The following is a 54327-nucleotide window of genomic DNA, read 5'->3' on the forward strand; positions in this document are numbered from 1 at the left end:
GACGCCGGCGTTCGTGGACGCGCACGTGCACGCCACGGACACGGGTTTGGCGTTGTCGGGGCTGGACCTGTCCGGGGTGCGGTCGGCGGCCGGGTTGCTGGAGGCGGTGGCGGCGTTCGCGGCGGGGTTGCCGTCGGACGCGGTGGTGCTGGGGCACGGCTGGGACGAGTCGAACTGGCCGGTGCCGCAGTTGCCGGACGCGGCGGCGGTGGACCGGGCGGCCGGTGGCCGGCGGGTGTACCTGTCGCAGGCGTCGATCCATTCGGCGCTGGTGTCGTCGGCGTTGCTGGCGGCGTGTCCGCAGGCGGCGCAGGCGGCCGGGTACGACGCGTCGGGGTGGTTGCGGCGCGACGCGCACCACGTGGTGCGGGAGGCGGCGTTGGGTTCGGTGTCGCCGGCGCAGCGGGTGGTCGCGCAGCGGGCGGCGTTGCGGCACGCGGCGTCGCTGGGGATCGCCGCGGTACACGAGTGCGGCGGGCCCGGCACGTCGGACGAGTCGGACTTCACCGGCCTGTTGGCGATCTCCGGGGACGGGGTGCCGGAGGTGTACGGGTACTGGGGTGAGCTGCTCGGCGCGGCGAAGGCCCGGGACCTGGGTGCGGTGGGGGCGGGCGGGGACCTGTACGCCGACGGGGCGTTGGGGTCGCGGACGGCGCACGTGTCGTCGGCGTACCTGGATGCCGAGGGCGGGTCGTGCGGGCACGGCTACGTGACGGCCGATCAGGTGCGTGACCATCTGCTGGACTGTGCGGCGCACGGGATGCAGGGCGGGTTCCACGCGATCGGGGACGCGGCGATCTCGACGGTGCTGCAGGGGTTCGCGGCGGCGGCGGAGAAGCTGGGCACGGATCGGGTGCGGGCGGCCCGGCATCGGGTGGAGCACGCGGAGATCATGAACAAGCGGCTGATCGCCGGGTTCGTGGAGTACGGGGTCGTGGCGAGCATGCAGCCGGCGTTCGACCGGTTGTGGGGTGGCGCGGGCCGGATGTACGAGGCGCGGTTGGGTCTGGACCGGTCGTTGGAGTCGAACCCGATGGGGGCGATGCACGCGGTCGGGGTGGCGTTGGCGTTCGGGTCGGATTCGCCGGTGACGCCGCTGGACCCGTGGGGTTCGGTGCGGGCGGCGGCGGCGCACCACAACCCGGTGCAGCGGATGAGCGAGCGGGCGGCGTTCGCGGCGCACACCCGCGGCGGTTGGCGGGCGGTGCACCTGGACAACGAGGGTGTGCTGGCGTTGGGGGCGCCGGCGACGTTCGCGGTGTGGTCGACGCCGGCGGGGGTGCAGCGGGGTCTGCCGGTGTTGCAGGCCGAGGACCCGGAGTTGCGGGGTGCGCAGGATCCGACGCCGTTGCCGGTGTGCCGGCGCACGGTGCTGCGCGGTGAGGTCATCTACGAGGAAGGGTCTGCGTGAGCGAGCGAACCATCGAGGCGGCCCGGGCGTGTGTCGCGCCGTCGCCGAGTTCGGCCGGGGTGACGGCGTGACGGGCAAGCTGGACCTGGATCCGGTGCTGGTGGCGCGGGCGCGGGAGTTGGCGCGTCGTGCCGGGCAGCCGGTGGTGGATCTGGCGCGTAGCCACACCACGGTGTCGGTGGAGCGGGCGGTGCTGCGGTTGGCCGGGGTGACCGGCGCGGACCCGGACGGCATTCCGTGGGTGAACCGCCTCGTCGACGCGGTGGTCGCCGACGTGGGGTTGGGGCACGGGGTGGCGGCGCCGGTGTTCGACGCGCTGGCCCGGGAGCAGATCGGCGACGTGACGTTGCTGGCGCAGAAGGCGGCGGCCGGGTCGGTGCGCTTCGCGGTGCCGTCCGGGAAGTCGGCCACCGCCGCCCGCAGGGCCGCCCGCAAGGCGGTGGGCGCGGGTATCCGGCTGGTCGACCGGCGGCGCGCCGAGCGGGACCGGCTGATCAAGCGGTACGGGGATCCGGCGCAGCGGCCGTGGATCTACCTGATCGTGGCCACCGGTGACATCTACGAGGACATCCCGCAGGCGCAGGCCGCGGCGCGCGCCGGCGCGGACGTGATCGCGGTGATCCGGTCGACGGGTCAGTCGCTGCTGGACTACGTGCCGGAGGGCGCGACCCGGGAGGGTTTCGCCGGCACGTACGCCACGCAGGAGAACTTCCGGCTGATGCGGGCGGCGTTGGACGAGACGTCGCGGGAGTTGGGCCGGTACGTGCGGCTGACGAACTACGCGTCGGGTCTGTGCATGCCGGAGATGGCGACGCTGGCGGGTCTGGAGCGTCTGGACATGATGCTCAACGACTCGATGTACGGGATCCTGTTCCGCGACATCAACCCGATCCGCACGTTCGTCGACCAGCGGTTCTCCCGGCAGGTGCACGCCCGGGCGGGGATCATCATCAACACCGGTGAGGACAACTACCTGACCACCGCCGACGCGGTGGACGAGGCGCACACGGTGACGGTGTCGCAGCTGCTCAACGAGTACTTCGCGCACGAGGCGGGGCTGGCCGACTGGCAGTTGGGGCTGGGGCACGCGTTCGAGATCAACCCGGATCTGCCGGAGTCGTTCCGCCTGGAGCTGGCGCACGCGCTGCTGGCGCGGGAGCTGTTCCCGGACGCGCCGTTGAAGTGGATGCCGCCGACGAAGCACATGACCGGCGACGTGTTCCGCGGCAACCTGCTCGACGGGTTCTTCAACCTGGTGGGCACCATGACCGGGCAGGGCATCCTGCTGGTGGGGATGATGACCGAGGCGGTGGTGACGCCGTGGCTGTCGGACCGGGACATCGCCCTGCAGAACGTGCGGTACGTGCTCGGCGCGGCCGGTGGGCTGCACGAGGACTTCGTGCCGGCGCCGGGCGGGTTCATCCAGCAGCGCGCCAACCGGGTCCTGGGTGAGGCGCTGGACCTGCTGGAGCGCATCGGTGAGCAGTCGCTGCTGACGGCGATCGCCGAGGGCACGTTCGGGATCATGAAGCGGCCGGCGGACCGGGGCAAGGGCCTGGCCGGGGTGGCCGCGCACGAGGGTGACTACTACAACCCGGCCACCGAGATCCTGGAAGGGGACCGCGCGTGACAGCCGCGGCGGAGAAGAAGATCGTCCGGCCGTACGGGGACACCACCGGCGACGGCATGGTGCAGGTGTCGTTCACGTTGCCGGTGCCGCACGACAAGCGGGCCGAGGGCGCGGCGATCCAGCTGGCCAACAAGATGGGCATCGACCCGGCGATGCTGGTGCACGCCAAGCCGATGAGCGACGGGTTCACCTTCTTCGTGGTGTACGGGCGGGTGAACCATCTGGTGGACCTGTCGGCGGTGCAGGTGGTGGAGCGGGACTTCCCGCTGCTGAGCGCCAAGGAGGTCAACGCGGTGGTGAAGCAGCGGTTGCGGCGCAAGCTGTCGGTGGTGGGGGCGTGCATCGGCACGGACGCGCACACCGTGGGCATCGACGCGATCCTCAACGTCAAGGGCATCGCGGGGGAGAAGGGCCTGGAGTACTACCGGGAGCTGAAGGTCACCAACCTGGGCGCGCAGGTGAGCGTGCCGGAGCTGGTGGAGGCGGCCCGGCAGGAGAAGGCCGACGCGGTGCTGGTGTCGCAGGTGGTGACGCAACGCGACGCGCACCTGCACAACACGCGGGAGATGTCCGCGGCGTTCCGGGAGGCGATGCCGGCGGGGCGCCGGCCGCTGCTGATCGTGGGCGGGCCGCGGTTCGACGAGACGATGACCGGCGAGCTGGGCGTGGACCGGATCTTCGGCCGGGGCACCACCCCGGGTGAGGTGGCGAGCTACCTGGTGCACGCGCTGATCACGAACAAGAAGGCGAAGGCATGAGTGATTCCCGGGTCGGGCTGACCGTCACCCACCGGAGGTATGTGCCGTACTCGCACGCCCACTACGCGGGGAACCTGGTGGACGGGGCGTACGCGCTGGGGTTGTTCGGGGACGTGGCGACGGAGGTGTGCATCCGCACCGACGGCGACGAGGGGTTGTTCGCCTCGTACTCGGACGTGCAGTTCCGCAGCGCCATGCGCGCCGGTGACGTGCTGGAGGTGACGGCGACGGTGACCCGGGTGGGCACCCGCAGCCGCACCATCGACTTCGAGGCGCGGGTGGTGTGCCGGGGCCGGCCGGACCGGTCCGAGTCGGCGGCGGAGGTGCTGCAGACGCCGATCGTGGCGGTCACCGCGACCGGCACCGTGGTCGTCCCGCCGCCGGCGTGACCCTCGCCGTCTGCGCCGACGTCGGGTCCACGTACACGAAGGTCGCGGTGGTGGACCTCGACGGCGGCGCTCTGGTCGCGGCGGCGTCCGCGCCGACCACGGTCGGCACGGACGTGCTGCACGGCCTGGATGCCGCGGTCGGCGCGGCCACCGCCGGGCTCGGAGTCCGCGACGTGCCCTGGTACGTGTGCTCGTCGGCCGGGGGTGGGCTGCGCCTGGCGGTGGTGGGCTACGAGCCGCTGGTGACCGCGCAGGCGGGCCGCCGGGTGGGGTTGTCGGCGGGCGCGAACGTGGTGCACGTGGCCGCGGGCCGGCTCGGCGCGGCGCAGGTGGCGGCGCTGCGGGCGGCCCGCCCGGACGTGGTGCTGCTGGTCGGCGGCACCGACGGCGGGGACGCCGACACGTTGACCCACAACGCGACCCGGTTGGCGAGGGCGCGCTGGCGGGTGCCGGTGGTGCTGGCCGGCAACGTCGCGGTCCGCGACGAGCTGTCCGCGCTGCTGGCCGGGGCGGGGGTGCCGGTGACGGCGGCGGACAACGTGCTGCCGCGCATCGGGGTGCTGGCCCCGGCGTCGGCGCGGTCGGCGATCCGGGAGGTGTTCCTGCGGCACGTCATCGGCGGCAAGCGGCTGTCGCGGGGGACCCGGTTCGCGCGGCTGGTGCGCGCGGCCACCCCGGACGCGGTGCTGACCGGGGTGGAGGTGCTGGCCGACACGCTGGGCGGGGACCTGGCGGTGGTGGACGTCGGTGGTGCCACCACCGACGTGTACTCGGTGCTCACCCCGGACGAGCGGGCCGACGGGCCGGGCCGGGAGGTCGCCGGGAACCTGTGGCGGGCCCGCACCGTGGAGGGGGATCTTGGCATGCGGTGGAGCGCGCCGGGGGTGGTCCGCGCCGCCGCGGAGGAACGCCTGCTCGCGGTGGGGGAGCAGGACGTCCTGGCGCAGGCGGCGGCGGTGCGCGCCGCCGACCCGGGGTTCCTGGCCGGCTCGGCCGCCGAGCGGGCCGCCGACCGGCGGATCGCGGCGCTGGCCGCGACGGTGGCGCTGCGCCGGCACGCCCGGGGCGCGGCCACCGGGGAACGCGCCGGCCGGGACCTGCGGGACGTGCGGCTGATGGTCGGCTCCGGCGGTGTGCTGCGTCACGCGCCCGCCGACGACGCCGCCGGGGTCCTCGCCGCGGTGCTGGCCGATCACGCCGGCGGGTGGCCGCTGCCCCGCGAGGCCCGCGCGGTGGTCGACGTGGACTACGTGCTGGCCGCCGGCGGTCTGCTCGCCGGAGATCATCCGCGGGCGGCGCGGGCGTTGCTGCGCCGGCACCTCGGCACGGATTGAGACGCGCCGACGCGACACGCCGTGTTGCAACACACGACGTGCCGGGGGTGGGTTGACAGCGGCGGGGGTGCAAGCCGTACCGTCTTTGAGTCCTACTACGGGAAGCGGCTGTTGTTCGCTTCGTCCCTTCGTCCGCTGGCCGAGCGACATGGTGCAACTCGTCGCGGCGGCCAGGTCCAGCGGGCGGGGGTCGGCGGGGCGGCGCGAACCGGCCGCGGTTACCGGTGTACGGGCAGGGTGAGAGGCACGGCCAGTAGACAACGGCCCGGCGGGGGCAGCCAGTCCGCGTCCGGTCGGTCCGAAGGTCGGCGCACCTCACTCTCGCCCCACCGGCCGGGAAGGGCCTGGGAGCATCGGGGCGCGGCGTATGCCGCGCCCCGATTTCTGTTCCCGCCGCCCGGACGGGTCGCCGCTCAGGTGTCCCGGGTGTAGGGACTCCAGCAGGTCGGCCAGCTCGCGTGGCCGGCTCAGCGCCAGCAGGTGCCCGCCGGGCAGCTCGTCGGGGCGCACACCGAGGCGCTCGGCGCACAGCCGGCGTTGGAAGTCCGCCGGGAAGAACCGGTCGTCGCGGCCGGTCACCACCCGGGTCGGCACGTCCGGCCAGCGGCGCAGCGGGTTCGGCCGGACGAACACCGCCTCCGACTCGTCGCCGCCCCCGCCTTCGAGCATCCGGGCGGTCACCTCGGCGGGCACGTCGTGGAAGAAGTCCACCGCCAGGTCGACCCCGGCGTGCGGGTCGCGGCCCTGCGCGGCGGCGTACGCGGCGCGGGCCGGGCCGTGGCCGGTGGCCGCCCACCAGTCGCCGGCCGTCTCGCCCGGCGCCGGGACCATCGGGTTGACCAGCACCAGCAGCCGCACCGCCGGATCGTCGGCGACCAGCGGGGCGGTGAACGCGCCCAGCGACTGCGCCACCAGCACCACCCGCTCATGGCCCTGCACGGCGGCGCGGACCGTGGCGGCGTACTCGGGCAGCGCGGCGTGCGCGTCGGCGGCCGGCAGGTCCACCGCCACCGCCTCCCGGCCGCGTGAGCGCAGCTCGCCGACCAGCAGGTGCCAGTAGGCGGCGCTGCCGCCGGCGCCGGGAATCAGCACGTACGTCACGGTCTCGGGTGCCGTCATGCGGCTCAGCGTGCCAGCCGGGTACGACACGATCCGGGCCCCGGCCGGCGGCACCTTCCGCCGCTGGCCGGGTAGCCTTCGGCGCGTGATCGTTCAGAGGTGCCGGTGACGACGCTCGACCGGGATGAGACCCGGGCCACCGAGGTGACCCGCCGCGCGGACGCCCCGCGCGCGCTGCCGCTGCGGCTGGCCGTGCCCGCCGCCGTGCTCGCCGGGCTGGCGATGCTGCTGGCGTTCCCCCCGTACGGGGTGTGGCCGCTGGCCCCGGTGGGCGTGGCGTTGCTGGGCGCGGCGGCGCACCGGCGGCGGCTGCGCGCCGGCGCCGGCCTGGGCTTCCTGACCGGGGTGGCGCTGTTCGCGCCGATGCTGGAGTGGACCAACCTGCACACCGGCTACCTGCCGTGGGTGCTGCTGTCGCTGCTGCAGGCCGGCTACCTGGCGCTGCTCGGCGCGGCCACCGCGTGGGTGTCGCCGCTGGTCGACCGGCGCCGCTGGGCGTGGCCGGTGGTGACCGGGCTGCTGTGGGTGGCGCAGGAGGCGCTGCGTGACCGGACCCCGTTCGGCGGGTTCCCGTGGGGGCGGCTGGCGTTCAGCCAGGACACCTCCCCGCTGCTGCGGCTGGCCTGGCTCGGCGGCGCGCCGCTGGTGACCTTCGCGGTGGCGCTGACCGGCGGGCTGCTGCTGGCCGCCGCGTGGCGGGGCTGGCCGGGACGCGACCGGCGCGGCTGGGCGTCGGTGGCGCTGCTGGTGGCGCTGGCCCTGGCGCTGACCGGCGGGGCGCTGCTGGTGCCGACCGGCGCGGCCGGCACCGGCCGGACGGTCACCGTCGCGGTCGTGCAGGGCAACGTGCCCCGCCTCGGGCTGGACTTCAACGCCCAACGGCAGGCGGTGCTCGACAACCACGTCGACGCGACCCTGGAGCTGGCCGCCGGGGTCGACGCCGGCACCCGGCCCCGCCCCGACCTGGTGGTGTGGCCGGAGAACTCCTCCGACATCGACCCGCTGCGCAACGCCTCCGCCGGGCAGCGCATCTCCCAGGCCGCCGACGCGATCGGCGCGCCGATCCTGGTCGGCGCGGTGCTGCTCGGCCCCGACCGGGGGCAGGTGCGCAACGCGGGGATCCTGTGGCGCCCGGGCACCGGCGCCGACCTGTCGCAGCTGTACACCAAACGCCACCCCGTCCCGTTCGCCGAGTATGTGCCGCTGCGCACCCTCGCCCGGATGGTCAGCAAGCAGGTCGACCTGGTCCGCAACGACTTCGTGCCCGGCGAGCGTCCCGGTGTGGTGCGCTCCGGTCCGGCGGTGCTCGGCGACGTGATCTGCTTCGAGGTCGCCTACGACGGCCTCGTCCGCGACACCGTCGACGGCGGCGCGCAGCTGCTGGTGGTGCAGACCAACAACGCCACCTTCGACGTGGCCGAGGCCCGCCAGCAGTTGGCCATGGTGCGGCTGCGGGCCGTGGAGCACGGCCGGGGCGCGTTGATGGCCTCCACCGTCGGGGTGTCCGGGTTCGTGACCCCCGACGGGCGGGTAAGCGGCGCCACCGGGTTCAACACCCGCGCGGTGGTGCTGCGTCAGATGGCGCTCGCCGACGGGCGCACCCCGGCCACCCGGGCGGGGGTGTGGCCGGAGGTGGCCCTGGCCGGCCTCGCGGTGGCGGTCCTGGTGGCCGCGGGCGGGCTGCGCCGCGTACGCCGCAGGGAGGCCGACGCCGGCCGGTGAGGGCCGGGGCAGATGCGGAGGGTGCGGTGAGCGAGCCAGTGCGGGTGGGCCACCCCGGGGTGGGTCGGGTGCTGGTGGTGATCCCCACCTACAACGAGGCCGAGAACCTCACCGACGTCGTCGCCCGGCTCCGCGCGGCCGCGCCGGCGGTGGACATCCTCGTCGCCGACGACAACAGCCCCGACGGCACCGGCGCGCTCGCCGAGGCGATGGCCGGCACCGACCCGCACGTCAACGTGCTGCACCGCCCCGGCAAGGAGGGCCTCGGCGCGGCGTACCTGGCGGGGTTCGCGTGGGCGCGCCGGCGCGGCTACGACGCGGTGGTGGAGATGGACGCCGACGGCTCGCACGCCCCGGAGGACCTGCCCGCCCTGCTCGCCGCCGCCCGCGACGCCGACGTGGTCATCGGCTCCCGCTGGACCCGCGGGGCGAAGGTGCTGAACTGGCCGCTGCGGCGGTTGCTGCTGTCGCGCTGCGGCAACCTGTACGCGCGGCTGGCGCTGGGCGTGCCGGTCACCGACGCCACCGGCGGCTACCGGGTGTACCGGTCGGCGGCGCTGACGGCGATGCGGCTGGATTCGGTCTGCTCGCAGGGCTACTCGTTCCAGGTGGAGCTGTCGCGGCTGGCGCACCGGGCGGGGATGCGGATCGCGGAGGTGCCGATCACGTTCGCCGAGCGGGAGCGGGGCGCGAGCAAGATGAGCCCGCTGATCGTCGCCGAGGCGGTGTGGCGGATCACCACGTGGGCGGTGCGGGACCGGCGGGCGGCGGCGTGGCCCGGCCGGCGGGTCGCCGGCCGGTGGCCGTGACGCGCGGGCGTGTCATGCTTCAGGGGCGGGGTTTGCGCCCCGGGCCCGGTCCACGGCGGCGTCGGCGACCGGGCACCGCGCGACGCGGATGAGGTGAGATGCGCCGTTACCTGAGGTTCGTGCCACCGGCCCTGCTGCTGGCGGTGGTGCTGGAGCTGGCGGTGTTCGTCGGGGTGGGCCGGTTGATCGGCTTCGGCTCGGCGATGCTGCTGGTGTTCGCGGCGTCGCTGCTCGGGCTGGTGCTGCTGCGCCGGGAGGGGATGCGCGCCTGGCGCGGGTTCCGCTCGTCGGTGGAGTCGCGGCAGCCGCCGGGGCGGCAGGTCACCGACGGCCTGGTGGGGCTGCTCGGTGCGCTGCTGCTGGCCGTCCCCGGCCTGGTCAGCGCGGTGGTGGGGCTGGCGCTGCTGGTGCCGCCGGTGCGCCGGCTGGCCCGCGCCGGGGTGCAACGTGCCGCCGAGCGCCGGGTGTCGTCGATGGTCGCCGGTGACCTGTTCGGCCCGCGCACCGTGCGGGTGCGCCGGGGCGCCAGCCGGCCGGAGCCGACCGTCGACGGGCAGGTCGTCGACCCCGCGCCGCCGGTGGTCGACGGCGGCCGGGCCATCGAGGGTGAGATCGTCGAGCCGCGCCGCCCCTGACACACGACACGACGGCGCCCCCGGGAATACCTCCCGGGGGCGCCGTCGTCGTTCGGGTGAGGCCGCTCAGGCGCGGCCTCGGCGGGTGCGGACCTCCTGCAGCCGCTCGGCGAGGATGTCCTCCAGCTCGGCGATGGAGCGCCGCTCCAGCAGCATGTCCCAGTGGGTACGCGGCGGCTTGGCCTTCTTCTGCTCCGGCTCCGTGCCGTCGACCAGCCGGGCGACGCTGCCGTCGAACTTGCACTCCCAGGTCGTGGGGACCTCGGCGTCGACGGCGAACGGCACCTCGAACTGGTGGCCCTTGGCGCACAGGTACTCGCGGGTCTGACGCGGCGCGAGCTCCGTGTTGCGGTCGGATTCGTAGCTGACCGCGCCCAGCCGGCTACCGCGCAGCATACGCTCGCCCATGATCGACTTCCCCTCGTTCGTGGTGCTGTCTTCTCGGTGTAACGGTCCGTCGTCCCCGGGGCATTCCCGCCCGGCTGGGTGATCCGGCCCGGTGGCCCCTGCAAGGGTAACCGGCCACGCGCGGGACCCGGCGGGGTCGTCCCCGGCCGGGTCGAATCGGTGGAGTGTTTCGGCGCTCACCGGGGATGTTAGCCGCCCCAGTCGTGTCGGAGGTGACGATGAGCGGTGACGCGCCGGTCGACGCCCGAGCGCCGGGTCAGAAGACCTTCTTCGGTCACCCGCGCGCGCTGTCGACGCTGTTCCTCACCGAGATGTGGGAGCGGTTCAGTTTCTACGGCATGCGCGCCATCCTGGTGCTCTACCTGACCGCGTCGGTCGCCGAGGACGGCCTGGGCATGCGGGAGTCCACCGCCAACGCCGTCTACGGCACCTACAACGCCATGGTCTACCTGATGGCGCTGCCCGGCGGGTGGGTCGCCGACCGGCTGCTCGGGGCCCGCCGCAGCGTGCTGTGGGGCGGCGTGGTCATCGCCGTCGGGCACTACGTGATGGCGATCCCCGTCGGGTGGAGCGTGTTCGCCGGGATGGCCCTGATCGTGCTCGGCACCGGGCTGCTCAAACCCAACATCTCGACCATGGTCGGCGGGCTGTACGACCGCGACTCGCCGCGGCGCGACGCCGGGTTCTCCATCTTCTACATGGGCATCAACCTGGGCGCGTTCATCGCCCCACTGATCACCGGCTTCCTCGGCGAGAAGATCAACTGGCATCTGGGATTCGGGGCCGCGGCGATCGGCATGACCTTCGGGGTGCTGCAGTACGTCCTGGGCCGGCGCAACCTCGGCGACACCGGTGACCGGCCCGCCGACCCGCTGCTGGGCGCCGACCGCCGCCGCGCGCTGACCCGGGTGGGCGTCGCCGTGCTGGTGCTGCTGCTGGTGCTGGCCGTGCTCGCCGTGGCCGACCTGTTCACGGTCAACACCGTGGTCAACTCCCTGACCATCGCCACCGTGGTGATCACCATCGGCTATTTCGCGCGGATCATCACCGACCGGGAGATCAGCAGCACCGAACGCAGCCGGATGAAGGCGTACCTGTGGTTGTTCGTCTTCGCCGCCGCCTTCTGGCTGATCTACGACCAGGCCGGGTCGGTGCTGAACCTCTTCGCCGCCGACCGCACCGACCGGGACGTGCTCGGCTTCACCTTCCCCGCCTCCTGGCTCCAGTCGGTCAACCCGATCCTGATCATCATCGGGGCGCCGCTGGCCGCCCTGCTCTGGGTGCGGGTGGGCCACCGGGTCTCCACGCCGGCGAAGTTCGCCGTCGGCCTGGTCCTCAACGGCCTGTCGTTCGTGCTGATGGCCGCCGCCGCGCAGGCCGCCGTCGGCGGGGACCTGGTGTCCCCGTGGTGGCTGGTCGCCGTGTACGCCATCCAGGTCGCCGGCGAGCTGTCGCTGAGCCCGGTGGGCCTCTCGGCCACCACCAAGCTCGCCCCGGTCAAGTACGCCAGCCAGATGATGGGCCTGTGGTTCCTCGCCACCGCCGTCGGCGACGCCGTCGGCGGTCAGGTCGCCCGGCTCGCCGAGACCTGGCCCGAACCGACCTACTTCCTCACCTTCGGCCTGGCCTCGGTCGCCCTCGGCCTCGGGGCGGTCATGTTCACCCGGCACATCTCCCGGCTGATGGCCGGCATCCACTGACCTCCACCCTCCGAGGGAGGCCCCGCGCGCCCTGATGGCGATAGCATCCGCGCCATGGCCCGCACGACGATCCACCCCGGCGCCTGCCCGCTGGACTGTCCGGACACCTGCACCTGGCAGCTCACGGTCACCGACGGCCGGGCGGTGGCGCTGCGCGGCGACCGGGACCACCCGTTCACCCGGGGCGCGCTGTGCGGCAAGGTCAACCGCTACCTCGACGCGGTCAACGGCCCCGACCGGCTCACCCACCCGCTGGTGCGGGTCGGGCCCAAGGGCGTCGGGCCGGTGTCGTACCGGCCGGCGAGCTGGGACGAGGCGCTCGGGCGGGCGGCGGCCGGGCTGCGCGCCAGCATCGACGGCGGCGGGCCGCAGGCGATCCTGCCGTACTACTTCGCCGGCACCATGGGCCTGGTGCAGGGCTGGACGATGGGACCGCGGCTCTTCGCCCACCTGGGCGCGTCGCGGCTGCGCACCACCATCTGCACCGCCGCCGCCCGCGCCGCGCTGCAGTCGATCTACGGCGGGTCGGTCGGCTTCGAACCGGAGTCCATCGTCGAGGCGAAACTGATCGTGCTCTGGGGCGCCAACCTGCTCTCGACGAACCTGCACCACTGGCCGTTCGTGCAGGAGGCGCAGCGGCGCGGCGCGTACGTGGTGACGATCGACCCGCTGCGCACCGACACCGCGGCGCGCAGCGACGAGCACGTCGCGCCCCTGCCCGGCACCGACGCCGCCCTCGCGCTGGGGCTGATGCGCCACCTGCGGGACCACGGCGGCGTCGACCGGGAGTGGCTGGACGCGCACACCCGCGGCTGGGAGCGCCTCGACACCCGCCTCGACGAGTGGCCGCTGGAACGCGCCGCCGCCGAGTGCGGGCTGGACGTCGAGGTGCTCCGCCGGCTCGGCGACCGGATCGCCACCACCCGGCCCACCGCCATCCGGGTCGGCCTTGGCCTGCAACGGCACGCCGGCGCCGGCCAGGCCGTCCGGGCCATCGCGGCGATCCCGCTGCTCACCGGCGACTTCCGCTACCCCGGTGGCGGCGCGCTGGTCACCACCTCCGGGCACCACCGCATCGACCCGGACCGGGTGGCCCGCCCGGCGGACCTGCCCACCCCACCGGCCCGCTCGGTCAACATGAGCCGGCTCGCCGCCGCGCTGACCGGCGAGGCCGACCCGCCGGTCACGTCGCTGGTGGTGTTCGACGCCAACCCGGCCGCCACCGTGCCCGACCAGAACCGGCTGCGCGAGGGGCTGGGCCGGCCCGACCTGTTCACCGTGGTGCTGGAGCAGCGCTGGACCGACACCTGCGACTGGGCCGATGTGGTGCTGCCGGCCACCATGCAGCCCGAACACCTCGACCTGCACACCTCCTACGGGCACCACTACGCGACGCTGAACCTGCCGGCGAGCACCCCGCCGGGGGAGGCGCTGCCGAACACGGAGATCTTCCGCCGCCTCGCCGCCGCCCTCGGCCTGACCCACCCCCGGCTGCGCGACACCGACGAGGACCTGGCCCGCCAACTGCTCGCCGGCACCGGAATCAGCTTCGAGGAGCTGCGCGAGCAGACGTACGCGCGGGCCACCGGCGTCGACGTCGGCGCCGCCCCGTACGCCAAGGGCGGCTTCCCCACCCGCGACGGCCGGGCCCGGTTGCACGACCCGCAGCTCACCGGGCAGGGCGTCGACCCGCTGATCGGCTACACCCCGCCGGTGGAGGCCGCCGACCCGGAGCTGGCGCGGCGGTTCCCGCTGGCGCTGATCTCCCCGGCCGGCCGGTTCCTGATGAACTCCACCTTCGCCTCCCTGCCGTGGCACCTCGACCGCACCGGCCCGCCCCGCATCCACCTGCACCCCGACGACGCCGCCGCCCGGGGGCTCGCCGACGGCGACGCGGCGCGGGTACACAACGACCGGGGCAGCTTCCTGGCCACCGTCGCCGTGGACGAGGCCACCCGGCCCGGGCTGGCGTTCACCTACAAGGCGTACTGGGCGCGGTTGAGCCCCGGCGGCAGCACCGTCAACGCGGTCACCGCCGTGCGCGACACCGACCTGGGCGGCGGGCCGACCTTCCACGACACCCGCGTGCAGGTCGAGGGCGTACCGGCCGAGGCGCCGGCTCAGCCCGCCTGAGGCGGCGCGCCGAGCCGGGCCAGCGCGGCGGCCAGGTCGCTGACCTGATCGGCGAGCTGCGCGGCCCGCCGCTGGGCGGCGTCCCGGTCGGCCTCGGCGGCACCCAGCCGTACCTCGACCTCGGTCAGCCGGGCCTGTGCGGCGGCACCGGCCCGGCGGGCCTCGGCCAGCTCGGCGGCCAGGGCGTCGCGCTGCGCGGCGGCCCCGGCAACCTCCTCACGGGCGCGGGCCGACACCGCGGCCGCCTCCTGGCGCGCGGCGTCGGCCGCCGCCCGCGCCGCGTCCCGGTCGCGGACCGCGGACCCGGCCTCCGCCTCGGCCCGCCGGGCCTGCTCGGCGTGCCGGTCGGCCTCGGTACGCGCCCGGGCGGCCTCGGCGGCGGCCCGCTCGGCCTGCCGCACCGCCTCGGCGGCGGCGGCGGTGGCCCGCTCGGCGTCGGCGCGGGCGGCGTCGCGCTCGACGGTCAGGTCGGCGGCGCGCTGCCGGTCGGTGTCCCGCTCGACGCGCAGGGCGCGCAGCTCGTGGCGGGCCGCGTCGCGGTCGCGTTCGGCCTGCGTGCGCAGCGCCTCGGCGGCGCTGGCCTCGCGGCGGGCGACGTCCCGGTCCGCCTCGGCCCGGTCGGCGCGCTCGCGCGCGTCGGCGGCCCGCGCGTCGGCCTGCGCGGCCCGGGCCTGCGCGGCGTCGCGGTCGGCGGCGGCGGCGCGGGCGTCCTGCCGGGCGCGGGCGGCCTCGGCGGCGGCCGTCTCGGCGTCGGTGCGGGCCTCGTCCCGCTCGGTCTGCGCCCGGGCGACCTCGGCGGCGGTCTCGGCGCGCAGCTGGGCGAGCCGGCGTTCCACCCCGGCCGGGGAGAGCTCGGCGTGCAGCGCCTCGGTCAGCGTCTCGACGACCTGGTCGAGCCGGTCCACCGCCTCCCAGGTGCGGGCCACCTGCCCGGGCAGGCCGGGGGCGTTGCGGTGCCGCATCCGCGAGTTGCGCGAGGCCCGCTGGCAGGCGCCGTCGTTGTCCCGGCAGTAGCGGAACGGCCGGCCCGCGCCGACGCGCTGGGGCACGTCGCGTCCACAGTGGGCGCAGGGGCGGGTGTCGGCGGGGGCGGGCTGGGCGTCCATCGAGGCGGAAGTCTAGTGCCGGCGCCGGGACGCTCAGTCCCCGGCGCGGGCGGTGCGGTCCAGGGTGTAGCGGCGTTGCAGCAGCAGCGCCGCGAGCATCGCCGCGGCGGGCAGCAGCCCGAAGCCCCAGCGGATCGCGTCCAGCGCCGCGTCGGGCTGGGTGACGGTCTGCCCGGCGGCGGAGGCGACGAACCCGCCGGCGGCCAGGCAGAGCGCGTACACCCAGGGGCCCAGTGCCGCACCGGTGGCCTCGGTGGCCGTCCACACACCGGTGTAGGTGCCGGCGGCCCCGCTGCCGGCGCGGATCACGTCGGGCACCATCGAGAACGGCAGCAGCTGCATGCCGGCGAAGGCCACCCCGAGCACCGCCACGGCGGCCACCAGCACCGGCAGCCCGGCCGGCCGGCCCACCGCCAGCACCAGCGAACCGGCGGCGAACGCGCCCTGGGCGCCCAGCAGCGCCCGCTGCTTGCCCACCCGGCGGGCCACCACCAGCCAGCCGGGGGTGACCAGCAGCGCCGGGGCGACGAACGCGGCCACCAGCACGGTGGTCAGGCTCGGGCGGCCCAGCTCGTACTCGGCGTAGTAGGGCACCCCGGCCAGCACCAGGTGGGTGGTGGTGGACATGGCCAGGTAGGCCGCGACCAGCCAGCGGAACTGCCGGTCGCGCAGGGCGGCGGCGAGCGCCGGCCAACCGCCGGCGTGCGGGGCGGCGCTCGCGGCGGCGGCCCGGCGCAACCGGGCGATGCCGGCGACGCCGACCAGCATGGCGGCGAGCATCCCGGCGGCGAGCAGCACCCCCATCCGCTGGTAGCCGCCGCGGGTGGCGGCGTCCCCGCCGGCCAGCAGCGGGGCCAGCAGACCGGAGACGAGGATGCCGAGCGTCAGCACCACCATCCGGAAGGCCATCAGCCGGGTCCGCTCGTGGTAGCCGATCCGCAGGTCGGCGGGGGTGGCCAGGTAGGGGACCTGGTAGGCGGCGAAGAGCAGGTTGCCGGCGACGAAGAACACCGCCACCCAGGCGGCGGCGGGCGCGCCGGTCAGCCCGCCGGGCACCGCGAAGAGCGCCGCGAAGGCCACCGGCAGGGCGCAGCCGAGCAGCAACAGCCTCCGCCGGTCGCCCCGGCGGGCCTGTTCGACGTCGCAGCGGTGCCCGACCCACGGGTGCAGCAGCACGTCGGCGATCTTGGGCAGCAGCAGCGCCAAGCCGGCCAGCCAGGGGGCCACGGCCAGCACGTCGGTGAGGAAGTAGAGCAGCAGCAGGCCGGGCACGGTGACCCAGATGCCCATGCCGAGTGAGCCGGCGGCGAAGCCGAGCAGCGGACCGCGGGGCAGGGCCGCCGCGTCCGCGCTGGTCGGCTGCTGGTCGAGCCTGGTCATGCCGCGTCTCCTCCCGGCCAATCCAACGGATGCTGGATTGTAGGGGCAGAATGGCCGGCATGACCATGCCCCGACGCCGCCCGGGCCGTCCCCGCCGCGACGAGGCCCGGCAGACCCGTGAGGTGGTGCTCGCCGCGGCGACCGAGCTGTTCGCGCGGCGGGGCTTCGACGCCGTCGGGCTCCGGGAGGTCGCCGCCGCCGCCGGCGTCGACGTGGCCACGGTCTCGCACCACACGGGTACGAAGGCCGAGCTCTACGACGCCTGCTTCGCGCGGGTCTTCGCCGCCGAGCGGGCCGCCCTGGAGGAGGCGACGGCGCACGCCCGCACGGCGCTCGACGCCGGGCCGGGCGAGGCGCTGCGGGCGCTGCACGAGCTGGTCGACGTGTTCGTGGACTTCCTGGAGGACCGGCCGGAGACCACCGCGCTGTGGCTGCGCCGCTGGTTGGAGCCGCAGCGCCACGCCGAGCTGGACGAGCGGTACGCCGCGCCGCTGTACCGGCTGGTCGCCGAGCTGCTCACCGCCGCCGCGGCGACCGGCGCGCTGGCCGAGCCCACCCCGCACGTCACCGTGCGCAGCCTGGTCTGGGCGGTGCACGGGCACGTGGTGGCCCTGGCCGCCGGCGGCGGATCGCAGGCCCGCGAGCGCCGCGAGTTCCGCGCCTTCGTGCACCGCTTCCTCGACGGCCTGTACGGCTCTTGACGCACGGCCCCACCCGCGACCATTATCCGACAGTCGTTGGATTTTCGTGGGTAGGGGAGGCGGGGATGGGCGCACCACCGTCCGTGGCGGTGATCGGGGCGGGCGCGGCCGGGCTGGCCGCCCTCAAGGCCCTCGCCGACGCCGGCGTGCCCGCGGTCTGCTTCGAGGCCGGCGACCGGGTCGGCGGCCTGTGGGTCTACGGGTCGCCCGGCTCGCCGGCGTACCGGACGCTGCACCTGAACACCAGCAGACGGCGGACCGAGTTCGCCGACCACCCGATGCCGGCGCACTGGCCCGACTACCCCGACCACACCCGGATCGCCGGTTGGCTCGCCGACTACGCCGACCGGTTCGGCCTGCACGAGGCGGTACGGCTGCGGCACACCGTCGACCGGGTCGTCCCCGAGGTCGGCAACCGGTGGACCGTGCACGCCGACGGGCCCGACGGGCCGGTCAGCGTCACCGTGGCCGCGGTGGTCGTCGCCAACGGGCACAACCGGGTGCCGAAGCCACCGGTCCCGCCGCCCCCGGGCACCTGCACCGCCCGTCAGCTGCACAGCCACGCCTACCGGGGGCCGGAACAGCTCGCCGGTCGGCGGGTGCTGGTCGTCGGCGGCGGCAACTCCGCGATGGACATCGCCGTCGACGCCTCGTACGCCGCCGCGCGGACCCTGCTGTCGCTGCGCCGCGGCGTGTGGGTGGTGCCCAAGCACCTGCTGGGCCGCCCGTCGGACACCCTCAACGGGGCGCTGGCCCGCCGGCTGCCGTGGCGGCTGCGCCAACGGGTCAGCCAGACCATGCTCACCGCCACCGTCGGACCCCCGACCCGCTACGGCCTGCCCGCCCCCGCCCACGGCTTCCTCCAGGACCACCCCACCCTCTCCGACGGGCTGCTGTCCCGCCTCACCCACGGCGAGATCGAGGTACGGCCCGGCGTCGCCGGCTTCGACGGCGACCGGGTCACCTTCACCGACGGCCGCGCCGACGAGGTCGACCTGGTGATCTGGTGCACCGGCTACCAGGTGGACCTCCCGTTCCTGGACCCGGCGCTGCTCGGCGACCGGCCGGACGCCCTGCCGCTGTACCGGCACGTCTTCCACCCCGACGTGCCCGGCCTGGCGTTCGTCGGGCTGATGCAGTCCACCGGGGCGGCGTTCCCGCTCGTCGAGGCGCAGGCCCGGCTGGTCGCCGCCCAGCTCGCGGGCACGTACGCGCTGCCCGACCCGGCCCGGCAGCACGCCGACATCCGGGCGGAGCTGCGCGCGGCGACCGAGCGTTGGGGCGACCGCCGCCCGGCGATGCGGGTCGACTTCGACGCCTACCTCGCCCAGCTCGCCCGGGAACTCGACGAGGGCGCCCGCCGGGCCGCCGCGACCGCCCGGGTGCCGGCGTGAGCGGGCTGGCCGGACGCCGGGCGGTCGTGACCGGCGCGCACGGCACCTTCGGCCGGCAGCTCTGCGCCGCGCTGGACGCCGCCGGGGCGCGGGTCGTCGGCGTCGACCGCTACCCGGGTGTGGCCGCCGGCGTACCCGTCGTCGGCTGCGATCTGACCGATCCGGCCGCCGTCCCGCCCGTCGTACGCGCCGCCGTCGACCGCCTCGGCGGGCTGGACCTGCTGGTCAACAACGCCGGCGTCGGCGGTCCCGCCCCGGCGGAGCTGCCTCCCGACGAGACGGTCCGCCAGCAGCTGGAGGTGAACCTGCTCGCCGCCTGGCGGACCACCGCTGCCGCGCTGCCCGAGCTGGTCGCCGCCCGCGGCCGGGTGATCTTCGTGGCCAGCCGGATGGCGGTGCTGCCGCTGCCCCTCGCCGCTGCGTACGGGGTGAGCAAGCGGGCGCTGGTCGCTTATGCCGACGCGCTGCGCCACGAGGTCGGCACCCACGTCGGCGTCAGCGTCGTCTACCCGAGCATGGTCGCCTCACCGATCCACGACAGCACCGCGGAGGCCGGTCTGTCGCTGGGCGGGGTGTCCCGGATGGAGCCCGTCGAGGGCGTGGTGGCGGCGATCCTGCGGGCGGCCACCGCCCGCCGGGCGCCCCGGGACGTGGCCACCACGACCCGGGGCCGGCTGGAGATGGCCCTCGCCCGGCACGCGCCCGCGCTGGCCGACCGGATGGTCCGCCGTACCGTCGCGGGCCGGATCGCCGCCGGTGACCTCGACGCGGCGCCGCTGGCCGCCGGGATGGTCCGCCGGCACCGCGACGCCACCGGCTAGCGTGTGCCGGTGCCCGTTCCCGCGTACGTGACCAGGCTGCGCGCCCACATCGGCCACGACCTGCTCCTGCTGCCCGGGGTCAGCGCCGTGGTGCGCGACGACGCCGGGCGGGTGCTGCTGGCCCGGCGCGGCGACAACGGCCGCTGGTCGGTGCCGGCCGGGATCGTGGACCCGGGCGAACAGCCGGCCGACGCCGTCGTGCGGGAGGTCCTGGAGGAGACCGGCGTGCGGGTCCGCGTCGAGCGGGTCGGCGGCGTCGCCACCCACCCGGTGGTCTACCCCAACGGCGACGTCTGCGAGTACCTCAACGTCTGGTTCCGCTGCATGCCGGTGGGCGGCCGGCCGCGGGCCGACGGCGACGAGTCCACCGAGGTGGGCTGGTTCACCCCCGACGACCTGCCGGAGCTGGACGGCTGGGCGCGGCTGCGCATCGACACCACGCTGCGCGAGGACGCTCCGACGTGGCACGCGCGGCCCGGCGAGCGGCACCCGGCGCTGCGCCAACCCGACGCGCTCTGACCGGCCGACCGTCGGAGGCGGGCCGCGCCGGTCAGCCGGTGGCGACGGCGGCCCGGGAGCGGTCGGCGGCGATGCGTACCGCGAGACCGGCGAGCACGCTGCCCATCACGTACCGCTGCGCCCGGGCCCAGCCCGGACGGCGCAGCAGGAACGTCGACACCGAACCCGCGCTGAGCACGATCAGCGCGTTGACGGTCAGCGCGATCACGATCTGGGTGAGGCCGAGCAGCAAGCTCTGCACCGCCACGTGACCGCGCGCCGGGTCGACGAACTGCGGCAGCAGCGACACGTACAGGATGGCGATCTTCGGGTTGAGCAGGTTGGTGACCAGGCCCATGGTGAACAGCCGCCGTGGCCGGTCCGGCGGCAGCGGCGCCGGGGCGAAGGCCGACCGCCCGCCCGGGCGCAGCGTCCGCCAGGCCAGCCAGAGCAGGTACGCCGCGCCGGCCAGCTTCACCGCCGTGTACAGCGGCGGGACCAGGACGAAGACCGTGGCGATGCCGGCCACCGCGGCGGCCAGGTAGACCAGGAAACCGACCGCCACCCCGAGCAGGGAGACCAGCCCGGCCCGGCGGCCCTGGGTCACCGACCGGGACACCAGGTAGACCATGTTCGGCCCGGGTGTCAGCACCAGACCCAGCGCCACCAGACCGATCCCCACCAGCGCGCCCACCGTGACCATCGCCGCACCGCCCTCCCGCGTCCCCGGGACCCGACCCTACGCCCGCCCGCCGCGGGTACGGGACCGGCTCGTCCGGGAATCGCTGCGCCGCTCTTTGCGCCGGGCCGCCCAGCGGTGACACTGCTGTGATGTCCGTCGTCCTGCGGGTGCCCGCCACCGGTTCCGCCGCCGAACTCGTCCTGCGCCCGTGGCGCGACGACGACGTCGACGCGCTGCTGGAGGTCTACCGGGATCCGGAGCTGCGCGCGCGTACCCGCCAACCGGTACAGACCGCCGCCGACGCCCGGCGCTGGGTGGCCCGGCACCGGCAGGGCTGGGCGGCGGGCCGGCGCTTCTGCTTCGCCGTCTGCGAGCCGGACCCGGTAGGTGACGGGCAGCGACTGGTGGCCTGCGTGGTGCTCAAGGACGTCACGCCGGGACGGCCGGACGCCGAGGTGGGCTACTGGACGGCCGCGCCGGCCCGGGGCCGAGGGGTGGCCCCGCGTGCCGTGGACGCGGTGAGCCGCTGGGCGTTCACCCGGTTCGCCGCCGCCGGGCTGACCCGGCTGGAACTGCTGCACCTGGTCGACAACCAGGCCTCCTGCCGGGTGGCGGAGAAGAGCGGATACCCGTTCGTGGAAGTGCTGCCCGCCCGGGCGCCGTACCCGCTCGACGGGCACCGCCACGTGCGCCGGCGGGACTGAGGTCTCGACGGGCCTCACGCCGGCGGCGTGGCGGGCGGGCCGAGCAGGCGCAGCAGCAGGCGCGGCTCGCCGGGCCAGGCGGCGAGCAGCACCTCACGCGGCACCTGCCGGCCCGCGTAGCGCAGCGCGAGCGCGACCACCACGATGTCGTCCAGCGGGCCGATCACCGGGAGGAACTCCGGGATCAGGTCGATCGGGCTGGCCAACCAGAGGCCCGCCACCACGATGGCGACCTTCGCCTTGCGGGGGACCCGGGGGTCGGCGCGCAGCCGGCGCACGGTGGTCAGGCAGTCGGGGATGAACGCGGCCAGATCGCGCAGGATGCCCGGCGGCAGCCGCCGGGCCAGCAGCACCAGCAGCGCCCAGCTGGCCAGCAGGCAGGTCACGGCCACGCCGAGCCCGATCAGCCAGTCCCGCACGTGTGCCCTCCTCCGACCCGCGTCGACCCTGCCGGGAATCTACGCCCCGGCCGGTCGGTCGACCCGTCGGCGGGGAATGCCGGGCCCCTGTCGCGACGCTGAACTCTGTCGGCATCGGCGGATACGGTGGTTCGGGGAGGTAGGGCGACGTGAGCAACGCGTGGGAAGCGGCGGTCGAGGCGCAGATCCGCTCCGCCCTGGAGCGCGGCGAATTCGACAACCTGCCCGGCATGGGCAAGCCGATCCCCGGCCGTGGCCTGCCCTACGACGAGTCCTGGTGGATCAAGAGCTTCCTGGAGCGCGAGGCGCTGCCCAGCACCCTGCTGCTGCCCACCCCGCTGCAGCTGCGTCGCAAGGTCGAGCAGGTCCCCGACGAGGTCCGTGACCTGCCCACGGAGGAGTCCGTCCGGGCGTACGTGGCCGTGCTGAACGCCGAGATCGTCGCCTGGCTGCGCAACCCGACCGGCCCGCGGGTGGTGGTCCGGCCGGTCAACGCCGACGAGACCGTGCAGCGCTGGCGCGCCGAACGGGAGCAGGCCATCGCGGCGCGTACCGTGGCGGCGCCGGTGGAGCAGCCGCGTGCCGCGGGCCGGCGACCCCGACGCCGCTGGTGGCTGTGGGGGCGCCGCCGGGGCTGACCCCGGCGGCGGATGGCGTGGTCACCGCGCCAGCTCTGGCCGCAGCGAGCGGCACACGTCGCTTCCGGCGATGAACCGGACGAACCAACACCTGTTGAGTGACCTGTCTCACCCGCTGTCACAGCCATCGATCACGCGGTGTCTTGGGGTCGAAGCCCTGAACGAAGGAGACACCATGACCGGGAACACCGAGGTCCTCGTGATCGGCGGCGGATACGCGGGCGTCATGGCCGCCAATCGCCTGACGAAGCGCGACGACCTGACCGTGACGCTGATCAACCCGCGCCGGACCTTCGTCGATCGGATCCGCCTGCACCAACTGGTGGCAGGGTCCCACGACGCGGTCGTCGATTATCGGAAGATCCTGGCCGAGGGCGTCCGGCTGGTGGTCGACACCGTGACACGCATCGACGCGGCCGAGCGCAGCGTGACGTTGGCGACCGGCGGCACGGTCGGCTACGACTACCTGATCTACGCGGTGGGCAGTGGCAGCGCCGACCCGAGCGTGCCCGGAGCAGCCGAGTTCGCCTACCCGATCGCCAGCATCGAGGAGGCGCAGCGGCTGCGGCCGGTCATCGACGCCGCGCCTGCAACGGCCGCGGTGACGGTGGTCGGAGCGGGTCCGACCGGCATCGAGACCGCCGCCGAACTGGCGGAGGCGGGCCGCACCGTGACCCTGGTCTGCGGCGAGGTGCTCGGCCCGTACCTGCACCCTCGGGGCCGACGCTCGGTCGCCAAGCGGCTGGCCAAACTCGGCGTGACCGTGCTCGAAGGCCCCGACGCGACGGTGACGGCCGTGACGCGCGATGCCGTGCTGCTCGGTGACGGCCGCGAGCTGCGCAGCACGGTGACCATCTGGACCGCCGGATTCGGCGTGCCGGACCTGGCCGGCCGCAGCGGGCTGAGCACCGACGCCCTGGGCCGCCTGCTCACGGACGAGACGTTGACGAGCGTGGACGACGTGCGCATCGTCGCGGCCGGGGATTCGGCGGCACCGTCGGACCAGCCGTTCCGGATGAGCTGCCAGGCCGCGGTTCAGCTGGGCCCGCAGGCCGCCGAAACAGTGCTCAAGCGGCTCGCGGGTGAGCAGCCCGCGCCCGTCGACGTGGGGTTCGCCGGCCAGTGCATCAGCCTGGGCCGTCGCGCCGGCATCTTCCAGTTCTCCAACAGGAACGACACCGCGATGAGGCTCCACCTCGGCGGCCGCCCGGGCGCGAAGCTCAAGGAGTTCATTTGCAAGAGCATCGCCTGGCAGCTGGCGTACGAGGCACGCAATCCCGGTTCGTGCAACTGGTGGATTAAGGATGACAAGCGCCGGCGGCTGCTGCAGGCCAAGCGCGGCGAGGCGGTGCCCACCCCTGAACGGGCAGCCTGAGCCGCGGGTGGCGTCCCACTTTCGATCATGAGCGACCACGCCACCGACCCGGCGACCGAGACCTTCGTCGCCTACCGCAACCTGCTCTTCACCGTCGCATACGAGATGCTCGGATCGGCGGCCGACGCGGAGGACGTCCTTCAGGAGACCTGGCTGCGGTGGGTCGAGGTCGACGTGAAGCAGGTGCGCGACCAGCGCGCCTACCTGGTCCGGATCACGAGCCGGCAGTCGCTCAACCGGCTGCGCACGATGAAGCGCCGCAAGGAGGCGTATGTCGGCCCCTGGCTGCCCGAACCGCTGCTCACCGCGCCGGACGTGGCCGAGGACGTCGAACTCGCCGAGAGCCTGTCGATGGCGCTGATGCTGGTCCTCGAGACGCTCTCGCCGACCGAGCGGGCCGTCTTCGTCCTACGCGAGGCGTTCGATGTCAGCTACGACGAGATCGCGGCCGCCGTCGACAAGAGCCCCGCCGCCGTCCGCCAGATCGCGCACCGCGCCCGCCGGCACGTCGACGCCCGCCGCCCCCGCCAGGTGGTCTCCACGAGCGAGGCCCGGGCGGCTCTGGAGTCGTTCCAGCGCGCGCTCGAGACCAGGGACCTGCAGGGCATCCTTGACGTCCTCGCCCCGGAGGTCGTGATGGTGAACGACGGCGGCGGCGTCAAGCAGGCCGCGCCGCGGCCGATCATCGGTGCCGACAAGGTGGTCCGCTTCATCGTCGGCGGCTTCGGTAAGGCCGAAGGCGCGCTCACCAGTGCCCCCACCGTGGTCAACGGCAACCCCGCACTCGTCGTGCGCCTGGCCGGCGAGCTCGACGGGGTCCTGGCGGTCCGGGTCGAGGACGCCCGCATCACCGGCCTCTACTACGTCCGCAACCCCGAGAAGCTGACCCGCGTCGAGGCCGAGACCCCGCTCACCCTGCGATGAATACCGGGGCCGAACGGCTCCGCGTGCTACGGGAGTCAACGCCGACGGGGCGGCGTACGCCGACGCGGTGTCGGAGTACGCCGCCCTGACCGGGACGAGCTGCGGGAGGTGGCCCGCGCTGTCCTGGCGGTTACTTCGGGTCGTGGTTGAACTTTGACGTCGACCAGAAGTAGCCGAGCACCGCGAGACCCAGGCACCAGGCGACCGCGAGCCATCCGTTGTGGCCGATCTCGCTGCCGAGCAGCAGACCGCGCAGGGTCTCGATGGCGGGCGTGAACGGCTGGTACTCGGCGATCGGCTGGAGCCAGCCGGGCATGGCGTCGACCGGGACGAAGGCGCTGGAGAGCAGCGGCAGCAGGATCAGCGGCATCGCGTTGTTGCTGGCGGCCTCGGCGTTCGGGCTGACCAGGCCCATGCCGACCGCGATCCAGGTGAGCGCCAGGGCGAAGAGCACGAGCAGCCCGAACGCCGCGAGCCACTCCAGGACGCCGGCATCCGTGGACCGGAAGCCGATGGCCACGGCGACGGCGCCCACGAGGACCACGCTCATGATCGACTGCAGTACGCTGCCGACGACGTGCCCGACGAGCACCGAACCGCGGTGGATCGCCATCGTGCGGAAGCGGGCGATGATGCCCTCGGTCATGTCGGTGGAGACGGACACCGCGGTCCCGATCACGGTGCTGCCGATGGTCATCAGCAGGAGGCCCGGGACGAGATACGCGATGTACTCGGAGCGGTCCGGAGCGCCGCCGCCGATGCCCGCGCTCATCGTGTCGCCGAATACGTAGACGAAGAGCAGCAGCAGCATGATCGGGGTGAGCAGCAGGTTCAGGGTCAACGACGGATAGCGCCGCGCGTGCAGGAGGTTGCGGCGCAGCATCGTGGACGAGTCGCGTACGGCGAGGGAGAGGGAGCTCATCGGACGGCCTCCTTGGCCTGGTGGGGGACGCGGGCGCCGCCGGTCAGGGCGAAGAACACGTCGTCGAGGTCGGGGGTGTGCACGGTGAGGGTGTCGGCGTGCACGTCGGCGGCGTCCAGCCGGTCGAGGATCGCGCGCAGCTCGCGCTGGGTGCCGTCGCTGGGGATCTGCAGGGTCAGCGCCTGGTCGTCGCGTACGGTCTCGCGCAGCGCGCCGGCGGCCCGCTCGTACGCCGCAGGGTCCTCGAAGCGGAGCTGGACGTGTCCGCCGGGGATGAGCCGCTTCAGTTCCTCGGCGGTGCCCTCGGCGGCGATCTTCCCGTCGTTGAGCACGGCGATACGGTGGGCGAGCTGGTCGGCCTCCTCCAGGTACTGGGTGGTGAGGAAGACGGTGACGCCGTCGGAGACGAGCTCGCGGATGATCTGCCACATGTTGTGGCGACTGCGGGGGTCGAGGCCGGTGGTCGGTTCGTCGAGGAAGATGATGCGCGGGTTGCCGACCAGGGTCATGGCGAGGTCGAGGCGGCGCTTCATGCCGCCGGAGTAGGTGGAGGCGGGCTTCTTCGCGGCGTCGGTGAGGTCGAAGCGCTCCAGCAGCTCAGCGGCCGTGCGCTGACCCTCGCGCTTGGACAGGTGGTGCAGGTCGCCCATGAGGAGCATGTTCTCCTCGCCGGTGATCAGGCCGTCGACGGCGGAGAACTGGCCGGTGACGCCGATGGCGGCGCGTACCGCCTGCGGGTCGGCGGCGAGGTCGTGGCCGCCGACGCGGATGTCGCCGGAGGCGGGGTCGGGGGAGATGAGGGTGGAGAGGATCTTGACGGCGGTGGTCTTGCCGGCGCCGTTCGGACCGAGCAGGGAGAAGATCGTTCCTTGGGGGACGGCCAGGTCGACGCCATCGAGCACGACCTTGTCGCCGTAGGACTTGCGCAGCCCGTTCGCCGCGATGGCCAGGTTGGTCATGATGGGTGCTCCTCAGAGGCTGCGGGCGACGATGTCGCCGTAGGCGGTGGTCGCGTGGATGTTCAGGTCGGCGGCGCCCTCGGTGTTCATGAGCGCGTTGTGGATCCGGCCGTGGGTGGTGCCGGCGTCCAGGGAGGCGGAGACTCCGCGGGCGGCGCCGACCGACACGTCGCCGGCCTGGGTACGCAGCACGATGGTGCCGCGCACGGCCTCGCCGATGCGGATGTCGCCCTTCGCGGTGCTGATCTCCGCGGGGCCGTTGAGGCGGCCGACCGAGACGTCACCGGCGGCGGTGGTGAGGCGGACGCTCGCGGCCTCGTCGAGCTTGATCGCGCCGTGCGCGCCGTCGAAGGCGACGTCGCCGAACCGTCCGACGGCCCGGAACTCGGCGCTGGCCGCCTTCACCTTGACCTGGGAACCGGCGGGCAGCTGGACCGTCACCTCGATGGATCCGGAGCTTCCGAGGATCTGGTTCTTCGCCGAGGCCTCGATCCGCAGGACGCCGTCGCCGTATTCGACCTTGGTCTGCTCCGCCACCTTCACGTCGCGGCCCTTCGAGGCGTCCGTGGGCAGGACCTCGACCGTGGTGTCGGTCCGGTCGGCGGCGATGAACTGGACGCGCCCGGCGGGGATGTCGAGGACGGTGGAGATCGGGCTGGGGGTGTCGAACTTCTGCATCGTGCTCTCCTCCTGCGCCTGCTGTTTCTGACACCGGAAACGCTACGTTGCGTTCGAGAATCGAGCAACAAGCATGTTGCGAACAAGCAGTATTAGCGCAGGTGAAAGCCCGAGTTTCGTTGCAACGGCCTTGTTTTTAACGCAACGCTAGCCGCCCTGTTCGTTGCATTGGATGGGGAGTGAACGCTATGTTGGAGGCATCAAAGGAAGCGTGAAGGGAGATCGCGATGCCGGGAGGCCGGCTCACCCAGCAGGAACGCCAGCAGATCGCGCTGGGGTTGGCCGACGGGCTCGCCTACGCGGAGATCGCCAGACGTCTCGACCGTCCCACCTCGACGATCACGCGTGAGGTGATGCGCAACGGCGGCCCCACCGCCTACCGTGCCGACCTGGCCCACCGCGCCACCGAACGCCGCGCCCACCGGCGCAGGCAGGCCGTTCCCCGAGGGCCGCAGGCGCCCCCGCAGGCCCACGGACGCGACGCCGAGGCCGTGCGCGAGTACGAGGAGATGTTCACCACCCTCCTCATGCAGCAGGGCCTTCCCAAGATGATGTCCCGGGTGCTGACCTGCCTCTACACCGCCGACGCGGGCAGCCTCACCGCGTCCGAACTCGTCCAGCACCTCCAGGTCAGCCCGGCGTCCATCTCCAAGGCCATCACGTTCCTCGAAAGCCAGGGCCTCATCCGCCGGGAACGCGACGAACGCCGCCGCGAGCGCTACCTCGTCGACGACGACGTCTGGTACCAGGGCACGATCGCCGGCGCCCGATCCAACGCCCAGCTCGCCGAGACCGCACGGCAGGGCGTCAGCATCCTCGGCCCCGGCACCCCGGCCGCCGTCCGCCTCGAGGGCATCGCCCGTTTCCTCGACTTCATCAGCGAGAGCATCACCCGTGCCGCGGAGCAGGCCCGCGAGATCCTCTACACGAAACCCGAAGCGATCTCAGCCGACGCTGCCACGCCAACTTCCGATCGGGGATAGGCGGCAGTACACAGCCACTGGTGCCCGCCGCGGCCTCGTCAGCGTCTCTATCGAACGGTCCGCGATCGCGACCCAGACCATGCCAACAACCCGTTGCAAAAGATTCTTTGCATAGTTACCTTGGCATCATGACCGAAGATCCGCACAAGCCTGGGTACGACTCCACTCGAGACGTAGTTCTCGACGCACGGACGCTACGCGGTGTAGCCCATCCACTGCGCCTGCGGTTGCTCGGCTCACTGCGCCATGAGGGACCGCAGACCGCCACCCAGTTGGCCTCCCGATTCGGTGAGTCCAGCGCAGCGACCAGCTACCACCTCCGCACACTGGCCGCTCACGGCTTCGTCACCGACGCGCCCGAGCTGGGCCGCGGCCGGGAACGCTTCTGGCGAGCCGTGCATCGCTCGACCTGGTTCGACGCTCCCGACCGGGACGCGCCGGAGCGTGAACTCGGCAAGGCGTACCTGCGCACGGTCGCGCGGATGTACGCGGAGAACGTCGAGCGGTCCATCACCGAGCTGGCGGACTGGCCGCAGGAGTGGGTACGGGCGGCCAGCATGAGCGACCTCACGGTCAGCCTGAGCACCGCCGAGGCGCAGGAACTCGCCGACGACGTGATGGCCCTGCTGGTGCGGTATCGGGACCGGGCGGCGGACCGGGCCAGTGACGGATCGGAACGCGTCGCGATGACCACGCAGTTCCAGATCTTCCCGCGGCGCGGCCAGCTGGACGCGCTGTTGGCTACTCGGACCGGGTCCGTCGACGAGCCCGTCAACGCGGGAAATGAATCCTCCGGCACCGCGGCCGATGAACCCTTCGGTGCTGCGGACGGGGACCGACCGTGAGGGGGCGGTCCGCGTACGGGTTGCTCATCGCCCAGGCGGTCTCGGTCACCGGCACCCGGATGTCGGTCGTGGCGGTGCCCTGGTTCGTGCTGCAGAGCACCGGCGACCCCCTTCTGACCGGCGTCACCGCGTTCGTGGAGATGGGCGCCCTGGTCGCGGCGCGCGTACTCGGCGGACCGCTGGTCGACCGTATCGGGCCGCGGATGGCCAGCGTCGGCGGTGACCTGATCGCCGGGCTCGTGCTCGGCGTGGTGCCCCTGCTGTACGCCGCCGGCCTGCTCGCCTTTCCGGTCCTGCTCGTGCTGGTCGGGGTGGTCGGGCTGTTCCGCGGGCCGTCGGACAACGCGAAGTACGCGATGGTGCCCGACGTCGCGGCCGCGGCCGGCTGGAGTAACGAGCGGGCCGCCGGGCTGGCCGACAGCGTGCACCGCCTCGGGTCGCTGATCGGGGCGCCGTTGGGCGCAGTGCTGATCGCTGTGGTCGGCGCTCCCGCGGTCATCGCGCTGGACGCGGCCAGCTTCCTGCTCGCCGCCGCGCTGGTGGCGACACTGGTCCGGGTCCGGCGGGCCGAACCCGACCCGGCCGAGGTGGGCCACCGCGCCGGTGTCGGTGGCTACCTCGCCGACCTCGGGGCCGGGCTGCGCTTCGTCCGGCGTGATCCGCTGCTACGGGCGATCGTCGCGATGGTGCTGCTGACGAACCTGCTCGACCAGGCAATGACGGCGGTGCTGATCCCGGTATGGGCGGCCGAGCGTTTTGACGACGCCGCACCCGTCGGGCTTGTGTTCGGCGCGCTGAGCGCCGGAGCTTTCGTAGGGTCGCTGCTCGTGTCGGTGTACGGCGCGCGCTTGCCGCGGTGGCGCACGTACGCCGTTGCCTTCCTGTTCGGTGCCGTCCCGCGGATCTTCGTGCTGGCGCTGCCGGTCGGACTGCCGGTCATCGCGGGCGTCGCGCTCGTCGGCGGGGTGCTGATCGGGGCCATCAACCCATTGCTGTCCGCTGCGGAGTTCGAACGCATCCCAGCCGGCCTGCGGGCACGTGTTCTCGGCGCGGTCGGCGGCCTGGCCTGGGCCGGTATCCCGCTCGGCGGGCTCGTCGGCGGCGTGCTCGCGTCCACGCTCGGCGCCACCGGCGGCATCCTCGTCGTGGGAACGGCGTACCTGCTGGTCACCCTGGACCCCCTGATCCGCAGGCGCACCTGGCGGCTGATGAACCGGCAGGCTCCAACCACCGCCCCGGTCTCTGTGCCGGCCTGACTCCGGCGTCACCGGCGCGAACCCAGGGGCGAACGGCGGCGACCTGTCACCCTCGCTCACAACCGGATCCCTTATCGCTCAGGAGCGGTCAGCCTCGCGCCGCCAGTTCGGCAGCCGCGGCGGCCGGTAGCCGTCAGCGTCGAGCTGGGCGAGTTCGCCGTCGGTGTGGACAGAGTGGGTGCCGTAGAAGTGCACGTTCCCGTGGTGGGTGGGCCGGATGTGGGTCGGCAGAGCGTGTTCCGCGCCCATCCGCCAGATCTCGTGAGACTCGGCCACCTCAACCGCCAGGTCCCCTGAGGTTCCGCCAGCTCAGCCGAGACCTGACACCCCCGCAAGAAGACTTCGTAGCCTGCCAGTCGAGGGCTGGCGATCGATTATCGGATTACCGGTAATAACAATCCAGTAAGTCACCTGGACATAAGGGGCGAACCGCCGATGCATCATAATGTCTGTTCTGTTGATTCCTACTGCAGCGATAGGTATTTAGTGCACGACGGAGCAAGGTCACGCCCGCGACGGTCCAGGCCGATCCACAGAGGTGGGTACGGCACGAGCCGGGCCACTGCTCGCTTCGCCGCGCTGGCAGACTGCACCGATGATCGACGAGGCAGGTGACGAGAACACCCTGGACAGCAGTGAGTTCGTTCCGGCCGAGGGCGGTGAATGGCGGGGGCTGTTGTTCGAGAACCCGGCGCTAGGACTGGCGCCGCAGCTGACCTGGAGCTTCCACTTCCCGTTCCAGCCGGTGTCACGCGATCACGGGAGCAGCCCACTCACCCTGGACCTCGAGTGGCTGCCGATCCCGGCGGACGGGTGGCGCAGCATGGCAGGCCGGAGTGCCGGCAGCTCACAATTCGCCGAGCCGGGCGAGGCCAGCGTCTACTACTTCGCGCACCACCGCTATGACGCGATCGACCTGCAGATACTGGAGCAGCGCGACCTGGCCATCCATGTCCGGGCGAACGTGTCCGGTGACCTGGACGGCCTGGGAGTCGAACCGGTCGTCGCAGACGCGTGGTTGCGTTTTGCCGGCATCACCGTGTCGCTCAGCGACACGGTGACCGCCGATGCGGCCCTCGCTCGGCTCAGCGAATTCTGCGACATCACCGGGCTGGCGCAGGCAGCGGATCCGGGCGGGATCCACTTCCGGTTCGCTCCCGCTGGCCCCGTCGGATAGGTGCGCCGGTGCGCAACGCGGAGTTCACCGATCCTCGGCTCGTCGCGGTCTACGACGTCGAGTGCCCGTGGGGGCGCGACGACGACTTCTTCCTCGCCGAGGTCGGCGCCGCCCCGGCCGCCCGGGTGCTGGACTTCGGCTGCGGCACCGGCCGGCTGGCCCTGGCCCTGGCCGCCGCCGGGCACACCGTCACCGGCGTCGACCCGGCCCGCGCCTCACTGGACGCCGCCCGCGCCAAGCCCGGCGCGGACCGGGTCACCTGGATCGAGGGTGGCGCGGAGGTGCTGCCCGCCGGGGCGTACGACGTGGCGCTGATGACCAGCCACGTGGCGCAGTTCGTGGTGGACGACGACGAGTGGCGGCGGGTCCTGGCCGCGCTGCGCCGGGCGCTGCGTACGGGTGGTCGGCTGCTCTTCGACTCCCGGGACCCGGCCGACCGGCGCTGGGAGCGGTGGAACCCGGTCGACTCCCGCCGCCGGGTCCACCTGCCCGACGGGACTGCCGTGCTGACCTGGACCGAGGTGACCGACGCCCACGCCGGCGTCGTGCACTTCACCCGCCACTTCCGCTTCCCGGACGGCGAGCGGCGCGGCGACGCCGTGCTGCGGTTCCGTACCGAGGGGGAGCTGCGGGGCACCCTCGCCGGCGCGGGCTTCCGGGTGCAGCGGATCGACGGTGGCTGGCAGGGAGAGCCCGTGGGTGCGGGCGACGACGGCGAGTTCGTGGTGGTGGCGACGGCCATCTGAGGGTCGACCGGTACCACCGGCGGGCGCGAGCAGGTGGCGGAGAGGGAATCGGGTTGGCGGCGCGGCGGCGCTGCGGTTAGCTTGCCCCGATGCTGATCAGAGAGTTCACCGACGCCGACTGGCCGCAGGTGTGGCCGATCGTGCAGGAGGTCGTCGTCGCGGCGGACACCTTCGTGTACGACCCGGGGCTGAGCGAGGAGTCGGCACGCGCCATGTGGGTGGAGTCGCCGCCTGGGGTGACCGTGGTCGCCCTCGACGGTGACCGGGTTCTCGGCACGGCGAAGATCGGCCCGAACAAGCCCGGGCCGGGCGCGCACGTCTCCACGGCGAGTTTCATGGTGTCCGCCGCCGCGCGGGGTGAGGGCGTCGGCCGGGCGCTGGTCGAGTACGCCCTGGACTGGGCACGCCGGCAGGGGTACGCGGCGATGCAGTTCAACGCGGTGGCCGAGTCCAACAGGTGGGCGGTCGAGCTGTACCGGCGGCTCGGGTTCACGGTGATCGGCACCGTGCCGGAGGCGTTCGCGCTACCGAGTGGGGAGCGGGTCGGCCTGCACATCATGCACCGGTTCCTCTGAGCCCTCCGGGGGACACCCGCGCGGGCGTGGCGGTGCCAGGATGGGCCGATGAGCGATGAGCCGATCGACCTGGCGGTGGCGCTGGCCGGATTCGACCAGTTGTGGAGCCCGCGGATCGTCACCCGGGTCAACGACTACGACGTGCGGATCGCCAAGGTGGCCGGGGAGCACGTCTGGCACGTCCACGAGCAGACCGACGAGTTCTTCTTGGTCCTCGACGGGGAGCTGCGGATCGCGCTGCGCGACGGTGCGGGAGAGCGGACGGTGGTGCTGCCCCGCGGCGCGGTGTACGTGGTGCCGCGCGGGGTGTCGCACCGGCCGTCGTCGGTGGGCGGGGCGTCGATTTTGATGTTCGAGCCGTCCGGCACGTCCAGCGTGGGGGACCGGCACGACGAGGTCCCCGACCACGTGGACGCGACCACCGGCCACCTCCTCTGACCGGTCAGCCCACCGGCGCGCCGGCCCGTTGCGGCGCCGGCGTGGCGGGCCAGGCCAGTCGGCGTACGCCGGGCACGGCGGCGGTGCCGGCGCAGGCGAGCGCGACGAGCACCGCCGCCCCGGCCAGCGGCGCGGGTGTGCCCCAGGCGTCGGCGGCCAACGGGGCGACGGCGTAGCCGATCGGCATCGCCCCCAGCGACATCAGCCAGTCGTACGAGGTGACCCGGGCCAGCACCTCGGGCGGGAACTGCCCCTGCACCACGGTCTCCCAGATCGGGTTGAGGAAGCCCAGCGCGGTCAGCGCGAGGCAGTACGCGGCGATCACCGCCGGGGCGGGCGCGGCGGCGGCCAGCAGCGCCAGCGGGACCGCGTACGTGGCCAGGGCGAGGTTGCCGACCAGGACGGGCCGGCGGGGCCGGAACCGGCTGGCCGCCAGCGATCCGGCCAGCATGCCGACGGCGCCGCCCTGGAGCATGAGCACCCACACGCCCTCCCCGCCGAGGCGGTCCACGGCGACCGCGGGGCCGAGGGTCATCAGTACGGCCGCGGCGCCGTTCCACACGCCGTGCCCGAGCAGGCTGGTCCAGTACCAGTCCCGGCCGCGCACCTCCCGCCAGCCGCGCACCAGGTCGGCGGCGAGGGAGCGGCGCGGCACCGGCACGTGCCGCACCCGGATCGCGGCCAGCAGCAGGGCGCTGACGGCGAAGGAGATGCCGTCGAGGACGAACGCCCAGCCGGGGCCGGTGGCCCAGATCAGCAGGCCGGCCAGGGCGGGTCCGGCGAGCCGGCTGGCGTTGGCGGTGACCCCCAGCAGGGCGTTGGCGCGCTGCCGCCCGTCGGCCTGCACGGTGCCGGCGACCAGCGGCGACGCGGTGGGGATCGCGAAGGCGGAGGCGGCGCCGCCGAGCGCGGAGGCCACCGCCACGTGGGTCATCGAGGGGGCGTCGGCGAGCAGTTCCACCCCGACGGCCAGTTGGGCGACGCAGCGCACCAGGTCGGTGACCACGGCGACCCGTTGCGCGTGGAACCGGTCGGCCACCACGCCGCCCAGGGGCAGCAGGAGCAGCCGGGGGACCATCGCGCAGGCCAGCACCAGGGCCAGCGAGCCGGCGGAGCCGCCCGCTCGCAGCACCGCCAGGGCGAGGGCGACCGGTACGACGGCGTCGCCCAGGGCCGAGACGGTGCGGCCGAGGAAGAGCAGCCGGAAGGGGCGCGTCCGGAGGGGATGAGTCACCTCCGCAATGTATTTCGGCGTCGAACATTTCGTCAACGAATATTTTGCCGTCGACGTACAGTGGCGGTCATGACCGCACGCGACCGCACCGACCGGCACATCGAGCGTTGGCTGCCCGTGCTGCCGGATCTCGACCCCGACGTCGAGGGCGCGGTCAGCCGGATGTCCGGCTTCACCCGGCACCTGCGCGCGGTCAAGGACCGCTGCCTGGCCGAGCTGGGTCTGCCCGCGCACGAGTACGACACGCTGCACGCCCTGGCCGGGCGGCGCGGCCGGGCCACGCCCGGCGAGCTGGCCGACGACATGGCGATGGCGCCGGCTTCGGTGACCGCCCGGGTCGACGCCCTGGTCCGACGCGGCTTCGTGCGGCGGATCCCGTCGACGGTCGACCGCCGGCGGGTCGACGTCGAGCTGACCTACACCGGCCGCGCGGCCTGGCACGCGGCGATCGAGGTGATCGGGCACGAGGAGCACCGGCTGCTCGGCGTGCTCAGCCCGGACGAGCGTCGACTCCTGGCCGATCTGCTGCGCCGGGTCTGCCTGCCCGCCGAGAGCACCGCGAGCTGAGCGGCCCGGAAATCGCCTGGCGCCGGCGGCGACGAGGCTGGCAGGGTGGCCGGCATGACGGCCCAGGTTCTGGCGGGTGCCCTCGCCGACGACGTACGGCGACAGGTCTTCGCGGCGATCGTGCTCGGCGCCGCCGACGCGTCGGCGGTGGCCGACCGTACCGGCCTGCCGGCCCGGCAGGTGGTCACCGCGCTGCGGCGGCTGGTCGAGGCCGGGGTGGTGGCCGGCGCGGACGGTGACCTGCGGGTGGACGCCGACCTGCTCCGGGAGGCCGCCCGCGCGCCGGTCGCGGCGGCTCCCGTCGCCGGGGAACCGGCGGAGCGGGTGCTGCGCACCTTCCTGCGCGACGGGGTGCTGGTGCGGCTGCCGGCCCAGCGCGGCCGGCGGCGGGTGCTGCTGGACCGCATCGTGGGCTCGTTCGAGCCGGGCGTGCGCTACCCGGAACGAGCGGTCGACGAGATCCTGCGGCGCTGGTGCGACGGCGGCGACGCGGACCACGTGACCCTGCGTCGATACCTGGTCGACGAGCAGTTGCTCGCCCGGGAGCAGGGGATCTACTGGCGGACCGGCCCGTGACCGTCCGGGACGGAAACCATCCCGTCCCGGACGGTCTTGTTAGCCTCGGGGCATGACCTCGCGCTCGCCCGGTGGCCCACCTGACCTGATGTTCCTGCTCTCCTGGGCGAGCCACGCGTTGATGGCCGAGCACGCCGCCGGCCTGGCCCGGCTGGGCATCTCCCCGCGGGCGCACTGCGTGCTGCTGAAGGCCCAGCCGGGCGGGCTCACCCAGCGGCAGATCGGCGAGCTGTGCGGGATCGACAAGACCACCATGGTGGTGACCCTGGACCAGTTGGAGGGCGCGGGGCTGGCGCGCCGCCTGCCCTCGCCGAGCGACCGGCGGGCCCGGCTGGTCGAGGTCACCCCGGACGGGGAGAAGGTCCTCGACCAGGCGCAGGAGATCGCCGCCCGGATCCAGCAGGACGTGCTGGCCACCCTGCCCGAGCCCGACCGCGCCGTGTTCCTGCGCGCGATCAGCGCCCTGGTCGGCGGCCGACTCGCCGGCGGTGGGGCCTGCGGAGTCCGCCCCGCCTGCTAGTTCCGAGCAGGATAGTTCCGAACAAGATTATCTGGTACGGTCGCACCTGTCTGGTTCCCTGACCGAGGAGCACGCATGACCGCGACCGCGCATCCCGCCACCACGAACCCCTCCCTGCGCCGCCGCGCCCTGGGCGTGGCCGTCACCGTCCTCACCTGCGTCGTGCTCTGGACCGTGGGCGCGGTCGCCGGAGTCGACTACACCGTGGAGAACCCGGGGCAGCCGGCGTTCGTCGTCGGCCTCGTGCCGGTCGTGATCTTCTCCCTCGGCTCGGCGCTGGTGGGCTGGGCGGGACTGGTCCTGCTGGAGCGCTTCGCCGGCCGGCGGGCCGGCGTCATCTGGATCGCGCTCGCCGCGCTGATCGCCCTGGTCTCCCTCGTCCCCGTGGTCGCCACCGAGGCCACCACCGGCGCCAAGGTGACGCTGGGGGCGATGCACCTGGCGGTCGCCGCGGTGCTGATCGCCTTCCTGCCGAAGCGGGCCCGCTGACGAGCGACGCGTGACGGCGGCGCCCCCGCTTCGGGGGCGCCGCCGCCGCGTCTCGGGCCACGGCGGAATCCCGTTGACCCCGGCGCGAGGATCGACGGGTGCGCACCACGTGGACCCTGATGCCGGCCCGGCCCACCGACCCTGACGCGGCGGAGCTGCTGTGGCGGTACTTCGAGGAGATCGTCCGCCGCTACCACCGCCGGCCCGTCCGGCCCGGCGAGGTCGAGGCGGCGATGGCCGAGTCGGCCAGCGGCGACCTCGTCCCGCCGACCGGGCTGCTGCTGGTGGCGTACCGCGACGGCCGGCCCGCCGGCTGCGCCGGGCTGCGGCTGCGGCCCGACTGGGCGGAGTTGACCCGGGTCTTCGTGCATCCCGATCACCGGGGCCAGGGCGGCGGCGCCGCGCTGCTGGCCGCCGCCGAGCGGCATGCCCGGACGCTCGGGGCCGACCGGATCCGGCTGGACACCCGCGCCGATCTGGTCGAGGCCCGCGCCCTGTACGCCCGGCACGGCTACGTCGAGATCCCCGCCTACAACGACGACGTGTACGCCGAGCACTGGTTCGAGAAGCTCCTCTGCGAGTTGACGCCGCGCGGACGAGGCGCTAAATAGAGAAGAGGAAGTTGAGTCTGACGGGCTCAACTGTAGAGACCTTCGGCCAGGAGAACCGAGGAGGCACGACCATGCTGATGCGTACCGACCCGTTCCGTGAGATCGACCGGCTCGCCGAGCAGTTCTTCGGCACCGCCAGCCGTCCCGCGGTGATGCACATGGACGCCTACCGCGACGGCGACCACTTCTACGCCGCGTTCGACCTGCCCGGCGTCGACCCCGACAGCATCGACTGCACCGTCGAGCGCAACGTGCTGACCGTCCGCGCCGAGCGGCGCCGCCCCACCGGCGAGAACGTCGAACTGGTCGCGGCCGAACGCCCGATGGGCACCTTCACCCGGCAGTTGTTCCTCGGCGACACCCTCGACGCCGACCGCCTCGAGGCCGGGTACGACAACGGGGTGCTGACGCTGCGCATCCCGATCGCGGAGCGCGCCAAGCCCCGCCGGGTCACGGTCAACGCCGGCAACGGGCACAAGCAGCTCACCGTGTGACGGTGGCGCCGCCGGCGGAGGAGTCCACCGGCGGCGGGTAGATGGCGGCCATCGCGTGGGCGCTGGCCGCCATCAGCTGCCGCAGCTCGGCCGGGGCGAGCACCTCCACCTGCGCGCCCAGCTTGAGCAGTTCGGTGTGCCCGTGCCGCACCGACTCGATGGGCACCGTCGTGTGGAGCCAGCCGTGCGCGTCCGCCTCGCCCGCCGCCGCGCGGGCCGCCCGGCTCATCGCGGGCGGGAAGACGTACGCCATGAACTCCAGCGCGGCGGTGGTGACCCGCACCTGGGCCTCGTCGCGGTAGACGCCGCGCTCGTACCGGTCGGCGCACTCCCGCCACGCGGCGGCCAGGTCGAAGTCGGCGGGCCGGTCGAACCGCTCGTCGAGCACGGTCAGCGCCAGGATCGCCCCGACCCGGTAGGTGCGCACCTGCTCCCCGGCGCGGGCCACCAGGTACCAGCGGCCGGCCTTGAGCACCACCCCCAGCGGCGCCAGCACCCGACTCACCTCGCGGGGGCGCTTCCACCGCCGGTAGCGGACCTCGACCAGGCGGTCCGCCCAGATCGCCTCGGCCAGCGCGGCCAGGTGCGGGGTGGGTTCCGGGTCCCGGAACCAGCCGGGCGCGTCGAGGTGGAACCGCTGCCGGATCCGGTCGCCCTCGTCGGCCAGACCCGCGGGCAGGGCCGCCCGCAGCTTCAACTCCGCCGCGGTGAGGACCGCGCCGAGGCCCAGTTCCGCGGCCGGCCCGGGTACCCCGGCCAGGAACAGCGCCGCCGCCTCGTCGGAGGTCATCCCGGTCAGCCGGGTGCGGTAGCCCCCGAGCAGCCGGTAGCCACCGGCCGGGCCCCGGTCGGCGTACACCGGGACGCCGGCGGCGCCGAGCGCCTCGACGTCGCGGTAGACGGTACGGACGGAGACCTCCAGCGCGTCGGCGATCTCCTGGGCGGTCATCCGCCCCCGGGCCTGCAGGAGCAGCAGCAGGGAGACCAGCCGGCTGGCGCGCACCCGACGACGGTAGCGCGGCGCCGACGATCCGCTCGGGCGCGCCTCGTGGTCATTGGCCGCCGGGGCTGAGAGGCTTTTTCACATGCTGCGTTCCGACGTCCCGGTCCTGCCCCGCGCCTCGGCCCGGCCCGCCCTGCCGAGCGGGCCGGTCGACTTCACCGAGGCGTGGCTGCGCAACCGGCGGCTGTCGGAGCACACCCGCGCCGCGTACCGGCGGGACATCGCCGGCTGGCTGGCCTGGTGCGCCGCCCGCGAACTCGACCCGCTGCACGCCAACTTCCTCGACGTCAACGCCTACGGCCGCGATCTGGAGGCCACCCTGGGCGCCCGGACCGGCCGGCCGCTGACCCCGGCGACCGTGGCCCGCAAGCTCTCCGCGCTCTCCAGCTGGTACGAGTTCCTGGTCAAGCTGCGGGCGGTGGACGCCAATCCGGTCTCCGGCGCCGACCGGCCGCGCGTCGACCGGGACCACTCGGCCACGGTCGGGCTCACCCCGGAGGAGGTGGACGCGTTGCTGGCCGCCGCCGACGCCGACAGCGGCCCGACCGCCGCCCGCAACCGCGCCGCCATCGCCCTGCTCGCCGATCTCGGCCTGCGGGTGGGAGAGCTGGTCTCGCTGAACCTCGACGACCTGGGCGCCGAGCGGGGGCACCGCAGCGTGCGGTTCGTCGGCAAGGGCGGCAAGCCGCGCCGCCGGGCGCTGACCCCCGGCACCGCGTACGCCGTGGACGCGTACCTGGCCGCCCGGGCCGCCGCGCAGGGGGTGAGCGTGGAGCAGCTCACCGGCCCGCTGCTGGCCACCGCCACCGGCGGCCGACTGGACCGGCACTCGGTGTTCCGGCTGGTCCGCCGGCTGGCCCAGGTCGCCGGCATCCCGGCGGCGGCCAAGTTGTCCCCGCACTCGCTGCGGCACGCCTTCGCCACCACCGCCCGCGCCGAGGGCGTGCCCTTGGAGGATGTGCAGGACGCGATGGGTCACGCCGACCCCCGCACCACCCGCCGCTACGACCGGGACCGGCACAACCTCGACCGCGACCCGGCGTACGTCATCTGGGCGGCCCGGGCCCGCCGCCGTGGCTGACGCCGCCGGTCCGCGCGCCGGGCGGGTGTCGGCCCCCGCTCGTACGGTGCGGGGATGCGACACGGACTGGAGATCCCCTGTGGTGGCCGGGGCATGAGCGCAACGCTGCTGGTGGAGCTCGGCGAGCTGGCCGAGCGGTCCGGCTGGGACGCGGTGTTCCTGGAGGACTACCTGATCCACCACGACGGCGACGACCCGCCCACCTTCGACCCGTGGCTGCTGCTGACCGCGATCGCCGGGCGCACCGGGCGGATCCGGTTGGGCACGGCAGTCACCGGGCTGCCCCGGCGGCGGCCGGCGAAGCTGGCCCGGGAGGTGCTCACCCTCGACCACCTCTGCGCCGGGCGGGCTCAGGTGGCGGTCGGTGTCGGGGACCCGGCCGACCGGGGGTGGGCCGCGTTCGGCGAGCCCACCGACCTGCGGCTGCGCGCCGCCATGCTCGACGAGGGCCTCGACGTGCTGGTCGGGCTGCTCGGCGGGGAGCGGGTCGAGCACGCGGGCCCGCACTACCGGGCCGACGGGGTGGCGCTGCGGCCGGCGCCGGTGCAGTCGCCCCGGGTGCCCGTGTGGGTGGGCGGCAGCACCCAGGCCAGGGCGGTGCTGCGCCGGGCGGCCCGGGCGGACGGGATCGTGCCGTACAAGCTCACCGACACCGACGGCTGGTCCGACTTCACCCCGGACGAGGTGGCTGAGCTGGTGGCCGCGCTGCCGGCGACGCGGGCCGGCGGCGCGCCGTTCGACGTGGCGATCGGTGGCCGTCGCCGCCGGGAGGACGAACGGGCCGAGCGCGCCTACCTGTCCGAGCTGGCGGGCGCCGGCGCCACCTGGTGGCTGGAGTACGTCCCGGCCGGCGACCCCGCCCGGATGCGGGCGGCGGTCGCCCGTGGCCCGCTGCGCTGACCACGAGACGGCCGCCTCGGCCGGGCCCCCCGACCCGGCCGAGGCGGTGCGTCAGCCCTGCGGGCGGGGGCAGATGCAGAACGGCTGACCCACCGGGTCGAGCAGCACCACCCAGCGCCCGTCGCCGGGCTGGAACTCCGGCTTCGTCGCGCCCGCCGCGACGAACTCCTTCTCCGCGACGGTGAGGTCGTCGACGTAGAGGTCGAGGTGGTAGCGCTTGGCGGAGGTCTCGTCGGGCCAGCGCGGCGGAACGAAGCCGGCCACCCGGCCGAACCCGACCGAGACGCCGTCGGGGCTGCTGATCATGGCGTACTCGGGTTCGCTGTGGGTGATCTTCCAGCCGAGGACGCGGTGGTAGAACTGCGCGTGCGCGGCCGGGTCGGAGCTGTCCAGGTTGACCATGGCGAGGTCGGCGGTGACTGTCATGACCGGCAGCCTGCCGCAGGTACCTGACACCTCCTGGCAGGTTCAGCCAGCGGATCAGGTCGGGCGGCAACGCTCAGCAGAGCAGATCCAGGCGGTGGGGCGATGTTCCTGCGCGGATCGGACCGTGCGCATACGGTCGCAGGTGATGGGCGGTCAGCAGGCGTGGACCCGACCGGCCCGGCCCCGCCGGCCGGTGCGCACCGGTCTGCTCCTCGGTGGCCTGACGATGCTGCTGTGCCTGGTCGGCGTGGCCGGGTTGGGCGCCTGGAACCTGCAGGTGGTCACCCAGGCCGGCGGGCCGGTGCGGGAGACCGCCGACGGGTTCTTCCAGGAGGTGTCCGCCGGCGAGGTCGAGCGGGCCTACGACCGGCTCTGCGCGCAGTCCCGCAGCCGGTGGAGCGAGGTCGGCTTCGCCGGCTGGGTGAAGACCCCGCCGGTGGTCACCGGCTACGAGATCCTGGACGTGTCGGTGCGCACCAAGGCCGGCCGCCCGATCGGGGAGGTGACGGTCCGCGTCACCCGCGAGGGCGGGGCCGCCGAGGAACGCCGGCTGCCGGTGGTGAAGGAGGACGGCGAGTGGCGGGTCTGCGGGGACCCGTTCTAGGAGCGCGGGCCCAGGTCGCCCGAGCGGTAGTGCCGCCGGCAGAGCACCTGGTAGCGCACCTCGGCAGTGTCCGCCGTGTCACCGATGACGACCTGCGCGCCCTCGCGGACCACCCGCCCGTCGACCACCCGGGCGTTGAGCAGCCCCTCCCGGCCGCACCAGCAGAGCACCTCGATCTGGATCCGGGCCACCTCGTCGGCCAGCTCGAACAGCCGCTGCGCGGCGGGGAAGAGGCAGGACCGGAAGTCGGTGGCCAGGCCGAAGGCGTACACGTCGACGTCGTAGCCGTCGACCAGTTCTGCCATCTGCTCCACGTGCTCGACGTTGTAGAAGGACGCCTCGTCGCAGATCAGGTAGTCGACGCGTACCCCCTCGGCCCAGGTGTCACGGACCAGCGTCCGCAGGTCGAGCGAGTCGGTGACCTCGACGGCGGAGTGGGCCAGGCCGATGCGGCTGGTGACCTGCGGGCCCAGCGACCGGTCGATGCGGGTGGTGACCAGGCCGCGGCGGCCCTGCCGGGCGTGGTTGTAGTTCATCTGCAACGCCATGGTGGACTTGCCGGAGTCCATCGGCCCCCAGAAGAACTTCAGCGCGGCGGCGTGCAGCGGCCGCCCGTCGACACCGCGGGCGGCGGCACAGCCGATGCCGTTCTCGTCCGGGCCCGGCAGGGGTCGGGCCAGGCAGGTGGGGGCGGCAGCGGCGTCGTCGGTCACGTCGGGGCAGCCTAGTCCATCGAGGCGCCCCGATCGGGTGGGCTCAGAGCACCCGGGGCGGGGTGTTGCCGGCCGCGACGATGGCCCGGCGGATCGGCACGGCCGCCAGCAGCGCGAAGCCCAGCACGAAGAAGATCAGCAGTGAGACCAGGCCCACCCGGTAGGAGGCGGTGAGCTGGAACACCAGGCCGAAGGCGAGCGGCCCGAGCCAGCTGGTGCCCTTGTCGCTGATCTCGTAGAAGCCGTAGTACTCGCCCTCCTTGCCGGCGGGGATGAGCTGGCTGAACAGCGACCGGCTCAGCGCCTGGCTGCCGCCGAGGACCAGGCCGATCGCCGCGCCGAGGGCCATGAACGGCAGCGGCGCCTCGGCGGGCAGCCGGAACGCCGCGATGATCACACCGGTCCAGAGCACCAGCGACAGCAGCACCGTCTTCCACGCGCCGATGCGCCGGGCCAGCGCGCCGAGGGCGAGCGCCCCGCCGAAGGCGAGGAACTGCACCAGCAGGATCGTCACGATCAGGGTGCTCTGCCCGAGCTTCAGCTCCTCGGTGCCGTACTGGCTGGCCAGGGTGATCACGGTCTGGATGCCGTCGTTGTAGACCAGGAAGGCGAGCAGGAAGAACAGCGTCAGCGGGTACGCCTTGATCTCGCGCAGGGTGCGGCCGAGCTGCCGGAAGCCGTCGGTGAGCACGTTGCCGCCGCCGGCCAGCGCCGCGGCGGTGGGGCGTTCGCGCAGCCAGCGCAGCGGCACCAGGGTGAACACCGCCCACCACACGCCGGCGGACACGATGGACCAGCGGGCCAGGTCCAGGGTGCGCTGCGGGTTGCCCTCCTCGCTGAGCAGGGTGACCGCGACCAGGTTCAGCGCGAGCAGCAGTCCGCCGCCGAGGTAGCCGATGGCCCAGCCGCGGCTGGAGATGCCGTCGCGTTCGTCGGGGCCGCCGAGCTGCGGCAGGAACGAGTTGTAGACCACCACCGCCGCGCCGAAGGCGATGTTGGCGATCAGGAACAGCGCCCCGCCGAGCAGGTACCGCTCGCCGGTGACGAAGGCCATCGCGATGGTCGCGCCCGCACCGGTGAACGCCGCGCCGGCCAGCAGCCGCTTCTTGTGCACCGACCGGTCGGCGATCGCCCCGACCACCGGCAGCACGAAGACGGTGAGGAACACCGACAGCGAGATCAGGTACGGGTAGTAGGAGCCGGCCGCGACCCGGATGCCCAGCGGGTGCACGTAGCCGTCGCAGCTGTCCGCGCCGAGTTCGCAGCCGGCCGCCAGCTCGGTGACGGTGGTGAGGAACGGGCCGAGGAAGACCGTGATGACGGTGGTCTGGAAGGCCGAGTTGGCCCAGTCGTAGAGGTACCAGCCACGGCGCTCCCGACGGGTGCTCGCCGGCGGCTCCAGCACCGCGGGGGTGACGGTCTCGGCCATCGGGTTCCTTTGCCGGTAACTCAGGCGGCCCAGTGGCCGCGGCTGCGGTAGACGTCGCGCAGCACGCCGACGTGATCGGTCATGATGCCATCCACACCACGATCAAGTAAGTCGTGCATCTCGGCAGGTTCGTCGATCGTCCAGACGTGCACCTGCAGGCCCAACCGGTGGCAGTAGGCGAGGAACCGGCGGTCCACCACCGGCACCCGGCCGTAGCGTGGCGGCACCTGCGCGGCGACCACCGAGGGCGGCAGCCGCAGCCGCCAGCCGTGCAGCGACGCCAGCCGCAGCCGGGCGACCCCGCGCATGCCGAGGCCGGTCGCGACCCGCCCCTCGGTCAGGGCCCGCAGCCGGATCAGCCGGGCGTCGCTGAACGACGCCAGCAGCACCCGCTCGGCCGCGCCCGCCCGCGTCACCGTCTCGACCGTCGGCTCGACGCCGCCGTCGGCCTTCACGTCGATGTTGAACCGCACCTGCGGCCACGCGGCCAGCACCTCGTCGAGCCGGGGTACGACCGCGGCGCCGCCGACGCGTACCGAGGCGAGGTCGGCCCAGCGCAGGTCGGCGATGCGCCCCCGCTCGCCGGTGACCCGCTCCAGGCCGGCGTCGTGGAAGACCACCGCCACCCCGTCGGCGGTGCCGTGCACGTCGGTCTCGACGTACCGGTAGCCCAGGCCGATCGCCCGGGTGAACGCCTCGACGGTGTTCTCGTCGCCCTCGGCGGCGCCGCCACGGTGGGCGAAGGCCAGCGGCGCGGGCGCGTCGAGGTAGCCGGGTCGGGTCAGCACGCAGCGCAGTATGCCCCGCGCCGGTGGCCCGCGGATGACCGGCCGGCGAGCACCCGACGTCGCCGCCGCCGGTGCGGAGTACGGTGCCCACCGGAGTCGCGGCGCGTCCGCCGCGACCGGCGTGAGGCGGGGGAGACGCGCGTGCGGCCGAGCATCCTGTTCGTCACCGACCTGGCGTACCCGGCGCAGGGCCGCCGCTACGGCGACGAGGACGTCTTCCTGACCTCCCGGCTGCGCGAGGACTTCGACCTGGCGCTGTGCCATCCGCGCGACGCGGCCGCCCTGATGGACCGCTTCGACGCGGTCGTGGTCCGCAACAGCGGCCCGGTGCTGGCCTACCGGGAGGCGTACGAGGCGTTCCGCGCTGCCGCGCTGGCCGGTGGCGTGCGGGTGTACAACCCGCTGACCGGCCGGGGCGACATGGCGGGCAAGGGCTACCTGGTGGAGTTGACCGCGGCCGGCGAGCCGGTCATCCCGACCGTCGACCGCCTCGCCGACCTGGACCGGTTGCCGGCGACCGACGAGTACGTGGTCAAGCCGATCGCCGGCGCGGACTCCGTCGGCCTGCGCTTCGTCCCCCGCGACCGCCTCGCCGGGGCGGTGGACGGGCAGTCGCTGATCCAGCCGCGCGTGCGGTTCCGGTACGAGGTGTCGTTCTACTTCGTCGACGACGCCTTCCAGTACGCCCTGTACGCCCCGGACCCGCAGCGGCGGTGGGCGCTCGCCCCGTACGCGCCGACCGGAGCCGACCTGGACTTCGCCCGCCGCTTCGTGCGCTGGAACAGCCTCGCGCACGGCGTGCAGCGGGTCGACGCCTGCCGCACCGCCGACGGCGCGCTGCTGCTGGTGGAGCTGGAGGACCTCAACCCGTACCTGTCGCTGGATCTGCTCGACGCGCCGGTGCGCGCGCAGTTCGTGGCGGCGCTGACCGCCTCCCTGCGCCGCTTCCTCGCCGCCGGGTAGCGGCGGGTCAGCGCAGCCAGCCGCCGGTCAGGTCGGTGACCGCCGTCCCGGCGAGGTCGGCCAGCTTCACCCGGACGAACTCCCGCGCCGTCGTCGAGGTCTGCGTGCGCGGCGGCGGGGTCGGGCCGGTGACGACCGCGACGACGACGGTGGCGGCGTCCGCCGAGGACTGCGCCGCCGCGAATATCTCCGCGCTGCGGTCGAGGTACGCGCGCAGCGCCGGGGCGTACACCCCGGCCTGCTCGAGTGCGCGGTCGCGGTCGATGCCGACGTTGGCGATGAACTCGCTGGCCACCGGGCCCGGCTCGACCACGGCGACGGTCACCCCGACGCCCGCCGCGACCGGCGCGAGGGACTCCATGAACCCCTCGACGGCGAACTTCGCCGCGCAGTACGCCTCGTTGAACGGCTGCCCGATGACCCCGCTGACGCTGGTGACGCTGACCAGCCGGCCCCGGCTGGCCCGCAGGTGCGGCAGCGCGGCCCGGCTGACGTGCAGCACCCCGAAGAAGTTGACCTCCATGACGGCGCGCACGTCGTCGACGGTCTCCTGTTCCAGGGTGCCGACGTGCCCGGCGCCGGCGTTGTTGACCACCGCGTCGAGCCGCCCGTACGCGGCCACGGTCTCGGCCACGGCCGCGGCGGCCGAGTCGGCGTCGGTGACGTCGAGGCGGCGTACGTCGATCAGGTCGGCGACCCCGGCGGCGTCGGCGGCGGCACGCAGCCGGTCGGCGCGCCCGAGGTCGCGCATGGTGGCCACGGTGCGCCAGCCGGCGCGCGCGCAGCCCAGCGCGATCTCCAGGCCGATGCCGGTGGAGGTGCCGGTCACCAGTACCGTCTGCTCGCTCATGTCTGCCTGCCTTTCCTGGTGGAACGCCTGCGGGCAGGGTCTCACCGTTCCGGGCCGCGCGAGGGCAACTCCGGGTTGCCCGACGTGGGGAGCGGACACTAGGTTCGATGTCGTGACTGCCGGGTCGGCCATGGGCCACGAGCGGACAGGGCACCCGGCCGGCGCGTGAGCCCCGGGTGGGCCCGAGGCCCGCCACGCGTGTGCTCCGCCCGTCGCCCCCGCCGCGACGCCTCCGCGATCCTCACGCACCACGGCTCGCCCGTCGGTGCCGCCTGCCGCGCGTGCCGTCCGTCGACGTCCGCGTTCCCCGCCTTTTCGCACCCACCGCGCCGCCACGCGGCGCGCCCACCCGCCCGGAGTACCCACACCACATGCCGAACGACCTCAACACCCAGGTCATCGAGGAGTTCCGCGCCAACGCCGGCCGTGTCGGCGGCTGGTTCGAGGATGCCCGACTGCTGTTGCTCACCACCACCGGGGCACGGACCGGCGCCCCGCACACCACCCCGCTGGGCTACCTGCCCGACGGCGAACGGGTCCTGCTGATCGCCTCCGCCGGGGGCGCGCCGCGGCACCCGCAGTGGTTCCGCAACCTGGTGGCCGACCCGCTGGTCACCGTGGAGGACGGAGTCTTCACCTGCCGGGCCCGCGCCGAGGTGCTCACCGACGCCGACCGGGACCTCGCCTTCGCCCGGGCCGCCGAGGCCGACCCCGGGTGGGCCGACTACCAGGACCGGGCGGGCCGCCGGCTGCCGGTGGTGGCGCTGGAGGCGCTGCCGGGTCCGCCGAGCCCGCCGCCCGGCCCGCCTGGCGCGGCGCTGATCGCCGTCCACGACGCGTTCCGCCGCGAGCTCGCCCTGATCCGGCAGGAGGTGGCGGCGGCGGGGCCGACGATCGGCGCGCAACTGCGGGTGAACTGCCTGACCCTCTGCGAGGGGCTGCACGGGCACCACCAGCGCGAGGACGGGGGCATCTTCGCCTGGCTGGCCCACGAGCGGCCGGACCTCGCCCCCGTGCTCGACCGGCTCGCCGCCGAGCACCGGGCGATGGCGGCGCTGCTGGACGAACTGCGCGCCGTGCTGGCCACTCCCGCCGTCGACCGGGACGCGCTGGGCCGCGAGGTGGACCGCCTGACCGGCCAGGTGCAGGCGCACCTGGCGTACGAGGAGGAGCAGCTGGTGCCGCTCCTGGACGCCGCCGGCGGGTGACGTCGCCGCCCGGCGGGGGTCAGGCCGCCGGGCGGCGGCGGTGGGCGCGGCTGGTGTCGACGGGGCGGCCCGGGTCGACGTGCCGGGGCCGGTCCGGCTCGTCGGGGCGCAGCGGCACCAGCGCGTCGGTGATCGCGTCGATGATCCGGTCGGTGCCCCGGCGGGCGGCGCCGGGCGCGCCGTGGGCCAGGTCGTGCACGTCGAGCGGTTCGCCGAAGCGGACCCGGATCACCGGGCGGCGTAGCAGCGACCGGGCGACGCCGCGCAGCACGCCCTTGGGCGCCTGGTAGGGCAGCACCTCGTGCGAGCCCCACTGGGCGACCGGGACGATCGGGGCGCCGCAGGCCAGGGCGAGCCGGGCGGCGCCGGTCTTGCCGCGTTCGGGCCACAGGCCCGGGTCCAGGCCGATGCGGCCCTCGGGATAGACCAGCACCACCGAGCCGCGGGCGACCGCGGCGGCGGCGTCGTCGAAAGCCCGGTGCACGGCGGCGGTGCCCCGGTCGACGCGCAGGTGCCCGGCGTGGCGCATCAGCGACCCGACGACCGGGGCGCGGAAGAGCCCGCCGGTGGCCATGATCCGGGGGGCGATGCCGCGGGTCTGACAGGCCGCGGCGAGGACGGCCGGGTCGAACGGGCTGATGTGGTTGGCGGCCAGGATCAGCGGGCCGCGGCGCAGGTGCTCGGGCACGTCGCCGCTGACCTCCAGCCGGGCCAGCAGGGCGAGGAGGAGGCGGGCGAAGACCTGCACGGCGCGCCAGAACAGCGGCGGCCGCCAGGGGGCGGTCGGGGTGTCCATCAGTGCTGGATGGTCGCACGTCGCCGGGTGAGGGCGGGCACCGATCCCGGGCCGGGTGGCAGAGGTGATCAGGGTCATTGGTCCCGGGTCGGCTCGGGCCCCCCGGCCCTGCCCGAATCTCTACGACGCGCAGTAGTATTTACTACGTCTCGTAGTATGAACAGCTGGGGGTTTCTGGTGGACGCGTTGGACGTCGCCCGCTGGCAGTTCGGTGTCACCACCGTCTACCACTTCCTATTCGTGCCGCTGACCATCGGCCTGTCCGTGCTGGTGGCCATCCTGCAGACGCTGTGGCACCGCACCGGCAACGAGCGCTACCTCAAGCTCACCAAGTTCTACGGCAAGCTCTTCCTGATCAACTTCGCGATGGGCGTGGTCACCGGCATCGTGCAGGAGTTCCAGTTCGGCATGAACTGGAGCGACTACTCCCGCTTCGTCGGGGACATCTTCGGCGCCCCCCTCGCCATCGAGGCCCTGGTCGCGTTCTTCCTGGAGTCGACCTTCATCGGCCTGTGGATCTTCGGCTGGGACCGGCTGCCCAAGCGGGCGCACCTGGCCAGCATCTGGGCCGCCGCGATCGGCACCAACCTCAGCGCGTACTTCATCCTCGCCGCGAACTCGTTCATGCAGAACCCGGTCGGCTACCGGATCAACCCGGAGACCGGCCGCGCCGAACTCACCGACTTCCTCGCCGTGCTCACCAACAAGGTCGCGCTGATCACCTTCCCGCACACCCTGGCCGGCTCGTTCCTGGTCGCCGGCTCGCTGGTGGTCACCGTCGGGCTCTGGCACATGATGCGCAACCGCGGCAGCGCCGACGCCGGGGCGTACCGGTTCGCCACGAAGTTCGGCTCCTGGGTGGTGCTGGTCTCCGCCACCCTGGTGATGATCACCGGCGACATCCAGGGCAAGATCATGACGCAGGTGCAGCCGATGAAGATGGCCGCCGCCGAGGGCCTCTACACCACCGAGAGCCCCGCCTCGTTCTCCGTGCTCACCGTCGGCAGCCTCGACGGCACCCGCGAGGTGTTCGCCATCAAGATCCCGTACCTGCTGTCCTACCTCGGCACCGGCGACCCCAACGGCACCGTGCAGGGCATCAACGACCTGCAGGCCCAGTACGCCAGCCAGTACGGCGCCGGCAGCTACACCCCGATCATCCCGGTCACCTACTGGAGCTTCCGCTTCATGATCACCTTCGGGATGGCGGCCGCCGCGATCGCCCTGCTGGTGCTCTGGTCGCAGCGCAAGGGCCGCACCCCCACCAGCCGGTGGCTGCTGCGCGCCGGCCTGGTCATGCCGGTGCTGCCCCTGCTCGCCAACTCCTTCGGCTGGATCTTCACCGAGATGGGCCGCCAGCCCTGGATCGTCTTCGGCGAGATGCTCACCCGCGACGGCGTGTCCCGCAGCGTCTCGCTGACCGAGGTGCTCACCTCGTTCACCGCCTTCACGCTGATCTACGCCACCCTCGCGGTCATCGAGTTCAAGCTGCTGGTCCGCTACGCCCGCGCCGGCGTACCCGACCTCACCCCCGATCCCGCGATCGACGACAGCCACGACGACGCCGAGCGCCCGCTCGCCTTCGCCTACTGATCCGGAGCCCACCGTGGAACTGACGACCGTCTGGTTTCTCCTCGTCGCCGTGCTCTTCACCGGCTACTTCATCCTCGAAGGCTTCGACTTCGGCGTCGGCATGCTGCTGCCCGTGCTCGGCCGCGACGACCGGGAACGCCGCGTCCTGATCAACACCATCGGCCCGGTCTGGGACGGCAACGAGGTCTGGCTGATCACCGCCGGTGGCGCCATGTTCGCCGCCTTCCCCGAGTGGTACGCCACCCTCTTCTCCGGCTTCTACCTGCCGCTGCTGCTGATCCTGCTCGCCCTGATCGCCCGCGGCGTGGCCTTCGAGTACCGGCACAAGCGCCCCGAGGCGTCCTGGAAGCGCCGCTGGGACACCGCCATCTTCGTCGGCTCCGTCGTACCGGCGGTGCTGTGGGGCGTCGCCTTCGCCAACATCCTGCGCGGTGTGCCGCTGGACGCCGAGCACGAGTACGTCGGCGGGCTGGTCGACCTGCTGCACCCGTACGCGCTGCTCGGCGGGGTGACCACCGTGGCGCTGTTCCTCACCCACGGCGCGGTCTTCATCGCCCTGAAGACCACCGGCGAGGTCCGGCAGCGCGCCGGCGCGCTCGCCGTGCGCCTGGGCGTGGGCGCCGCGGTGGCCGCGGTGGCGTTCCTGACCTGGACGCTGAGCATCCGCTCCAGCGCGGCCGCCGTCGTGCTCGCCGTCGGCGCGGCGCTCGCGCTGCTCGGTGGTTTGGCCGCCGCCCGGGTACGCCGGGAGGGCTGGGCGTTCACCGGCACCGCCGTGGCGATCGGCCTGGCCGTGGCGACCCTGTTCGCGGCGCTGTTCCCGAACGTGCTGCCCTCCACCCTGGACGCCGCCGGCACGCTCACCGCCACCAACGCCGCCTCCACCCCCTACACCCTCAAGATCATGACCTGGGTGGCGGTGATCTTCACCCCGATCGTGCTGGCCTACCAGGGTTGGACGTACTGGGTGTTCCGCAAGCGGATCGGGGTAGTGAACATCCCGCAGCACTGACCTGCGGGGGCGCGGGACGCGGGGCCGGGGCGAGGGGGTCGCACCGGCCCCGCGCGCTGCTCCCACCGAAAATCGCTGCACCGGCAAGATCCGGCGCCGCTATGGTGGCCCGATGTCCGACACCGTGCACGTGCGTGAGCTCACCGACGACGAACTCACCGACGCCTGGAACCTCGGCCGGCACGCCTTCGGCTCCGACCCGCAACCGCCACCGCACGTCACCGTCGCGGTGCCCGGCATGACCCGCTACGGCGCCTTCGACCACACCGGCCGGCTCCTGGGCAAGGCCGTCGACCTGCACCACGAGCAGTGGTGGTCCGGTCGGGCCGTGTCCGCCGCCGACGTCGCCGGGGTCGCCGTCGCCCCCGAGGCCCGCGGCCGTGGCGTGGCCCGCGCGCTGCTCACCGGCCTGCTGCGCGGCGCCCATGACCGCGGCGCCGCGGTCAGCGCGCTCTTTCCCACCGTCACCGCCCCCTACCGCGCCTGCGGCTGGGACGTCGCCGGGGTGCTGCGCACCGTCGACCTGCCCACGGTGGCGCTGCCCCGGCACCGGCCCGCCCCGCACCTCACCGTCCGCGCCGGCACGCCCGCCGACCTGCCCGCCGTCGTCGCGCTCTACGAGCGCCTCGCCCGGGACCGGTGCGGGCTGCTCACCCGCCGCGGCGCGCTCTTCGACCGCCACTACCGCGGCGACACCCTGCCCTTCGACGGCCTCACCCTCGTCGAGGACGACGGGCAACTCGTCGGCTACGCCGGCTGGGACCGCGGCCGCGGCTACCGCGCCGACGCCGTGCTCACCGTCGAGGACGTCTTCGCCACCACCGCCGAGGCCGCCCGGGAACTCGTCGGCGTCCTGGCCAGCTGGCACAGCGTCGCCCCGAAGCTGCGGCTGTGCCTGCTCGACGGCGACGCGGTCTCGGCCCAGCTACCGCTGGAAGCCCTGCGCGAGCACGAACAGGAGCCGTGGATGCACCGGCCGGTGGACGTCGCCCGCGCCGTCGCCGCGCGCGGCTGGCCGGCCCACGTACGCGGCCACGTCGAGTTCGCCCTCACCGACGAGCTCGCCGACTGGAACAGCGGCACCTGGCGGCTGGAGGTCGCCGACGGCGAGGCGCAGCTCACCCGCGTCACCGCCGAGGTCGACCTGCACCTGACCGTACGCGGCTTCGCCCTGCTCTACAGCGGCGCCAGCACCGCCCGCTCGGTCGCCGACGCCGGTCTGCTGCGCACCGCGGCCGACCCCCGGGCCCTGGACCTGCTGGCCGCCGGGGGAGCGGCGCAGCTGCTCGACTACTTCTGAGCCCACCCGCACCTCGGCCGGGCCCCCCTTCACGTGGGGGGCCCGGCCGACGTCGAGCTGCGTCAGTGCGCGTGGTGGTAGGCGTGGACGACCGCGTGGCCCTTGCCGCGCGAGATCAGCCACCGGTTGACCGGGGTGGTCAGCACGAACGCCACCAGCAGCGCGAACCCCAGCGACGCCCAGAACACCCAGCTGGCCAGCCCGGCCTCCATCGCGCCGGGCACGGCGAGCATCACGGCGTTGTCGAGGATCTCCATCACCGCGATCGACACGGTGTCGGCGGCCAGGGCCACCGTCAGCGCGGCACGCACGCCCACCCCGGCGCGCAGCACCCCGCGCATGGTCAGCGCGTAGCCGAAGACGAACGCCAACGCGACCGCGAGGACGACGGTGGGCAGGGCGGACCAGCCCAGCGCGGTGCCGATGACCATGCCGAGCACCTCACCGATCGCGCAGCCGGTCAGGCAGTGCAGGGTGGCCTGCGCGGCCATGCTCCATGACGTCGCTGCCGCCGTGGTCGGCGCGGCGCCGGTGGGCGGGTGGTGGCCGTGCTCGGCAGTGGCGTGGTGCTGATGGGTCCCGTGATCCATGACAGGGCCTCCCTTCGATGCCACCCACCATACCCCCCGGGGGTATATTCGGGAAGGCGCTGTTGCCGCGCTCACTCGCCCGACCAGACCGACCGACGGCGTACACCGCATCCCGACCTGGGTCGGGATGCGGCGCACGCCGTGCCCGTCAGCGCGCCTCGCGCAGCTCCGCCAGGCGGGCCTCGATCTCCGCCAGCTCCGCGCGCAGCTTCTCCGCCTGCTGCTCCGCCTCCGCCCGCTCGGAGGCCAGGATCTGCTCCACCGCCTCCTGCACCCCGGGCACGTCGACCAGCGCCACCATCTTCAGCGCCTCCGCCGGCTTCACCACGTACGGCTTCGCCAGCGCCTTCGCGCCCTGCTGCGCCGCCACCGTCCACTCACCGTCGGCGTACGCCAGGGTCACCGTCAGACCCGCCGGGCCCTTCGGCTTCGCCGCCTTCACCGCGCGCCGGGCCGGCTTCGCCTCCACCTGCTGCTCCACCTTCGACTCCTCCCGGCGCGGCGCGGGCACCCGGTCCAGCACGAACTCCGGCGCCGCCGTCGCGGCCGGCGGCTGCTCCACCTGCGGCTCCGGCTTCGGCTCAGCCGCCTTGCGCCCCGTGCCCCGCGGCGCCACCGCCACGTCGGCGGGGGAGAAGGGCAACTCGTCACGGCCGAAGCGCACCACCACGAACTCTTCGGACACCTCGGGGTCGGTCAGCTCCACCACCTGGCCCACCTGACCGGCGATCTGACCCGCCGAGGCGGTGAACACCACCTTGGGCTTCCGCCCGGCAGCCAACGCCTCCCGGATGCCGTGCACCTCGTCCTCGGACAAACCCTGGCCCGCCATCACAGCCCTCTTCCGTACACGTGTTTGATTGCTGCCTTGATACCAGCCGGGCCCGACAACCGGAAGATCAACCCCCCAGTGCCCGCAACGCCCCGTCGGCGTGCTCGTTCATCCCCAACTCGTTGTGAATCACCGCGAGCACCCGCCGGTCCGGCCCGATCACGAACGTCATCCGCCGCATGCTCAACGGCCCCAACGGCAACCGACGCCGCACCCCGAACCGCTGCGCCACCACACCGTCGACATCGGACAGCAACGGATAGTCGAACCCGTGCCGCCGCGAGAACTCCGCCTGCTTCTCCACCGGATCGCGGCTGATCCCCACCCGCTGGGCGCCCACCGCCGCGAACTCCGCCGCCAGGTCCCGGAAGTGGCAGCTCTCCGCCGTGCAGCCCCGCGTCATCGCCGCCGGGTAGAAGAACAACACCACCGGCCCCGCCGCCAGCAGCTCCGACAGCCGCCGCGGCGCACCCGTCTGG

60 protein-coding genes (2 of these 60 only partly in view) are annotated in these 54327 nt (G+C 73.9%); 39 read left to right on the forward strand and 21 right to left on the reverse strand.

Features of this window, described 5'->3' with window-relative positions; translation table 11 throughout:
- The 5 genes from V6U88_RS22985 to V6U88_RS23005 form a co-directional block, all read left to right on the forward strand.
- Window positions 1-1411 carry the 3' portion of an amidohydrolase gene (locus V6U88_RS22985; protein WP_334456030.1) on the forward strand. Its footprint begins 161 nt before the window's first position, so 1411 of the gene's 1572 nt are visible here — the last part of the coding sequence; its start codon lies beyond the left edge, outside the window; it ends in the stop codon at window positions 1409-1411.
- Between the two features lie 67 nt (window positions 1412-1478).
- Complete coding sequence (locus V6U88_RS22990) at window positions 1479-3041, forward strand: lysine 5,6-aminomutase subunit alpha (protein ID WP_334456032.1); 1563 nt, start codon at window positions 1479-1481, stop codon at window positions 3039-3041.
- Window positions 3038-3799: an OAM dimerization domain-containing protein gene (locus V6U88_RS22995; protein ID WP_334456034.1), complete on the forward strand. Its 762-nt coding sequence runs from the start codon at window positions 3038-3040 to the stop codon at window positions 3797-3799. The genes V6U88_RS22990 and V6U88_RS22995 overlap by 4 nt, the downstream gene beginning before the upstream one ends.
- Window positions 3796-4188 (forward strand): hotdog domain-containing protein, encoded by a 393-nt coding sequence (locus V6U88_RS23000; RefSeq protein WP_280838676.1) that lies wholly within the window; start codon window positions 3796-3798, stop codon window positions 4186-4188. Before V6U88_RS22995 ends, V6U88_RS23000 begins: the two co-directional genes overlap by 4 nt.
- On the forward strand, window positions 4185-5522 hold the full coding sequence (locus V6U88_RS23005) for a glutamate mutase L (RefSeq protein ID WP_334456039.1): 1338 nt from the start codon (window positions 4185-4187) through the stop codon (window positions 5520-5522). Before V6U88_RS23000 ends, V6U88_RS23005 begins: the two co-directional genes overlap by 4 nt.
- Window positions 5523-5837: 315 nt before the next feature.
- Here the strand turns inward: V6U88_RS23005 and V6U88_RS23010 are convergent, their stop codons facing one another.
- Window positions 5838-6641, reverse strand: a complete 804-nt coding sequence (locus V6U88_RS23010) for an alpha/beta fold hydrolase (RefSeq protein ID WP_334456041.1) — start codon at window positions 6639-6641, stop codon at window positions 5838-5840.
- A gap of 105 nt (window positions 6642-6746) precedes the next feature.
- Here V6U88_RS23010 and lnt point away from each other — a divergent pair, with 105 nt between their 5' ends.
- The 3 genes from lnt to V6U88_RS23025 all read left to right on the forward strand — a co-directional run bounded on the left by lnt (window position 6747) and on the right by V6U88_RS23025 (window position 9807).
- Window positions 6747-8363 (forward strand): apolipoprotein N-acyltransferase, encoded by a 1617-nt coding sequence (gene lnt, locus V6U88_RS23015; RefSeq protein WP_442934675.1) that lies wholly within the window; start codon window positions 6747-6749, stop codon window positions 8361-8363.
- Window positions 8364-8389: 26 nt separating this feature from the next.
- Window positions 8390-9172, forward strand: coding sequence for a polyprenol monophosphomannose synthase (locus V6U88_RS23020; RefSeq protein WP_334456043.1), 783 nt, complete (start codon window positions 8390-8392; stop codon window positions 9170-9172).
- Window positions 9173-9270: 98 nt separating this feature from the next.
- Window positions 9271-9807: an FxsA family protein gene (locus tag V6U88_RS23025; RefSeq protein WP_334456045.1), complete on the forward strand. Its 537-nt coding sequence runs from the start codon at window positions 9271-9273 to the stop codon at window positions 9805-9807.
- Between the two features lie 66 nt (window positions 9808-9873).
- On the opposite strand, the gene V6U88_RS23030 is transcribed toward V6U88_RS23025, so the two are convergent.
- Window positions 9874-10215 carry an RNA polymerase-binding protein RbpA gene (locus tag V6U88_RS23030; RefSeq protein WP_007070998.1) on the reverse strand — a complete coding sequence of 114 codons (342 nt, stop codon included), beginning with the start codon at window positions 10213-10215 and terminating at the stop codon, window positions 9874-9876.
- Between the two features lie 218 nt (window positions 10216-10433).
- Between V6U88_RS23030 and V6U88_RS23035 the strand changes: the two genes are divergently transcribed.
- Window positions 10434-11915 (forward strand): peptide MFS transporter, encoded by a 1482-nt coding sequence (locus tag V6U88_RS23035; protein ID WP_334456052.1) that lies wholly within the window; start codon window positions 10434-10436, stop codon window positions 11913-11915.
- Between the two features lie 54 nt (window positions 11916-11969).
- Window positions 11970-14048, forward strand: a complete 2079-nt coding sequence (locus V6U88_RS23040) for a molybdopterin-containing oxidoreductase family protein (RefSeq protein ID WP_334456054.1) — start codon at window positions 11970-11972, stop codon at window positions 14046-14048.
- On the opposite strand, the gene V6U88_RS23045 is transcribed toward V6U88_RS23040, so the two are convergent.
- Both V6U88_RS23045 and V6U88_RS23050 read right to left on the reverse strand, forming a co-directional pair.
- The gene (locus V6U88_RS23045; protein ID WP_334456056.1) at window positions 14036-15154 is read right to left on the reverse strand and encodes a hypothetical protein; all 1119 of its coding nucleotides are present in this window, start codon (window positions 15152-15154) and stop codon (window positions 14036-14038) included. The genes V6U88_RS23040 and V6U88_RS23045 overlap by 13 nt on opposite strands.
- A 33-nt stretch (window positions 15155-15187) precedes the next feature.
- A complete protein-coding gene (locus V6U88_RS23050; protein WP_334456058.1) occupies window positions 15188-16534 on the reverse strand; it encodes an MFS transporter in 1347 nt (448 codons plus the stop codon).
- Window positions 16535-16593: 59 nt separating this feature from the next.
- Here V6U88_RS23050 and V6U88_RS23055 point away from each other — a divergent pair, with 59 nt between their 5' ends.
- The 4 genes from V6U88_RS23055 to V6U88_RS23070 all read left to right on the forward strand — a co-directional run bounded on the left by V6U88_RS23055 (window position 16594) and on the right by V6U88_RS23070 (window position 19969).
- Window positions 16594-17235 (forward strand): TetR/AcrR family transcriptional regulator, encoded by a 642-nt coding sequence (locus V6U88_RS23055; protein ID WP_442934676.1) that lies wholly within the window; start codon window positions 16594-16596, stop codon window positions 17233-17235.
- A gap of 65 nt (window positions 17236-17300) precedes the next feature.
- Window positions 17301-18629 (forward strand): flavin-containing monooxygenase, encoded by a 1329-nt coding sequence (locus V6U88_RS23060; RefSeq protein WP_334456060.1) that lies wholly within the window; start codon window positions 17301-17303, stop codon window positions 18627-18629.
- Window positions 18626-19450, forward strand: coding sequence for an SDR family NAD(P)-dependent oxidoreductase (locus tag V6U88_RS23065; protein WP_334456062.1), 825 nt, complete (start codon window positions 18626-18628; stop codon window positions 19448-19450). The genes V6U88_RS23060 and V6U88_RS23065 overlap by 4 nt, the downstream gene beginning before the upstream one ends.
- A gap of 9 nt (window positions 19451-19459) precedes the next feature.
- Window positions 19460-19969: an NUDIX hydrolase gene (locus V6U88_RS23070; RefSeq protein WP_334456064.1), complete on the forward strand. Its 510-nt coding sequence runs from the start codon at window positions 19460-19462 to the stop codon at window positions 19967-19969.
- 31 nt (window positions 19970-20000) lie between these two features.
- On the opposite strand, the gene V6U88_RS23075 is transcribed toward V6U88_RS23070, so the two are convergent.
- Window positions 20001-20651: a LysE family translocator gene (locus tag V6U88_RS23075; RefSeq protein ID WP_334456066.1), complete on the reverse strand. Its 651-nt coding sequence runs from the start codon at window positions 20649-20651 to the stop codon at window positions 20001-20003.
- 128 nt (window positions 20652-20779) lie between these two features.
- On the opposite strand from V6U88_RS23075, the gene V6U88_RS23080 reads away from it, so the two are divergent.
- Complete coding sequence (locus V6U88_RS23080; RefSeq protein ID WP_334456068.1) at window positions 20780-21334, forward strand: GNAT family N-acetyltransferase; 555 nt, start codon at window positions 20780-20782, stop codon at window positions 21332-21334.
- Between the two features lie 14 nt (window positions 21335-21348).
- On the opposite strand, the gene V6U88_RS23085 is transcribed toward V6U88_RS23080, so the two are convergent.
- A complete protein-coding gene (locus V6U88_RS23085; protein WP_334456070.1) occupies window positions 21349-21753 on the reverse strand; it encodes a YkvA family protein in 405 nt (134 codons plus the stop codon).
- A 149-nt stretch (window positions 21754-21902) separates the two neighbouring features.
- Here V6U88_RS23085 and V6U88_RS23090 point away from each other — a divergent pair, with 149 nt between their 5' ends.
- The 3 genes from V6U88_RS23090 (at window position 21903) to V6U88_RS23100 (ending at window position 24690) form a co-directional block, all read left to right on the forward strand.
- Window positions 21903-22391, forward strand: coding sequence for a J-domain-containing protein (locus tag V6U88_RS23090; protein WP_334456072.1), 489 nt, complete (start codon window positions 21903-21905; stop codon window positions 22389-22391).
- A 70-nt stretch (window positions 22392-22461) separates the two neighbouring features.
- Window positions 22462-23766, forward strand: coding sequence for an NAD(P)/FAD-dependent oxidoreductase (locus tag V6U88_RS23095; RefSeq protein ID WP_334456074.1), 1305 nt, complete (start codon window positions 22462-22464; stop codon window positions 23764-23766).
- 27 nt (window positions 23767-23793) lie between these two features.
- Window positions 23794-24690 carry an RNA polymerase sigma-70 factor gene (locus V6U88_RS23100; protein ID WP_334456076.1) on the forward strand — a complete coding sequence of 299 codons (897 nt, stop codon included), beginning with the start codon at window positions 23794-23796 and terminating at the stop codon, window positions 24688-24690.
- A 130-nt stretch (window positions 24691-24820) separates the two neighbouring features.
- Here V6U88_RS23100 and V6U88_RS23105 read toward each other — a convergent pair whose 3' ends face one another.
- Genes V6U88_RS23105 through V6U88_RS23115 form a run of 3 tightly spaced genes read right to left on the reverse strand, consistent with a single transcriptional unit; the run spans window position 24821 to window position 27249 of the window.
- A complete protein-coding gene (locus V6U88_RS23105) occupies window positions 24821-25612 on the reverse strand; it encodes an ABC transporter permease (RefSeq protein ID WP_334456077.1) in 792 nt (263 codons plus the stop codon).
- Complete coding sequence (locus V6U88_RS23110) at window positions 25609-26571, reverse strand: ATP-binding cassette domain-containing protein (protein ID WP_334456078.1); 963 nt, start codon at window positions 26569-26571, stop codon at window positions 25609-25611. Before V6U88_RS23110 ends, V6U88_RS23105 begins: the two co-directional genes overlap by 4 nt.
- Window positions 26572-26583: 12 nt before the next feature.
- Window positions 26584-27249, reverse strand: coding sequence for a DUF4097 family beta strand repeat-containing protein (locus tag V6U88_RS23115; protein WP_334456080.1), 666 nt, complete (start codon window positions 27247-27249; stop codon window positions 26584-26586).
- A gap of 227 nt (window positions 27250-27476) precedes the next feature.
- Here V6U88_RS23115 and V6U88_RS23120 point away from each other — a divergent pair, with 227 nt between their 5' ends.
- The 3 genes from V6U88_RS23120 (at window position 27477) to V6U88_RS23130 (ending at window position 30333) form a co-directional block, all read left to right on the forward strand.
- The gene (locus V6U88_RS23120) at window positions 27477-28232 is read left to right on the forward strand and encodes a helix-turn-helix domain-containing protein (RefSeq protein WP_334456082.1); all 756 of its coding nucleotides are present in this window, start codon (window positions 27477-27479) and stop codon (window positions 28230-28232) included.
- A gap of 128 nt (window positions 28233-28360) precedes the next feature.
- Window positions 28361-29077, forward strand: coding sequence for a winged helix-turn-helix domain-containing protein (locus V6U88_RS23125; protein ID WP_334456083.1), 717 nt, complete (start codon window positions 28361-28363; stop codon window positions 29075-29077).
- On the forward strand, window positions 29074-30333 hold the full coding sequence (locus V6U88_RS23130; RefSeq protein ID WP_334456085.1) for an MFS transporter: 1260 nt from the start codon (window positions 29074-29076) through the stop codon (window positions 30331-30333). Before V6U88_RS23125 ends, V6U88_RS23130 begins: the two co-directional genes overlap by 4 nt.
- Before the next feature lie 78 nt (window positions 30334-30411).
- Here V6U88_RS23130 and V6U88_RS23135 read toward each other — a convergent pair whose 3' ends face one another.
- Window positions 30412-30609: a hypothetical protein gene (locus V6U88_RS23135; RefSeq protein WP_334456086.1), complete on the reverse strand. Its 198-nt coding sequence runs from the start codon at window positions 30607-30609 to the stop codon at window positions 30412-30414.
- A 319-nt stretch (window positions 30610-30928) separates the two neighbouring features.
- Between V6U88_RS23135 and V6U88_RS23140 the strand changes: the two genes are divergently transcribed.
- From V6U88_RS23140 to V6U88_RS23155, 4 genes are all read left to right on the forward strand, one after another.
- Window positions 30929-31510, forward strand: coding sequence for a hypothetical protein (locus V6U88_RS23140; protein WP_334456087.1), 582 nt, complete (start codon window positions 30929-30931; stop codon window positions 31508-31510).
- 8 nt (window positions 31511-31518) lie between these two features.
- The gene (locus V6U88_RS23145; RefSeq protein WP_334456088.1) at window positions 31519-32256 is read left to right on the forward strand and encodes a class I SAM-dependent methyltransferase; all 738 of its coding nucleotides are present in this window, start codon (window positions 31519-31521) and stop codon (window positions 32254-32256) included.
- 89 nt (window positions 32257-32345) lie between these two features.
- Window positions 32346-32831, forward strand: a complete 486-nt coding sequence (locus tag V6U88_RS23150; RefSeq protein WP_334456090.1) for a GNAT family N-acetyltransferase — start codon at window positions 32346-32348, stop codon at window positions 32829-32831.
- A gap of 48 nt (window positions 32832-32879) precedes the next feature.
- Window positions 32880-33269, forward strand: a complete 390-nt coding sequence (locus tag V6U88_RS23155; protein WP_334456092.1) for a cupin domain-containing protein — start codon at window positions 32880-32882, stop codon at window positions 33267-33269.
- Window positions 33270-33273: 4 nt separating this feature from the next.
- Here V6U88_RS23155 and V6U88_RS23160 read toward each other — a convergent pair whose 3' ends face one another.
- A complete protein-coding gene (locus V6U88_RS23160) occupies window positions 33274-34503 on the reverse strand; it encodes an MFS transporter (protein WP_334456094.1) in 1230 nt (409 codons plus the stop codon).
- A 69-nt stretch (window positions 34504-34572) separates the two neighbouring features.
- On the opposite strand from V6U88_RS23160, the gene V6U88_RS23165 reads away from it, so the two are divergent.
- The 6 genes from V6U88_RS23165 (at window position 34573) to V6U88_RS23190 (ending at window position 37760) form a co-directional block, all read left to right on the forward strand.
- Complete coding sequence (locus V6U88_RS23165) at window positions 34573-35070, forward strand: MarR family winged helix-turn-helix transcriptional regulator (protein ID WP_334456095.1); 498 nt, start codon at window positions 34573-34575, stop codon at window positions 35068-35070.
- A gap of 54 nt (window positions 35071-35124) precedes the next feature.
- On the forward strand, window positions 35125-35646 hold the full coding sequence (locus V6U88_RS23170) for a DUF2087 domain-containing protein (RefSeq protein WP_334456096.1): 522 nt from the start codon (window positions 35125-35127) through the stop codon (window positions 35644-35646).
- A gap of 52 nt (window positions 35647-35698) precedes the next feature.
- The gene (locus V6U88_RS23175) at window positions 35699-36166 is read left to right on the forward strand and encodes a MarR family winged helix-turn-helix transcriptional regulator (protein WP_334456098.1); all 468 of its coding nucleotides are present in this window, start codon (window positions 35699-35701) and stop codon (window positions 36164-36166) included.
- Window positions 36167-36241: 75 nt separating this feature from the next.
- Window positions 36242-36655: a DUF6069 family protein gene (locus tag V6U88_RS23180; RefSeq protein WP_334456099.1), complete on the forward strand. Its 414-nt coding sequence runs from the start codon at window positions 36242-36244 to the stop codon at window positions 36653-36655.
- 98 nt (window positions 36656-36753) lie between these two features.
- Window positions 36754-37266: a GNAT family N-acetyltransferase gene (locus V6U88_RS23185; RefSeq protein ID WP_334456100.1), complete on the forward strand. Its 513-nt coding sequence runs from the start codon at window positions 36754-36756 to the stop codon at window positions 37264-37266.
- A gap of 71 nt (window positions 37267-37337) precedes the next feature.
- On the forward strand, window positions 37338-37760 hold the full coding sequence (locus V6U88_RS23190; protein WP_334456102.1) for an Hsp20/alpha crystallin family protein: 423 nt from the start codon (window positions 37338-37340) through the stop codon (window positions 37758-37760).
- Here the strand turns inward: V6U88_RS23190 and V6U88_RS23195 are convergent.
- On the reverse strand, window positions 37750-38763 hold the full coding sequence (locus V6U88_RS23195; RefSeq protein ID WP_334456104.1) for a helix-turn-helix transcriptional regulator: 1014 nt from the start codon (window positions 38761-38763) through the stop codon (window positions 37750-37752). The genes V6U88_RS23190 and V6U88_RS23195 overlap by 11 nt on opposite strands.
- Window positions 38764-38845: 82 nt before the next feature.
- On the opposite strand from V6U88_RS23195, the gene V6U88_RS23200 reads away from it, so the two are divergent.
- Both V6U88_RS23200 and V6U88_RS23205 read left to right on the forward strand, forming a co-directional pair.
- Complete coding sequence (locus V6U88_RS23200; protein ID WP_334456105.1) at window positions 38846-39844, forward strand: tyrosine-type recombinase/integrase; 999 nt, start codon at window positions 38846-38848, stop codon at window positions 39842-39844.
- 54 nt (window positions 39845-39898) lie between these two features.
- Window positions 39899-40744 (forward strand): LLM class flavin-dependent oxidoreductase, encoded by an 846-nt coding sequence (locus V6U88_RS23205; RefSeq protein ID WP_334456106.1) that lies wholly within the window; start codon window positions 39899-39901, stop codon window positions 40742-40744.
- Window positions 40745-40795: 51 nt separating this feature from the next.
- Here V6U88_RS23205 and V6U88_RS23210 read toward each other — a convergent pair whose 3' ends face one another.
- Window positions 40796-41170 (reverse strand): VOC family protein, encoded by a 375-nt coding sequence (locus tag V6U88_RS23210; RefSeq protein WP_334456107.1) that lies wholly within the window; start codon window positions 41168-41170, stop codon window positions 40796-40798.
- A gap of 145 nt (window positions 41171-41315) precedes the next feature.
- On the opposite strand from V6U88_RS23210, the gene V6U88_RS23215 reads away from it, so the two are divergent.
- Window positions 41316-41774: an Rv0361 family membrane protein gene (locus tag V6U88_RS23215; protein ID WP_334456109.1), complete on the forward strand. Its 459-nt coding sequence runs from the start codon at window positions 41316-41318 to the stop codon at window positions 41772-41774.
- On the opposite strand, the gene V6U88_RS23220 is transcribed toward V6U88_RS23215, so the two are convergent.
- From V6U88_RS23220 to V6U88_RS23230, 3 genes are read right to left on the reverse strand one after another with little or no spacing between them, the layout of a single operon-like run.
- Window positions 41771-42487: a thymidine kinase gene (locus tag V6U88_RS23220; RefSeq protein WP_442934677.1), complete on the reverse strand. Its 717-nt coding sequence runs from the start codon at window positions 42485-42487 to the stop codon at window positions 41771-41773. The two genes, V6U88_RS23215 and V6U88_RS23220, sit on opposite strands and share 4 nt — an antisense overlap.
- Window positions 42488-42530: 43 nt before the next feature.
- Window positions 42531-43916 carry an MFS transporter gene (locus V6U88_RS23225; protein ID WP_334456111.1) on the reverse strand — a complete coding sequence of 462 codons (1386 nt, stop codon included), beginning with the start codon at window positions 43914-43916 and terminating at the stop codon, window positions 42531-42533.
- Between the two features lie 20 nt (window positions 43917-43936).
- The gene (locus V6U88_RS23230) at window positions 43937-44704 is read right to left on the reverse strand and encodes a glycerophosphodiester phosphodiesterase (protein WP_334456113.1); all 768 of its coding nucleotides are present in this window, start codon (window positions 44702-44704) and stop codon (window positions 43937-43939) included.
- A gap of 141 nt (window positions 44705-44845) precedes the next feature.
- Here V6U88_RS23230 and V6U88_RS23235 point away from each other — a divergent pair, with 141 nt between their 5' ends.
- Window positions 44846-45667 carry a hypothetical protein gene (locus tag V6U88_RS23235; RefSeq protein ID WP_334456115.1) on the forward strand — a complete coding sequence of 274 codons (822 nt, stop codon included), beginning with the start codon at window positions 44846-44848 and terminating at the stop codon, window positions 45665-45667.
- A gap of 7 nt (window positions 45668-45674) precedes the next feature.
- Here V6U88_RS23235 and V6U88_RS23240 read toward each other — a convergent pair whose 3' ends face one another.
- Window positions 45675-46517, reverse strand: coding sequence for an SDR family NAD(P)-dependent oxidoreductase (locus V6U88_RS23240; RefSeq protein ID WP_334456117.1), 843 nt, complete (start codon window positions 46515-46517; stop codon window positions 45675-45677).
- 371 nt (window positions 46518-46888) lie between these two features.
- On the opposite strand from V6U88_RS23240, the gene V6U88_RS23245 reads away from it, so the two are divergent.
- Complete coding sequence (locus tag V6U88_RS23245; protein WP_334456118.1) at window positions 46889-47725, forward strand: nitroreductase/quinone reductase family protein; 837 nt, start codon at window positions 46889-46891, stop codon at window positions 47723-47725.
- Between the two features lie 19 nt (window positions 47726-47744).
- Here the strand turns inward: V6U88_RS23245 and V6U88_RS23250 are convergent, their stop codons facing one another.
- Window positions 47745-48521, reverse strand: coding sequence for a lysophospholipid acyltransferase family protein (locus V6U88_RS23250; protein ID WP_334456119.1), 777 nt, complete (start codon window positions 48519-48521; stop codon window positions 47745-47747).
- A gap of 177 nt (window positions 48522-48698) precedes the next feature.
- Here V6U88_RS23250 and V6U88_RS23255 point away from each other — a divergent pair, with 177 nt between their 5' ends.
- From V6U88_RS23255 to V6U88_RS23265, 3 genes are all read left to right on the forward strand, one after another.
- Window positions 48699-50114 (forward strand): cytochrome ubiquinol oxidase subunit I, encoded by a 1416-nt coding sequence (locus V6U88_RS23255; RefSeq protein WP_334456171.1) that lies wholly within the window; start codon window positions 48699-48701, stop codon window positions 50112-50114.
- Between the two features lie 13 nt (window positions 50115-50127).
- The gene (gene cydB / locus V6U88_RS23260) at window positions 50128-51126 is read left to right on the forward strand and encodes a cytochrome d ubiquinol oxidase subunit II (protein WP_334456121.1); all 999 of its coding nucleotides are present in this window, start codon (window positions 50128-50130) and stop codon (window positions 51124-51126) included.
- 124 nt (window positions 51127-51250) lie between these two features.
- Window positions 51251-52426 (forward strand): GNAT family N-acetyltransferase, encoded by a 1176-nt coding sequence (locus V6U88_RS23265; protein ID WP_442934679.1) that lies wholly within the window; start codon window positions 51251-51253, stop codon window positions 52424-52426.
- A 62-nt stretch (window positions 52427-52488) separates the two neighbouring features.
- Here the strand turns inward: V6U88_RS23265 and V6U88_RS23270 are convergent, their stop codons facing one another.
- The 3 genes from V6U88_RS23270 to V6U88_RS23280 form a co-directional block, all read right to left on the reverse strand.
- Complete coding sequence (locus V6U88_RS23270; RefSeq protein ID WP_334456125.1) at window positions 52489-53016, reverse strand: DUF4396 domain-containing protein; 528 nt, start codon at window positions 53014-53016, stop codon at window positions 52489-52491.
- 148 nt (window positions 53017-53164) lie between these two features.
- The gene (locus V6U88_RS23275; protein WP_334456126.1) at window positions 53165-53848 is read right to left on the reverse strand and encodes a hypothetical protein; all 684 of its coding nucleotides are present in this window, start codon (window positions 53846-53848) and stop codon (window positions 53165-53167) included.
- Between the two features lie 67 nt (window positions 53849-53915).
- A protein-coding gene (locus V6U88_RS23280) for a peroxiredoxin (RefSeq protein WP_334456127.1) crosses the window boundary here: on the reverse strand, window positions 53916-54327 show its 3' portion. Its footprint extends 47 nt past the window's final position; 412 of the gene's 459 nt are visible here — the last part of the coding sequence; the start codon falls outside the window, past its right edge; the stop codon is at window positions 53916-53918.

Origin of the sequence: Micromonospora sp. CPCC 205739, assembly GCF_036906795.1 — a bacterium.
In the GTDB taxonomy this organism is placed as follows: Bacteria; Actinomycetota; Actinomycetes; order Mycobacteriales; family Micromonosporaceae; genus Micromonospora.

Excerpts from the sequence above, each read along its gene's own strand:
- V6U88_RS23000 (WP_280838676.1), top strand. The coding sequence starts at position 3,796 with ATGAGTGATTCCCGGGTCGGGCTGACCGTCACCCACCGGAGGTATGTG.
- V6U88_RS23010 (WP_334456041.1), bottom strand. The coding sequence starts at position 6,641 with ATGACGGCACCCGAGACCGTGACGTACGTGCTGATTCCCGGCGCCGGC.
- V6U88_RS23025 (WP_334456045.1), top strand. The coding sequence starts at position 9,271 with ATGCGCCGTTACCTGAGGTTCGTGCCACCGGCCCTGCTGCTGGCGGTG.
- V6U88_RS23030 (WP_007070998.1), bottom strand. The coding sequence starts at position 10,215 with ATGGGCGAGCGTATGCTGCGCGGTAGCCGGCTGGGCGCGGTCAGCTAC.
- V6U88_RS23035 (WP_334456052.1), top strand. The coding sequence starts at position 10,434 with ATGAGCGGTGACGCGCCGGTCGACGCCCGAGCGCCGGGTCAGAAGACC.
- V6U88_RS23040 (WP_334456054.1), top strand. The coding sequence starts at position 11,970 with ATGGCCCGCACGACGATCCACCCCGGCGCCTGCCCGCTGGACTGTCCG.
- V6U88_RS23045 (WP_334456056.1), bottom strand. The coding sequence starts at position 15,154 with ATGGACGCCCAGCCCGCCCCCGCCGACACCCGCCCCTGCGCCCACTGT.
- V6U88_RS23050 (WP_334456058.1), bottom strand. The coding sequence starts at position 16,534 with ATGACCAGGCTCGACCAGCAGCCGACCAGCGCGGACGCGGCGGCCCTG.
- V6U88_RS23055 (WP_442934676.1), top strand. The coding sequence starts at position 16,594 with ATGACCATGCCCCGACGCCGCCCGGGCCGTCCCCGCCGCGACGAGGCC.
- V6U88_RS23060 (WP_334456060.1), top strand. The coding sequence starts at position 17,301 with ATGGGCGCACCACCGTCCGTGGCGGTGATCGGGGCGGGCGCGGCCGGG.
- V6U88_RS23075 (WP_334456066.1), bottom strand. The coding sequence starts at position 20,651 with ATGGTCACGGTGGGCGCGCTGGTGGGGATCGGTCTGGTGGCGCTGGGT.
- V6U88_RS23080 (WP_334456068.1), top strand. The coding sequence starts at position 20,780 with ATGTCCGTCGTCCTGCGGGTGCCCGCCACCGGTTCCGCCGCCGAACTC.
- V6U88_RS23095 (WP_334456074.1), top strand. The coding sequence starts at position 22,462 with ATGAACCGGACGAACCAACACCTGTTGAGTGACCTGTCTCACCCGCTG.
- V6U88_RS23100 (WP_334456076.1), top strand. The coding sequence starts at position 23,794 with ATGAGCGACCACGCCACCGACCCGGCGACCGAGACCTTCGTCGCCTAC.
- V6U88_RS23105 (WP_334456077.1), bottom strand. The coding sequence starts at position 25,612 with ATGAGCTCCCTCTCCCTCGCCGTACGCGACTCGTCCACGATGCTGCGC.
- V6U88_RS23110 (WP_334456078.1), bottom strand. The coding sequence starts at position 26,571 with ATGACCAACCTGGCCATCGCGGCGAACGGGCTGCGCAAGTCCTACGGC.
- V6U88_RS23115 (WP_334456080.1), bottom strand. The coding sequence starts at position 27,249 with ATGCAGAAGTTCGACACCCCCAGCCCGATCTCCACCGTCCTCGACATC.
- V6U88_RS23120 (WP_334456082.1), top strand. The coding sequence starts at position 27,477 with ATGCCGGGAGGCCGGCTCACCCAGCAGGAACGCCAGCAGATCGCGCTG.
- V6U88_RS23125 (WP_334456083.1), top strand. The coding sequence starts at position 28,361 with ATGACCGAAGATCCGCACAAGCCTGGGTACGACTCCACTCGAGACGTA.
- V6U88_RS23140 (WP_334456087.1), top strand. The coding sequence starts at position 30,929 with ATGATCGACGAGGCAGGTGACGAGAACACCCTGGACAGCAGTGAGTTC.
- V6U88_RS23150 (WP_334456090.1), top strand. The coding sequence starts at position 32,346 with ATGCTGATCAGAGAGTTCACCGACGCCGACTGGCCGCAGGTGTGGCCG.
- V6U88_RS23155 (WP_334456092.1), top strand. The coding sequence starts at position 32,880 with ATGAGCGATGAGCCGATCGACCTGGCGGTGGCGCTGGCCGGATTCGAC.
- V6U88_RS23165 (WP_334456095.1), top strand. The coding sequence starts at position 34,573 with ATGACCGCACGCGACCGCACCGACCGGCACATCGAGCGTTGGCTGCCC.
- V6U88_RS23170 (WP_334456096.1), top strand. The coding sequence starts at position 35,125 with ATGACGGCCCAGGTTCTGGCGGGTGCCCTCGCCGACGACGTACGGCGA.
- V6U88_RS23175 (WP_334456098.1), top strand. The coding sequence starts at position 35,699 with ATGACCTCGCGCTCGCCCGGTGGCCCACCTGACCTGATGTTCCTGCTC.
- V6U88_RS23180 (WP_334456099.1), top strand. The coding sequence starts at position 36,242 with ATGACCGCGACCGCGCATCCCGCCACCACGAACCCCTCCCTGCGCCGC.
- V6U88_RS23190 (WP_334456102.1), top strand. The coding sequence starts at position 37,338 with ATGCTGATGCGTACCGACCCGTTCCGTGAGATCGACCGGCTCGCCGAG.
- V6U88_RS23200 (WP_334456105.1), top strand. The coding sequence starts at position 38,846 with ATGCTGCGTTCCGACGTCCCGGTCCTGCCCCGCGCCTCGGCCCGGCCC.
- V6U88_RS23205 (WP_334456106.1), top strand. The coding sequence starts at position 39,899 with ATGCGACACGGACTGGAGATCCCCTGTGGTGGCCGGGGCATGAGCGCA.
- V6U88_RS23210 (WP_334456107.1), bottom strand. The coding sequence starts at position 41,170 with ATGACAGTCACCGCCGACCTCGCCATGGTCAACCTGGACAGCTCCGAC.
- V6U88_RS23215 (WP_334456109.1), top strand. The coding sequence starts at position 41,316 with ATGGGCGGTCAGCAGGCGTGGACCCGACCGGCCCGGCCCCGCCGGCCG.
- V6U88_RS23225 (WP_334456111.1), bottom strand. The coding sequence starts at position 43,916 with ATGGCCGAGACCGTCACCCCCGCGGTGCTGGAGCCGCCGGCGAGCACC.
- V6U88_RS23240 (WP_334456117.1), bottom strand. The coding sequence starts at position 46,517 with ATGAGCGAGCAGACGGTACTGGTGACCGGCACCTCCACCGGCATCGGC.
- V6U88_RS23245 (WP_334456118.1), top strand. The coding sequence starts at position 46,889 with ATGCCGAACGACCTCAACACCCAGGTCATCGAGGAGTTCCGCGCCAAC.
- V6U88_RS23250 (WP_334456119.1), bottom strand. The coding sequence starts at position 48,521 with ATGGACACCCCGACCGCCCCCTGGCGGCCGCCGCTGTTCTGGCGCGCC.
- V6U88_RS23270 (WP_334456125.1), bottom strand. The coding sequence starts at position 53,016 with ATGGATCACGGGACCCATCAGCACCACGCCACTGCCGAGCACGGCCAC.
- V6U88_RS23275 (WP_334456126.1), bottom strand. The coding sequence starts at position 53,848 with ATGGCGGGCCAGGGTTTGTCCGAGGACGAGGTGCACGGCATCCGGGAG.